General features: G+C 69.5%; 55 protein-coding genes (2 of these 55 running past the window's edge). 21 read left to right on the top strand and 34 right to left on the bottom strand.

Features of this window, described 5'->3' with window-relative positions; genetic code table 11:
• The 3 genes in view from AB0C30_RS26725 to AB0C30_RS26715 are tightly spaced (at most 57 nt apart) and all read right to left on the bottom strand, a layout consistent with a single transcriptional unit that may run on beyond the window.
• Positions 1-1,583 carry the 5' portion of an acetoacetate--CoA ligase gene (locus AB0C30_RS26725; protein ID WP_357949154.1) on the bottom strand. 379 nt of this gene lie to the left of the window's left edge, so 1,583 of the gene's 1,962 nt are visible here — the first part of the coding sequence; its start codon is at positions 1,581-1,583; its stop codon lies off the left edge, out of view.
• A 57-nt stretch (positions 1,584-1,640) separates the two neighbouring features.
• Positions 1,641-2,498: a serine hydrolase gene (locus AB0C30_RS26720; RefSeq protein WP_357949152.1), complete on the bottom strand. Its 858-nt coding sequence runs from the start codon at positions 2,496-2,498 to the stop codon at positions 1,641-1,643.
• Positions 2,495-3,412: a LysR substrate-binding domain-containing protein gene (locus tag AB0C30_RS26715; RefSeq protein ID WP_357949149.1), complete on the bottom strand. Its 918-nt coding sequence runs from the start codon at positions 3,410-3,412 to the stop codon at positions 2,495-2,497. Before AB0C30_RS26715 ends, AB0C30_RS26720 begins: the two co-directional genes overlap by 4 nt.
• Before the next feature lie 114 nt (positions 3,413-3,526).
• Between AB0C30_RS26715 and AB0C30_RS26710 the strand changes: the two genes are divergently transcribed.
• Positions 3,527-5,083 carry a penicillin-binding transpeptidase domain-containing protein gene (locus tag AB0C30_RS26710; protein ID WP_357949146.1) on the top strand — a complete coding sequence of 519 codons (1,557 nt, stop codon included), beginning with the start codon at positions 3,527-3,529 and terminating at the stop codon, positions 5,081-5,083.
• 36 nt (positions 5,084-5,119) lie between these two features.
• On the opposite strand, the gene AB0C30_RS26705 is transcribed toward AB0C30_RS26710, so the two are convergent.
• The 5 genes from AB0C30_RS26705 to AB0C30_RS26685 form a co-directional block, all read right to left on the bottom strand.
• A complete protein-coding gene (locus tag AB0C30_RS26705; protein WP_357949143.1) occupies positions 5,120-5,833 on the bottom strand; it encodes a haloacid dehalogenase-like hydrolase in 714 nt (237 codons plus the stop codon).
• A gap of 81 nt (positions 5,834-5,914) precedes the next feature.
• Complete coding sequence (locus tag AB0C30_RS26700) at positions 5,915-6,541, bottom strand: HAD family hydrolase (RefSeq protein ID WP_357949140.1); 627 nt, start codon at positions 6,539-6,541, stop codon at positions 5,915-5,917.
• A 113-nt stretch (positions 6,542-6,654) separates the two neighbouring features.
• Positions 6,655-7,107 carry a DUF2690 domain-containing protein gene (locus tag AB0C30_RS26695; protein ID WP_357949138.1) on the bottom strand — a complete coding sequence of 151 codons (453 nt, stop codon included), beginning with the start codon at positions 7,105-7,107 and terminating at the stop codon, positions 6,655-6,657.
• A gap of 96 nt (positions 7,108-7,203) precedes the next feature.
• The gene (locus tag AB0C30_RS26690; protein ID WP_357949136.1) at positions 7,204-7,716 is read right to left on the bottom strand and encodes a hypothetical protein; all 513 of its coding nucleotides are present in this window, start codon (positions 7,714-7,716) and stop codon (positions 7,204-7,206) included.
• 31 nt (positions 7,717-7,747) lie between these two features.
• Positions 7,748-8,392, bottom strand: a complete 645-nt coding sequence (locus AB0C30_RS26685; protein WP_357949133.1) for an HAD family phosphatase — start codon at positions 8,390-8,392, stop codon at positions 7,748-7,750.
• Positions 8,393-8,531: 139 nt separating this feature from the next.
• Here AB0C30_RS26685 and atpB point away from each other — a divergent pair, with 139 nt between their 5' ends.
• Positions 8,532-9,323: a F0F1 ATP synthase subunit A gene (gene atpB, locus AB0C30_RS26680; RefSeq protein WP_357949131.1), complete on the top strand. Its 792-nt coding sequence runs from the start codon at positions 8,532-8,534 to the stop codon at positions 9,321-9,323.
• Positions 9,324-9,345: 22 nt separating this feature from the next.
• On the opposite strand, the gene nagZ is transcribed toward atpB, so the two are convergent.
• The 6 genes from nagZ to AB0C30_RS26650 form a co-directional block, all read right to left on the bottom strand.
• Positions 9,346-10,635 (bottom strand): beta-N-acetylhexosaminidase, encoded by a 1,290-nt coding sequence (nagZ, locus tag AB0C30_RS26675; protein ID WP_357949128.1) that lies wholly within the window; start codon positions 10,633-10,635, stop codon positions 9,346-9,348.
• Positions 10,636-10,734: 99 nt separating this feature from the next.
• Entirely contained in the window at positions 10,735-12,447 is a 1,713-nt protein-coding gene (gene ptsP / locus AB0C30_RS26670; protein WP_357949126.1) for a phosphoenolpyruvate--protein phosphotransferase, read from the bottom strand.
• On the bottom strand, positions 12,444-12,704 hold the full coding sequence (locus AB0C30_RS26665; RefSeq protein WP_357949124.1) for an HPr family phosphocarrier protein: 261 nt from the start codon (positions 12,702-12,704) through the stop codon (positions 12,444-12,446). Before AB0C30_RS26665 ends, ptsP begins: the two co-directional genes overlap by 4 nt.
• A gap of 61 nt (positions 12,705-12,765) precedes the next feature.
• Positions 12,766-13,212 carry a PTS glucose transporter subunit IIA gene (locus tag AB0C30_RS26660; RefSeq protein WP_357949122.1) on the bottom strand — a complete coding sequence of 149 codons (447 nt, stop codon included), beginning with the start codon at positions 13,210-13,212 and terminating at the stop codon, positions 12,766-12,768.
• An 11-nt stretch (positions 13,213-13,223) separates the two neighbouring features.
• On the bottom strand, positions 13,224-13,487 hold the full coding sequence (locus AB0C30_RS26655) for a PTS glucose/sucrose transporter subunit IIB (RefSeq protein ID WP_263655705.1): 264 nt from the start codon (positions 13,485-13,487) through the stop codon (positions 13,224-13,226).
• Positions 13,488-13,495: 8 nt separating this feature from the next.
• Positions 13,496-14,533: an SIS domain-containing protein gene (locus AB0C30_RS26650; RefSeq protein ID WP_357949120.1), complete on the bottom strand. Its 1,038-nt coding sequence runs from the start codon at positions 14,531-14,533 to the stop codon at positions 13,496-13,498.
• Between the two features lie 113 nt (positions 14,534-14,646).
• Between AB0C30_RS26650 and AB0C30_RS26645 the strand changes: the two genes are divergently transcribed.
• The gene (locus AB0C30_RS26645) at positions 14,647-15,387 is read left to right on the top strand and encodes a GntR family transcriptional regulator (protein WP_225295901.1); all 741 of its coding nucleotides are present in this window, start codon (positions 14,647-14,649) and stop codon (positions 15,385-15,387) included.
• A gap of 24 nt (positions 15,388-15,411) precedes the next feature.
• The gene (locus tag AB0C30_RS26640; protein WP_357949117.1) at positions 15,412-16,731 is read left to right on the top strand and encodes a PTS transporter subunit EIIC; all 1,320 of its coding nucleotides are present in this window, start codon (positions 15,412-15,414) and stop codon (positions 16,729-16,731) included.
• A 15-nt stretch (positions 16,732-16,746) separates the two neighbouring features.
• Here the strand turns inward: AB0C30_RS26640 and AB0C30_RS26635 are convergent, their stop codons facing one another.
• On the bottom strand, positions 16,747-17,181 hold the full coding sequence (locus tag AB0C30_RS26635; protein ID WP_357949113.1) for an SMI1/KNR4 family protein: 435 nt from the start codon (positions 17,179-17,181) through the stop codon (positions 16,747-16,749).
• Positions 17,182-17,681: 500 nt separating this feature from the next.
• Between AB0C30_RS26635 and AB0C30_RS26630 the strand changes: the two genes are divergently transcribed.
• Entirely contained in the window at positions 17,682-18,047 is a 366-nt protein-coding gene (locus tag AB0C30_RS26630; RefSeq protein WP_357949110.1) for an Rv3235 family protein, read from the top strand.
• 81 nt (positions 18,048-18,128) lie between these two features.
• Here the strand turns inward: AB0C30_RS26630 and secA are convergent, their stop codons facing one another.
• Entirely contained in the window at positions 18,129-20,921 is a 2,793-nt protein-coding gene (gene secA / locus AB0C30_RS26625; RefSeq protein WP_357949107.1) for a preprotein translocase subunit SecA, read from the bottom strand.
• A 224-nt stretch (positions 20,922-21,145) separates the two neighbouring features.
• On the opposite strand from secA, the gene AB0C30_RS26620 reads away from it, so the two are divergent.
• The gene (locus tag AB0C30_RS26620; protein ID WP_357647849.1) at positions 21,146-21,406 is read left to right on the top strand and encodes an HGxxPAAW family protein; all 261 of its coding nucleotides are present in this window, start codon (positions 21,146-21,148) and stop codon (positions 21,404-21,406) included.
• Between the two features lie 475 nt (positions 21,407-21,881).
• Positions 21,882-23,063, top strand: coding sequence for a crosslink repair DNA glycosylase YcaQ family protein (locus AB0C30_RS26615; protein WP_357949105.1), 1,182 nt, complete (start codon positions 21,882-21,884; stop codon positions 23,061-23,063).
• Positions 23,064-23,630: 567 nt separating this feature from the next.
• On the opposite strand, the gene AB0C30_RS26610 is transcribed toward AB0C30_RS26615, so the two are convergent.
• From AB0C30_RS26610 to mtrA, 6 genes are all read right to left on the bottom strand, one after another.
• Positions 23,631-24,329 (bottom strand): response regulator transcription factor, encoded by a 699-nt coding sequence (locus tag AB0C30_RS26610; protein WP_357647853.1) that lies wholly within the window; start codon positions 24,327-24,329, stop codon positions 23,631-23,633.
• 170 nt (positions 24,330-24,499) lie between these two features.
• The gene (gene raiA / locus AB0C30_RS26605; RefSeq protein WP_357949102.1) at positions 24,500-25,159 is read right to left on the bottom strand and encodes a ribosome-associated translation inhibitor RaiA; all 660 of its coding nucleotides are present in this window, start codon (positions 25,157-25,159) and stop codon (positions 24,500-24,502) included.
• Positions 25,160-25,767: 608 nt separating this feature from the next.
• The gene (locus AB0C30_RS26600; RefSeq protein ID WP_357949099.1) at positions 25,768-26,550 is read right to left on the bottom strand and encodes a phosphoribosyltransferase family protein; all 783 of its coding nucleotides are present in this window, start codon (positions 26,548-26,550) and stop codon (positions 25,768-25,770) included.
• 350 nt (positions 26,551-26,900) lie between these two features.
• Positions 26,901-28,670 carry an LpqB family beta-propeller domain-containing protein gene (locus AB0C30_RS26595; RefSeq protein ID WP_357949097.1) on the bottom strand — a complete coding sequence of 590 codons (1,770 nt, stop codon included), beginning with the start codon at positions 28,668-28,670 and terminating at the stop codon, positions 26,901-26,903.
• A 10-nt stretch (positions 28,671-28,680) separates the two neighbouring features.
• Positions 28,681-30,429: an MtrAB system histidine kinase MtrB gene (gene mtrB, locus AB0C30_RS26590; protein WP_357949094.1), complete on the bottom strand. Its 1,749-nt coding sequence runs from the start codon at positions 30,427-30,429 to the stop codon at positions 28,681-28,683.
• A gap of 18 nt (positions 30,430-30,447) precedes the next feature.
• Positions 30,448-31,125 carry an MtrAB system response regulator MtrA gene (gene mtrA, locus AB0C30_RS26585; RefSeq protein WP_043620615.1) on the bottom strand — a complete coding sequence of 226 codons (678 nt, stop codon included), beginning with the start codon at positions 31,123-31,125 and terminating at the stop codon, positions 30,448-30,450.
• A 269-nt stretch (positions 31,126-31,394) separates the two neighbouring features.
• Between mtrA and AB0C30_RS26580 the strand changes: the two genes are divergently transcribed.
• The 5 genes from AB0C30_RS26580 (at position 31,395) to AB0C30_RS26560 (ending at position 36,841) form a co-directional block, all read left to right on the top strand.
• A complete protein-coding gene (locus tag AB0C30_RS26580; protein WP_357949091.1) occupies positions 31,395-32,624 on the top strand; it encodes a glycerophosphoryl diester phosphodiesterase membrane domain-containing protein in 1,230 nt (409 codons plus the stop codon).
• Positions 32,621-33,241, top strand: a complete 621-nt coding sequence (locus AB0C30_RS26575) for a DUF4129 domain-containing protein (RefSeq protein WP_357949088.1) — start codon at positions 32,621-32,623, stop codon at positions 33,239-33,241. The genes AB0C30_RS26580 and AB0C30_RS26575 overlap by 4 nt, the downstream gene beginning before the upstream one ends.
• 72 nt (positions 33,242-33,313) lie before the next feature.
• Positions 33,314-34,501, top strand: a complete 1,188-nt coding sequence (locus AB0C30_RS26570) for a DUF4350 domain-containing protein (RefSeq protein WP_357949085.1) — start codon at positions 33,314-33,316, stop codon at positions 34,499-34,501.
• Positions 34,491-35,468: a MoxR family ATPase gene (locus AB0C30_RS26565; protein ID WP_357949082.1), complete on the top strand. Its 978-nt coding sequence runs from the start codon at positions 34,491-34,493 to the stop codon at positions 35,466-35,468. Before AB0C30_RS26570 ends, AB0C30_RS26565 begins: the two co-directional genes overlap by 11 nt.
• Entirely contained in the window at positions 35,468-36,841 is a 1,374-nt protein-coding gene (locus AB0C30_RS26560; RefSeq protein WP_357949079.1) for a DUF58 domain-containing protein, read from the top strand. Before AB0C30_RS26565 ends, AB0C30_RS26560 begins: the two co-directional genes overlap by 1 nt.
• A 17-nt stretch (positions 36,842-36,858) precedes the next feature.
• Here the strand turns inward: AB0C30_RS26560 and AB0C30_RS26555 are convergent, their stop codons facing one another.
• Positions 36,859-37,851, bottom strand: a complete 993-nt coding sequence (locus tag AB0C30_RS26555; RefSeq protein ID WP_357949076.1) for a stage II sporulation protein M — start codon at positions 37,849-37,851, stop codon at positions 36,859-36,861.
• 51 nt (positions 37,852-37,902) lie between these two features.
• Here AB0C30_RS26555 and AB0C30_RS26550 point away from each other — a divergent pair, with 51 nt between their 5' ends.
• A complete protein-coding gene (locus tag AB0C30_RS26550; RefSeq protein WP_357949073.1) occupies positions 37,903-38,877 on the top strand; it encodes an RDD family protein in 975 nt (324 codons plus the stop codon).
• Positions 38,878-38,886: 9 nt separating this feature from the next.
• Here AB0C30_RS26550 and AB0C30_RS26545 read toward each other — a convergent pair whose 3' ends face one another.
• Both AB0C30_RS26545 and AB0C30_RS26540 read right to left on the bottom strand, forming a co-directional pair.
• Complete coding sequence (locus AB0C30_RS26545; protein ID WP_357949070.1) at positions 38,887-40,248, bottom strand: hypothetical protein; 1,362 nt, start codon at positions 40,246-40,248, stop codon at positions 38,887-38,889.
• 53 nt (positions 40,249-40,301) lie between these two features.
• Positions 40,302-40,838, bottom strand: a complete 537-nt coding sequence (locus tag AB0C30_RS26540) for an XRE family transcriptional regulator (RefSeq protein ID WP_357949068.1) — start codon at positions 40,836-40,838, stop codon at positions 40,302-40,304.
• 82 nt (positions 40,839-40,920) lie between these two features.
• On the opposite strand from AB0C30_RS26540, the gene AB0C30_RS26535 reads away from it, so the two are divergent.
• Positions 40,921-42,045 (top strand): aminotransferase class V-fold PLP-dependent enzyme, encoded by a 1,125-nt coding sequence (locus AB0C30_RS26535; RefSeq protein ID WP_357949065.1) that lies wholly within the window; start codon positions 40,921-40,923, stop codon positions 42,043-42,045.
• A 140-nt stretch (positions 42,046-42,185) separates the two neighbouring features.
• On the opposite strand, the gene AB0C30_RS26530 is transcribed toward AB0C30_RS26535, so the two are convergent.
• Complete coding sequence (locus tag AB0C30_RS26530) at positions 42,186-43,577, bottom strand: hypothetical protein (RefSeq protein ID WP_357949062.1); 1,392 nt, start codon at positions 43,575-43,577, stop codon at positions 42,186-42,188.
• 175 nt (positions 43,578-43,752) lie between these two features.
• Here AB0C30_RS26530 and AB0C30_RS26525 point away from each other — a divergent pair, with 175 nt between their 5' ends.
• Entirely contained in the window at positions 43,753-44,385 is a 633-nt protein-coding gene (locus AB0C30_RS26525; protein ID WP_357949059.1) for a DUF305 domain-containing protein, read from the top strand.
• Positions 44,386-44,457: 72 nt separating this feature from the next.
• Here AB0C30_RS26525 and AB0C30_RS26520 read toward each other — a convergent pair whose 3' ends face one another.
• Positions 44,458-45,693 (bottom strand): adenosylhomocysteinase, encoded by a 1,236-nt coding sequence (locus AB0C30_RS26520; protein ID WP_357949056.1) that lies wholly within the window; start codon positions 45,691-45,693, stop codon positions 44,458-44,460.
• Positions 45,694-45,842: 149 nt separating this feature from the next.
• Positions 45,843-47,270: an adenosylhomocysteinase gene (ahcY, locus tag AB0C30_RS26515; protein ID WP_357949053.1), complete on the bottom strand. Its 1,428-nt coding sequence runs from the start codon at positions 47,268-47,270 to the stop codon at positions 45,843-45,845.
• A gap of 101 nt (positions 47,271-47,371) precedes the next feature.
• Here ahcY and AB0C30_RS26510 point away from each other — a divergent pair, with 101 nt between their 5' ends.
• Positions 47,372-47,731, top strand: a complete 360-nt coding sequence (locus AB0C30_RS26510) for a MerR family DNA-binding transcriptional regulator (RefSeq protein ID WP_357949050.1) — start codon at positions 47,372-47,374, stop codon at positions 47,729-47,731.
• Positions 47,728-48,198, top strand: coding sequence for a GerMN domain-containing protein (locus AB0C30_RS26505; protein WP_357949047.1), 471 nt, complete (start codon positions 47,728-47,730; stop codon positions 48,196-48,198). The genes AB0C30_RS26510 and AB0C30_RS26505 overlap by 4 nt, the downstream gene beginning before the upstream one ends.
• A 6-nt stretch (positions 48,199-48,204) precedes the next feature.
• On the opposite strand, the gene AB0C30_RS26500 is transcribed toward AB0C30_RS26505, so the two are convergent.
• Entirely contained in the window at positions 48,205-49,293 is a 1,089-nt protein-coding gene (locus tag AB0C30_RS26500) for an alpha/beta hydrolase-fold protein (RefSeq protein ID WP_357949045.1), read from the bottom strand.
• A 193-nt stretch (positions 49,294-49,486) separates the two neighbouring features.
• Between AB0C30_RS26500 and AB0C30_RS26495 the strand changes: the two genes are divergently transcribed.
• A complete protein-coding gene (locus tag AB0C30_RS26495; RefSeq protein WP_357949042.1) occupies positions 49,487-51,214 on the top strand; it encodes a phosphatidylglycerol lysyltransferase domain-containing protein in 1,728 nt (575 codons plus the stop codon).
• Between the two features lie 25 nt (positions 51,215-51,239).
• Here AB0C30_RS26495 and AB0C30_RS26490 read toward each other — a convergent pair whose 3' ends face one another.
• The 5 genes from AB0C30_RS26490 to AB0C30_RS26470 are packed head-to-tail and all read right to left on the bottom strand — an operon-like array spanning position 51,240 to position 55,244.
• Entirely contained in the window at positions 51,240-52,166 is a 927-nt protein-coding gene (locus tag AB0C30_RS26490; protein WP_357949038.1) for a cation diffusion facilitator family transporter, read from the bottom strand.
• A 51-nt stretch (positions 52,167-52,217) separates the two neighbouring features.
• A complete protein-coding gene (locus tag AB0C30_RS26485) occupies positions 52,218-53,324 on the bottom strand; it encodes an SIS domain-containing protein (protein ID WP_357949036.1) in 1,107 nt (368 codons plus the stop codon).
• The gene (locus tag AB0C30_RS26480) at positions 53,321-53,488 is read right to left on the bottom strand and encodes a Trm112 family protein (RefSeq protein ID WP_214633501.1); all 168 of its coding nucleotides are present in this window, start codon (positions 53,486-53,488) and stop codon (positions 53,321-53,323) included. Before AB0C30_RS26480 ends, AB0C30_RS26485 begins: the two co-directional genes overlap by 4 nt.
• Positions 53,485-54,834 carry a phosphomannomutase/phosphoglucomutase gene (locus AB0C30_RS26475; RefSeq protein WP_357949032.1) on the bottom strand — a complete coding sequence of 450 codons (1,350 nt, stop codon included), beginning with the start codon at positions 54,832-54,834 and terminating at the stop codon, positions 53,485-53,487. Before AB0C30_RS26475 ends, AB0C30_RS26480 begins: the two co-directional genes overlap by 4 nt.
• A gap of 41 nt (positions 54,835-54,875) precedes the next feature.
• Entirely contained in the window at positions 54,876-55,244 is a 369-nt protein-coding gene (locus tag AB0C30_RS26470) for a DUF3499 domain-containing protein (RefSeq protein ID WP_214633499.1), read from the bottom strand.
• A gap of 183 nt (positions 55,245-55,427) precedes the next feature.
• Here AB0C30_RS26470 and AB0C30_RS26465 point away from each other — a divergent pair, with 183 nt between their 5' ends.
• The 3 genes from AB0C30_RS26465 to AB0C30_RS26455 all read left to right on the top strand — a co-directional run.
• Positions 55,428-55,820, top strand: a complete 393-nt coding sequence (locus tag AB0C30_RS26465) for a metallopeptidase family protein (RefSeq protein ID WP_357647905.1) — start codon at positions 55,428-55,430, stop codon at positions 55,818-55,820.
• 110 nt (positions 55,821-55,930) lie between these two features.
• The gene (locus AB0C30_RS26460) at positions 55,931-56,077 is read left to right on the top strand and encodes a hypothetical protein (protein WP_357949029.1); all 147 of its coding nucleotides are present in this window, start codon (positions 55,931-55,933) and stop codon (positions 56,075-56,077) included.
• On the top strand, positions 56,077-56,489 hold the beginning of the coding sequence (locus AB0C30_RS26455; protein ID WP_357949026.1) for a methyltransferase domain-containing protein. The gene runs 805 nt beyond the window's last position; 413 of the gene's 1,218 nt are visible here — the first part of the coding sequence; the start codon lies at positions 56,077-56,079; its stop codon lies off the right edge, out of view. The genes AB0C30_RS26460 and AB0C30_RS26455 overlap by 1 nt, the downstream gene beginning before the upstream one ends.

The raw sequence follows: 56,489 nt of genomic DNA, 5'->3' as shown, positions 1-56,489 counted from the left end.
GTCGAGTCGGAGCGGCCGTAGATCACGCAGCTGCCGTCCTCGTTCAGCTTGATCCAGTCGCCGTGCCGCCACACGCCCGGGTAGACGTCGAAGTAGCTCTCGCGGTAGCGGTCACCGTCGGGGTCGTTCCAGAACATGACCGGCATCGACGGCATCGGCTGCGTGAGCACGAGCTCGCCCACCTCCCCCACGACCGGCTCGCCCAGGGGGTTGAACGACTCCACCCGCGCCCCCAGCGACCGGCAGGGGATGATGCCCGCCCGGATCGGATGCAGCACGGTCGCGCCGACGAACCCGGTGCACACGTCGGTGCCGCCGGAGAACGACCCGAGCGGGATCCCCGGCAGCTGCGCGGCCACCCAGGCGAACCCTTCGGGCGGCAGCGGTGACCCGGTCGAGCCGATGCCGCGCAGCGCCTCCAGCCCCTCGGGCGTGATCCCGGCCTTCAGCGAGGCCATGATGTACGGCGCGCCGACCCCGAAGTAGGTCACCCCTTCCGAGGCGGCGATCCGCCACAGCACCGCGGCGGAGGGGTAGGCGGCCGAGCCGTCGTACAGCACCGGGGTGGCGCCCACCAGCAGGCCGCCGATGAGGTAGTTCCACATCATCCAGCCCGTGGTGGTGTACCAGAAGAACACATCCCCCTCGCCGAGATCCTGGTGGAAGGAGAGCGACTTGAGGTGTTCGAGGATCACTCCCCCGTGCCCGTGCACGATGGGCTTGGGCAGCCCGGTCGTACCACTGGAGTAGAGGATCCACAGCGGGTGGCCGAACGGCACCCGCTCGAACTCCAGCGGCCCCTCCTCCGCGCGCAGCCCTTCCCAGCCGATCACCTCGCCGTGCGGCACGGAGTCGGTGTGCGCGGCGCCGGGCTCGGCCTGCTGCGGCGGCTGCCCTTCTTCGGCCGCGGAAAGGTACGGGATCCAGACGGTCGCGCGGAGCGTGGGCAGCTCGGCGGCGATCTCGTTGACGGCCGCCGACCGGTCGTAGCTCTTGCCGTTGTAGTGGTAGCCGTCGACCGCGATCAGCACCTTGGGCTCGATCTGCTTGAACCGGTCGACGATGCTCGGCACGCCGAAGTCCGGGGAGCCGGCCGACCAGATCGCGCCGAGGGACGCGGTGGCCAGGAAGGCGACCAGGGCCTGCGGGATGTTCGGCAGGTAGCCGGCCACCCGGTCGCCGCGCCCGACGCCGAGGCGGACCAGGCCCGCCCGGACCCGGGCGACCTCCTCGCGCAGCTCGGCATAGGTCAGCTCCTGGCGGGCGCCGTCCTCCGATATGAAGACGATCGCGGTGCCGTCACGTTCGCGCAGCGCGTTCTCGGCGTAATTGACGGAGCTGCCGGTGAACCATTCGGCGCCCGGCATCGTCCCGGTCATGACGGGCCCGTCACCACGTTCGCCGATGACCTCGAAGTAGTCCCAGATCGACGTCCAGAACTCCGCCGGACTGTCGACCGACCAGCGCCACACCTCCTCGTAGTCCGACCCCGCCCGGCCCAGCCACTCCAGATAGTGAGTCAGCCTGGCGCGCGCGATGACGTCTTCGGTCGGTTCCCAGAGAAGTGTGCCTTCAGCAACCATGTGCCCATCCTGTCGGCCGGTAGGGGCAATGTCATACCCGAACCGCCACATAACTTGCTACCGGCGTAGGTGGTCCACCGCCATACGCGCGGCCGTGCCGATCACCGCGTCGGCGCGCGGCTGGTTGAGCGCGGTGCTGACCGAGCGGGTGAACACCGCCACCGCGTACTGGCCGCCGTCGGGATACTCGACCACGCCCGCCTCATTGCGGAGTGTCGGGAGCGTCCCGGTCTTCCCGCTGACCTCCACGTCGTCGTACGGGAAGCCGGAAGCCAGCCGGTGCGGCCAGACCTGCAGGTTCAGGACGTTGCGCATCCAGGCGCACGATTCCGGCGAGGCCGCCTGATCACGCCAGATCAGGCCGAACAGCGCGGCCGTCTCGCGCGGCGTGGCGCTGTTGGCGCGCGGGGGGTCGAGCACCCGCAGCCGCGCGACGTCCTCAGGATCGAGGTACGGCCAGCCGTGCCCGGCGTCCTCGGCCATGCTCTCGTAGATGTCCCGGCAGCTCTGCCGCACCCGCGTCTCGGGCAGCCCGAACCCGTCGAGCATCGCGTTGATCTCGTCACGCCCGACCCTGGCCAGCAGCGCGTCGGCGGCGGTGTTGTCGCTCAGCGTGATCATCAGGTGGCCCAGGTCGCGCAGGGAGATCGTGACGTCGTCGAGCATCGCGCACAGGCCGGTGGGCCCGGTCACCCGGTCGGCGGCCCCCACGGTCACCCGGCTCGCCGGATCGAGCAGCCCGGCGTCGGCCTGGCGGCAGAACTCCACCATCAGCGGCACCTTGAACATCGAGGCGGTCGGCAGCGGCACGTCGGAGCCGAGCCCGAACTCCCGGCCCGAGCGCAGGTCGGTCGCGTGCAGCCACCCGGTCACGCCCGCCGCGCCGAACAGCGCGGCCAGATCCGGCTCGTTCATGCCAGCATCCCGGGTCTGCGGCTGATGTGCCGCACGGGCGCCGCGGCCTCGTCCGTCATCCCGGCGCTCTCTTTCAGCGTTCGTACGGCCACCGCCGAGAAGCCGGCGACCGCGTCCGTCTCCACTCGCCAGGCCGTGGAGACCCGGGAACTGATCGGCGAGCCTAGCAGCGGGCGCCAGACGATCCCAGGGTGGTCCATCCTGGCCCCGAACGCCACCGCCGCCCCGGCGAGCACCAGGCCGAGCCCGGCGCCCTGATGCACCTGGGCGGGCACGTAGCCGTGGCGGCGGCACTCCGCCAGCGTCACGGCGTGCAGCCCCGGCTCCCCCTCCTTGGGCGGCATCAGCAGCTCGCGGCCCGCCAGGTCGGCCAGGTGCACCTCCCCGGCCACGGCCAGGGGGTCCCCCTCGGCCAGCAGCACGCCCTGCGGCTGCACCAGCACCTGCCCGAACCGCAGCCCCGGCGCGTTGATCGGGTGGCGCACGATGCCGACGTCGATGGCGCCTTCGGTCAGCGCGGCCACCTGATCGGCCGTCCAGATCTCCGCCGGCGTCAGACGTACGTCCGGATTGCTCGCGCGGAAGCCCTCGACCAGGGCGGCGATCACCGCGGCGGCCAGGTCGGGCGGGACGCCGAGCTTGAGCGCCCCGCCCCCGCCGTGGCGGACGAGCTCGCGCAGCCGGTCGGCCCTGGTCACGATCTCGCGGGCCTCGCCGAGCAGCAGGCGGCCCGCCTCGGTCAGCCGGACCTGCCGGGCGGAACGGTCGAAGAGCCGCACGCCGAGCTCCTCCTCCAGGCGCTTGATCCGCTGGCTGAGCGGCGGCTGGGCCATGCCGAGCCGGATCGCGGCATTGCCGAAGTGGAGTTCCTCCGCCACCACGGTGAAGTAGCGCAGATGCCGGACAAGGTCCATGACCAGCAACTATATCCACATTTATATCTATGTGGCGCTCATATCGGTATTGGACACCACGCAGCGGGCTCTGGTGTGCTCGGCCCCATGGGGTCACCAAGGGGGACAATGTTCATGAATCTTCAGCCGGAATCGCCGCCCAGGCGAAAACGCCGCTGGCCGTGGATCACCGCCGCCGTGCTGGTCCCCGCCGTCGCGGCGGCCGGCACCATCTGGGTGCTGCGTACGAAGGGCACTCCGGAGGAGACGGCGGACTCGTACCTGTCCGCCTGGTCCGTCCAGAACTATGCGCGGATGCGGGAGCTCGTCGCCGACCCGCCCGCCGACTTCGAGCGCTGGCACCAGCGCTTCCGCGCCGACCTCAAGCTCACCGGCGCGACCTTCACGCGCGACACGGCCGCCGCGGACGGTGTGATCACCTTCCGCGCCGGCCTCACCGGCCCGAAGAGCTGGACGTACGACGGCAAGCTCAAGCTCGTGGAACGCGGCGGCGGATGGCAGGTCGACTGGACCCCCGCCGCCATCAACCCCTCGCTCAAGCAGGGCAGGTCCCTGCGGCTGGTCACGGAGAAGGCCGCGACGGTCCCGGTGCTGGCGGCCGACGGCAGCCGCGTCGACACCCCGGACGCGCCCGGCTCGGTGCTGCAGCTCGTCGAAGGGCTCAAGCAGACCTATCCGGACCGGCTCGCCGACGGGCAGTCCCGCAGGATCGACCTCTACCAGGGCGAGCGGTTCCTCCAGACGGTGGTCAAGCCGGCGGCGCGGACGCCGTTCCACACCACGATCGACCTCAAGGTGCACCGGGCGGGCGCCGCCGCGCTCGACGGCGTGCGCAAACCGGCCTCGCTGGTCGCCGTCCGGCCGTCTACTGGCGAGATCCTGTCGGTGGTCAACAAGCCGGGCGGGTTCAACCGGGCGCTGCTCGGCAAGTACCCGCCCGGCTCGACGTTCAAGGTCGTGACGGCCTCCGCGCTGGTCGCGGACGGGGCGGAGGCGAACGAGCAGGTCGAGTGCCCGCCCGAGCAGAACATCGGCGGCTTCCCCTTCCACAACGCGGGCTTCCACGACTACGGCAGGCTCTCTTTCCGCGATGCCTTCGCCCACTCGTGCAACACCACGTTCGGCGCCATGGGGGTGGCCAAGCTCGGGAACGGCCGGCTCGCCGAGGTGGCCGGCGCGTTCGGCTTCGGCTCCGCGATCACGCCGGGCGTGCCGGCGGTGAAGGCCGAGTTCCCGGCGCCGAAGGACGACACCGACCTGGCCTCCGCCTCGATCGGGCAGGGCAGGGTGCTGGCCAGCCCGCTCAACATGGCATCGGTGGCCGCCGCCATCGCCGACGGCTCCTGGCGCCCGCCCCGGCTGGTCGCCCAGGAGCTGGTGCCGGACCGCACCCTCCGGCCGCGCCCCTTGGAGGACGGCGTGGTGCGGGCCCTGCGTGAGCTCATGCCCGCCGTCGTCACGGACGGAACCGCCCAGGCGGTGCGGTTCCCCTCCGGTACGGCCGGCAAGACCGGTACGGCGGAGTACGGCTCGGGCAAGGAGCCGCCGGCGCACTCCTGGTTCATCGGCTACCGGGGGGACCTGGCGTTCGCGGTGATCGTGGAGGGCGGTGGCGCGGGCTCCGCGGTGGCGGCCCCGATCGCGGCCCGCTTCCTCGGCGGGCTGAGCTGACGTGCGGCCTGGCTGACGTGCGGCCTGGTGGTCAGGTCAGGGGCTGACCGGTCTCCGGTCGACCGGCGTGGTGAGGCCCGCGACCGCGGCCACCACCTCCGAGGCGTTGGACAGATCGGGCAGCACGAGGTCGGCCCCGGCCTCGCGCAACTCGCTCGCCATCGACCGGCCCGAGGCCACCCCGATCATCGCCGCCCCGCCGATCTTGGCGGCCTGCACGTCACGCGTCGAGTCGCCGATCACCACGGTGTTGGCCGCGGTGAACGGCATGCCGAAGCGCGCCTTGGCCCGCCCTTGGGCGACCTGGAGCAGCGTCGCCTTGGGATAGACCTCCTCGCCGTAGCCACCGAGCTCGAAGTCGACGTACTTGTCCAGCCCGAACGCCTTGAGCTTGTGCACGGCGTTGCTTTTGATCGTGCCGGTGAGCACCGACTGGACCACGCCGTCGAGCCCGGCGACGGCCTTGAGCGCCTCCTTGGCCCCCGCCATCACGTGGCCCTCGGTGGCCAGCCGCTTGCGCCGGTCGGCGAAGGCCATCGCCAGCGCGGACAGGAATCTCGGCAGGGTGTCGTCCTCGGTGACGATGCCGTTGACCGCGAGGGTCTCGAAGACGATCTCGGAGTCGGGCCGGCCGCGCGCCGGCGCCAGCTTGAGCAGCGGACGCCCCGTCACGGCGCGGAACGCCTCGGCGTAGGCGTCCCTGGTCACGATCGCGACGTCGACCAAGGTGAGGTCGATGTTCCAGAGCACAAGGCGTTTGATGGCGACCTCCTGTGGGGGATCCAGCCAGGGTACGGCTATCTGCCCGCCCAGGGCTGCCTGCTGGGGGATTCAGGCATAGGTGAGGGCTTGCGCGAGGGTGTCGACGACCGGCAGGCCGGTGGCCTCCAGCTCGGCGCGCGTCGTCATGCCGCCGGTGTAGAGGACGGCCCTGGCGCCCACGTGCTTGGCGGCGAGCCCGTCGTCGACGCTGTCGCCGATCACCAGGATCTCGCGGGCCTCGACGTCGATGGCCTCGATGTGCGCGGTCAGGTGCGCGGCCTTCTCGCCCCCGGTCAGCCCCACCAGGCCGTCGACCCTGGTGAAGTGCCGGGTGATGCCGAAGGACTCGATCAGCGGCACCAGGTGGGTGTGCGGGGCCATCGAGCAGAGCGACTGGGTGCCCGTCCAGCTGGTGAGCGACAGCTCGGCGTCGGCGGCCAGCCCGCAGGCGACGCTGAGACGGAAGTAGTGCTCATGGAAGCCGTTGTCGAGCAGCTCCCACTCGCCCTCGTTGAGCGGGCGGCCGAGCAGCCGCTCGTAGGCGACCCAGATGGGCCGGGTGTAGACCGCGCGGAAGTCGTCAGCGGTCAGCGGCGGCAAATCGTACGACCGGAAGACCTCGTTGGTGGCCCCGACCACGGCGTCGATGTCGTGGAACAGCGTGCCGTTCCAGTCCCAGATGATGTGCTTTGTCATGTCACGATCAGTTTAACGGGCGGGTGTGACATCCCGGTGAACGGCGAAGCCGCAGCCTGTTGGCCGCGGCTTCACCCGTGACTGCGGGTCAGACCCGCACTACAGAGGTGCGGCTAGCCGCAGGCCTTGGCGGTGGTGCCGGCGCCGTTCTGGCCGCCCCGGCCGCCGTTCCACTGGACGCTGGCGCCGCCCCAGGCGCACATGTTGTTGGCCGAGAGCATGTTGCCCCAGTGACGGCCGCCGTTGCCCTTCTTGAAGGCGAACCGGTCGTACCTGCCGTCCGCGGTGTAGACGCTGATGCTGCCGGACGCGGACGTGGCCGTCTTGATCTCGATCCAGTTGGTCTTGCACCTGCCCGACCACCAGAGCTGGATCGTGCCGACCTTGCCGTTGGCCCGGCTGTTGATCGAGCCGGTCTTCACGATCTTGGCTGAGTTGCCGCAGCCGGTCTTGTAGGGGTCCTTGTGGTCGTACGGCTTCGCGGTCGCCTGCGCACTGGCGGGAGAGATCGTGAGCAGGGCCGCCGCCACCGCGCCGACCGCGATGGCCGTCACTCGAAACTTCACTGGAACCGACTCCTTGAGTCCGGGATGGGGTCCGTCTGGACCTTAGCGAGAAGTTTCAAGAAATGGTCAAGGTACTGTGAGCTATTTAACGCGTACCTAACGTGTCTGCAGCAGATCGGGAATCTCCTGCGTGGCGAACCACATGAGCTCGTGCGCCTCGGCGCCGTCCACGGTGAAGCGGGCGTCGTCGTCGCCTCCGTCAGCGGCGGGGAGGGCGGCGACCGCGGCCTGGATGTCCGGGATCGCGTAGAGGTCGTCGACGTGGACCGCGGCCACCTTGCCCAGCGGAACCGGCGCCGTCACGCGTACTCGGGCCCGTTCTTCCAGGTCGGCGCCGATGGAGAGGGTGTCGTCGGGCACCTCGGCGACGACGACCACCCGTCGGGAAGCCGCCTCGACGCCGTCGGCGCGGTCGGCGGCCAGCCGGCGCAGCGAGGCGCGGGCGGCCTCGGTGAGGGCCACGTATTCGAGCTCCTCGGTGTCACCCGAGGCGTACCACTCGGTCAGCGCGGGGGTCACCGCGTAGCCGGTCAGCGGGGCCGGGCCTAGCTCCCCCGCCTCGACCGCTCGGGCCAGCGCGGGGAGCGTGCACGGCAAATAGACGCGCATCACGAACCTTTCACAGCGTGCAAGGGCTCTATCATGCCCGTCGCAACGGAAGTTGGAGCAGAGTCTCGAGTTCCGCGATGGTCGAATCGGCGTCGCGGTGGTGGATGCCCGCCATGCCGAGGCCCCGAGCGGCCAGGATGTTGACCTCGATGTCGTCGATGAACACGCACGCCTCGCCGGGCAGCCCGACCCGGCCGAGCGCGTGCTCGAAGATGCGCGGCTCCGGCTTGCGCATGCCGACCTCTCCGGAGATCACGACCGCGTCGAAGAGCTCGTCCCAGTCGTCCCGGGGATAGACGTTGGACCAGGAGTTGGACAGCAGGCACGTCTTGACGCCGTTGCGCTTGACGTCGCGCAGCATGTCGTACATCACCTCGACCCGCTCGAAGCCCGCGAACATCCGCTCCAGCAGCCCCTCGGCCTCGGGCGAGACCCCGTCGACGGTCAGCAGCCGGGCGGCCAGGTCGCGCTCGAACGCGGCCCCGTCGATCTCCCCGCGCTCCAGCGCGTTGACGACGCTCTCCTGCTCGCCGCCGTAGGCCTGGTCGATCAGCTCGCGCATGACGGCTCGGTAGTGACGGTCGTCGATGCGGTCCGCCTCGATCCACTTGCCGATGGAGACAGAGAGACTGGTGGTGAGCACGCCACCCCAGTCGATCAGTACCCCTGTGATCAAGGCTCCTCCTTGGAATCCCGTTCTAGGGTAGTTGAGCGTCGCACATCACCCGCAGACCCACACAAACCCCGGATAAAAGACGGCCAAATTCCCTGGCTATGGTGAGGTTCCATTGAGCTGACCCCATGGAGGGACCGCCGTGCGGACGACGATCCTGATCACCTCGGATGAGTTCAAAGCTCCTGGTACGGAGCTGTTCGACTTCGACCCGATACTCCCCGGCGGGCCGGAATGGCTGACCAAGCCCACGCTGCTCGCCCTGCTCTCCTCGATCATCGTCATCGCCCTGTGCTGGGGCGCCTTCGCCAAGCCGAAACTGGTCCCCCGAGGCTGGCAGAACCTCGGCGAGTACGCCTACGTGTTCGTCCGCGAACAGGTGGCCAAGCCCAATCTCGGCAAGGACGCCGACCGCTGGATGGGCCTGCTCCTCACGATCTTCCTGACCGTGCTGGTCTGGAATCTGATGGGCGTCGTCCCGTTCATCCAGTTCCCGGTCGCCGCGCACATCGACTTCCCTCTCGGGCTGGCGCTCAGCGTGTACGTCGTCAAGGTCTTCCTCGGCGTCAAGCACCACGGCGTGCGCGGCTACCTGAAGGGCGTGGTGTACCTCGAGGGCCTACCCGGCTGGGCCTACGGCATCTACGCCCCGCTGATCCTCGCCGAGACCTTCATCAACTCGCTGTTCACGCACTTCATCCGGCTGTTCGCGAACATGTTCGCCGGCCATCTCCTGCTGGCCTTCTTCAGCTCGGTCGGCTTCTGGTTCCTGTTCGAGCGGCTCACCGTGCTCGGCGCGGGCATCGGCGTCCTAGGCGTGGCGATGACGATACTGATGACCGCGTTCGAGATGTTCATCCAGTTCCTGCAGGCGTTCCTGTTCGCCCTGCTCGCCGCGATGTTCATCGCGAGCGGGCTGAAGGGCTCGCACTGAAGCGCACGCGGGCGGCCTGGTACTAGCGGGCGGCGCGGGCGGCCACCTTGCGGTGTTCCGTGCTGCGGAGCACCTTGGCCGCCTGCGCGGCCGACGCCACGGGCGCCTTGGGCAGCAGTCCGCGGGCCTGCTTGAGCTTGAGCAGCCGCGTCACCGACTGGTCGAGCCGCTCCTGCGAGATCTTGCCCGACTTCACCGCCGCCAGCACCGCGTTGTAGGCCACGGGCAGGTTGTTCGGCATGAGCAGCAGGTCGGCACCCGCCTGGATGGCCCGTACGGGGATCTCGGCGTCGCTGTATTTCTTGCGCACCCCGTCCATGTTGAGGGCGTCCGTGGAGATCACGCCCTGGAAGCCGAGCTTGTTACGGAGCAGCCCGGTCAGGATGGGCTTGGACAGCGTCGCAGGGTCGCGTGACGGGTCGAGCTTGGGGAAGACGATGTGCGCGCTCATCACGGCGTCGACGCCGGCGGCGATCGCGGCCTTGAACGGCGGCGCGTCGATCCGCTCCCACTGCTCCTTCGTGTGCTTGATCACCGGCAGCCCGGTGTGGCTGTCGATATTGGTGTCGCCGTGGCCGGGGAAGTGCTTGGCGGTGGCGGCGACCTTGGCGTCATTGAAGCCCTTGACCGACGCGGCCACCATCTTGGCCACCTCGCCGGGCTGGTCGCCGAAGGCGCGCTTGCCGATGACCGGGTTCCTCGGGTCGATGTTCACGTCAGCGACCGGGGCGAAGTCCAGGTTGACGCCGACCGCGCGCAACTCCTCGCCGGTGGCCCTGGCCACGGCTCGCGCGTTCGCGGTGTCCTTGGTCGAGCCTATGACCGAGGCGCCGGGGAAGTCGGTCATCAGCGCGCCCATCCTGGACACCAGGCCGTTCTCCTGGTCGGTGCCGATCAGGAGTGGCACGTCCTTCGACGCCTGCTGCAGCCCGTTGGTCAGGTCGACGACCTGGCCGACACCCTGGATGTTCGCCGGGAAGAGGATCACGCCGCCGAGGTGGTATTTGGCGACCACCTTGGCCGGGGTCTGCGCGCCGTACCTCGCCTGGTTCTCGCCCGACACACTGCCGGGGCCCGTGCCGTACAGGACGGGCATGAACAGCTGGCCGACCTTCTCCTGCACGCTCATCTTCGACAGGACGCCCGGCAACCCGCTGCCCTGGCCGGCCGACGACGAGCTCTGCTGAACCGTGGACGGAGGCGCCACCTCCGGCCGGGTCGCCGGAGCCGCACCCACCGGGCCGCCACCACCCCCGGCGCATGCCGCGAGAGCCATCACGAGGAGCCCGGCCGTGCCTGTCCGTCGAAACATGCTCTCAAAGGTATCCATGCCGCGGGACCCCTGAGCCACACAGCCGACAAATGTCCCCTTCCTCCCGGTCCGGTCGGAGCCCCCGCCCTCCCGGTCCGGTCAGAGCCCCAGCTCGACCAGGCCCGGCAGGTGGGAGCGGGCCGCCGCGCGGGCGTGCGCCGCCGTAGCCGCTCCCCGCGCGGCCTGGGCGGCCAGCTGGCACTGGTCGAGTGTGTGCGCCCCCAGCCCGGTCCGTACGGCGGGCAGCGCCGCGGCCCCCATGGACAGCGTGGACACCCCGAGGCCCACGAGCACGCAGGCCATGGCCGGATCGGCGGCCGACTCCCCGCAGACGCCGCACGGCTTGCCGTTGTCGGAGGCGGCCGTAGCGGTCATGGCGATCAGGTCGAGCAGCGCGGGCTGCCACGGGTCCTGCAGCGAACCCAGCGCGGCGGAGTGGCGATCGGCGGCGAAGGCGTACTGGGCCAGGTCATTGGTCCCGATCGACACGAAATCGACCACAGTGACCAGGCTCTCCGCCCGCAGCGCCGCCGCCGGGATCTCGATCATCACGCCCGCCTGCGGGAGCCCCCTGGCGTGGCAGGCGTCGGCGAACCAGTGGGCCTCCTGGGCCGTGGCGACCATCGGCGCCATCACGTGAAGCTCGGCCGCCGCCGCACTGGCTCGCACCGCACCCGACCGGTTCACCGCCGCCGCCACGGACAGCGCTTCCAGCTGGGCGGCCATCACCTCGGGGAATCTCTCGAACAGGCGCACGCCACGCTCGCCCAGGGCCGGGTTCGGCTCGGGCGCGGCGGACGGCAGGAATGCCAGCGGTTTGTCGGCGCCGGCGTCCAGCGTCCGCACCACCACCTTTCCGCCGGGAAACGCGGCCAGCGCCGCCCGGTAGGCCGCCTCCTGCTCCGCCACGGACGGCGCCTCGGTCCGCCCGAGGAACAGGAACTCGGTCCGGTACAGCCCCACACCCTCGGCTCCGGCGACCAGCGCCGCGTCGAGATCGTCCGGGCCGCCGATGTTGGCCAGCAGTTGCACCCGGAAGTCGTCCCGGGTCCGGCCGGGGCCGCCGGTCGTCATGCGTCGCCGCCTGGCCTCGTGCGCGCTGACGTGCCGGGCGATGTCGGACTCGGTGGGCTCCAGCCGTACTTCCCCGGTGTTGCCGTCGACCAGCACCCGGGTGCCGGCCGGGATCTCCGTCGCGCCCGGACAGGCCACGACGGCGGGCACGCCCATCGCCCTGGACAGGATCGCGGTGTGGCTGGTCGGCCCGCCCGCCTCGGTCACGAACGCGGCCACGGCGTCCTTCGACAGCAACGCGGTGTCGGCAGGCGCCAGATCGCCGGCGATCAGCACATACGGCTCACCCGTACCCGGAACGGGTGGCGGGGCCGGCAGGGGGTGGCCCGTGAGGCGGGCGATCACGCGGTCCCTGATGTCGTCCAGGTCGGCGACCCGCTCGCCGAGGTACCCACCCGCACTCAGCAGCATGTCCCGATATTTCGCGAAAGCTTGGTAAACGGCCCGAGGAGCCGCGACGCCCTGGTCGATCAGGGCCTTGACCCCCACCACCAGCCCGGGGTCCTCGGCGATCAGCGCCTGGGCCTTGAGGATCTCCTTGGCCTCGCCGCCGGCCCGGTTGCCCCGGGCCTCCAGCTCCCCCGCGACCTGTCCGAGCGCCGCCACCGCGCGTTCGCGCTCCGGCTCCGGCGGGCCCTCGTAGGTGGAGCCTGCGGGGGGTTCGGGGACGGCCCCGGTCAGCACGTACGCGGGCCCGGTCCCGATCCCCGGGCTGACCCCGGCCCCCCGCAGGTTCATGGTGTCCCGGCGATCGCCGCCAGTGCGTCCAGCACCTCGTCGGCGCCCTCACCCTCGGCCTTGATCACGATGTCCTCGCCCTGCCGGACGTCCAGCCCCAGGATCTGCAGGATGCTCTTGCCGTTGACGGGCTGGCCGGTCACCCCCTTGCTCACGGTGATGTCCATCGGGGCCTTGACGGCGGTCTGCACGAATGTCGCCGCCGGACGGGCGTGCAGGCCCACTTCCGCCGCCACGGTGACCTTGCGCTCGGCCATGTACTCCTCCTTGTCCAACCGGTCCGGACCACCCGGCCCCGGCACTTGCCCCATAGCTCTTTCAGTCCCACAGGAAGAGCTCGTCGCCGGCGTGTACGCGCCCGCCGGTCACGGCCGTCACCGAACCGGCGGGCGCGTCGAGCGCGACCACCGGGCAGACCGGCGAGCGGCCACCGGCCTCGATCGCGGCCGGGTCCCAGGCCACCACGGGCTGGCCCGCACGAACTCTGTCGCCCTCGGCCGCGAGCAACTCGAAGCCCTTCCCCTTCAGCTGGACCGTGTCGATGCCCAGATGCACCAGCACGCCTTTGCCGTCATCCCCGACGATGACATAGGCATGCGGATGCAATTTCATGATTTTCCCGGATATTGGGGCTACGGCCTTGCCGGGTTCCCGCGCCGGATCGATCGCCGTTCCCGGCCCCACCATGCCCGCGGAGAACACCGGGTCGGGCACCGCCGACAGCCCCACGGCCACCCCCTCGACCGGGGCGAGAACAGTCGTCATGGTCTCGCCCTCTAGCCGATGATGTCCTCGATGTCGCTGGCGATCGTGTCCGCCTCGGGCCCGACGACGACCTGCACCACGTTGCCCGCGGCCATGACGCCGTGCGCCCCCGCCGCCTTGAGCGCGGCCTGGTCGACCTTGGAGACGTCACGCACCTCCGTACGCAACCGGGTGATGCAGGGTTCGATGTCGATGATGTTGCCCGCACCGCCGAGCCCCGCGATGATCGCGCTGGCATCAGCCGCCATCCGTCCTCCTCGTAACGTTACGACCAGGCTAAACGTCAGTCGGTCTGGGTCACCTTGTTGAGCCCGCGCGGCGCGTCGGGGTCGATGCCCAGCCTCCGGGCCAGCGCCTCGGTGAGCAACTGCCCCGGCACGATGAGGCCCATGGGCGCGACCCACTCGGGCAGGTCGGGGCCGTTGAGCGCCGCCGTACCCGCCCGGGCCAGCGCCGGGCCGCCGCCGATGGTGAAGGCCGCGGCGCCCGCGGCGACGACCCGTTCGGCGAGTGCGACCGTACCGGACAGCGTCGGGCTGTTCTCGGCGGCGACCAGCAGGGCGGGGGTGTCGGCGTCGACCACGGCGATCGGCCCGTGCAGCAGGTCGGCGTACGACAGGCCCATGGCGTGCAGGTAGCACGCCTCCTTGAGCTTGAGCGCGGTCTCCAGCGCGGTGGAGAAGGCCAGCCCGCGCGCGGAGACCACGGCCCCCTGCTTGTCGGCCAGGCCCTCGACGACCGCGTCGAGGTCGCCCGGCTCGGCGATCAGCTTCTCGACCGCGTCCGGGACCTGCTGGAGGTCGGTCGCGTCCACGTCGGCGCCGAGGCCGAGCGCGAGCACGGCCAGCGCGGCGAGCTGGGTGGTGTAGGTCTTCGTGGCCGGGACCGCCTTCTCCTCACCCGCCAGCGTGCACAGCGCCAGGTCGGCGGCCTGGGCGAGCGGGCTGTCCGGGCCGCCGTTGGTCACGCCGACCGTACTGGCGCCGCAGTCCTTGGCCCAGGTCAGCGTCTCGACGATCTCCTCGGTCCGGCCGGACTGCGAGATGGCGACGGCCAGCACGCCGTCGAGGTCCAGCTTGCGCTTGTACGTCGTCGCGACGGACGGGGCGGCGAGCGCGGCCAGCCGCCCGGCGTGGGCTTCGACCAGGTAGCGGCCGTAGACTGCGGCATTGTCGGAGGTGCCACGCGCGATGAACAGGAGCTGGCGGGTCCGCTCGCCCAGTGCTCTCACCTCGTCGACCCTGGGGAGCAGGGAATCGAGCGTGGCCCGCAGCGCCTCAGGCTGCTCGGCGATCTCGCTGCGCATCTTGGTGGTCATCATCCCTCAAATCGTTACCGGGCAGACTTGACCCTGTTTTGCGACATGTGGTCTAGTCCGGACTAGACCAGTACGAACCATAGCCCATCGCCCAGGTCAGATCGAGGGGAGGATCCGTGGCGCACATCGATCCGGACAGCCCGGTGCCCAAGTACTTCCAGCTGCGCGAGATCCTGCTGGACCTGATCGACAGCGACGAGCTGAGCATCGGCGCCGCCATCCCGTCTGAGCGCGAGCTCTGCCAGCGCTTCGGCCTTTCCAGGATGACAGTCCGGCAGGCGGTCGACCACCTGGTGTCCGAGGGCCGCCTGCACCGGGTGCCGGGCAAGGGCACGTTCGTGGCCAGGCCAAAGATCGAGCTCGCGCTGCAGCTCACGTCGTTCAGCGACGACATGCGGGCGCGCGGCATGGAGCCGGGCTCGCGCGACCTCGACCGGCGGGTCGTACGCGCCAGCGCCCACCTGGCCAAGGAGCTGGGCATCCAGCCGGGCGAGGAAGTGCACTTCATCGAGCGGCTGCGCACCGCCGACGGCGAACCGCTGTCCATCGAGCGCGCGCACATCCCGGTCAAGCTCGCGCCCGACCTGGCCGAGCACGACCTGTCGGGCAGGTCGCTCTACGAGCTGCTGGAGAGCCGCTACGGGCTGGTCATGGACGCCGGCGAGCTGACCATCGACGGGGGCATCGCCGATCCGAGCGACGCCGATCTGCTCAAACTCCCCCGGGGCGGGGCCGTACTACTGTTGCAGCGCAGATCCTTCTCCGGCGGCATCTGCGCGGAGCTGGGCGTGTCCACCTATCGCGCGGACCGCTACCAGCTGCGCACCATTCTGGAAATGCCCACCAGACGGGGCTGAGGGCCCGACCCGGAGGAACGCCCGGTGAACGAGACCACCGCCGCCAGGCCTTCGCCGTTCTCACGCGTGATGAACGTGCTCCAGCGCCTGGGCCGCTCGCTCATGCTGCCCATCGCCGCCCTGCCCGCGGCCGCGCTGCTGCTCCGCTTCGGCCAGCCCGACATGCTCGGCTCCAACGGCGCCGAGCCGGGCGGCCTGGCCGATGTGGCCGGCTTCGGCTGGATGAACCAGGTCGCCGAGGTGCTGGCCGCCGCCGGTGCGGCGCTGTTCGAGAACCTGCCGCTGCTGTTCGCGGTGGGGGTGGCGATCGGGTTCGCCCGCAAGTCCGACGGCTCGACCGCGCTCGCCGCGGTGGTCGGTTACCTGGTGTTCGACCGCGTGACCAAGGTGATGTTCTTCGGCTCGGCGATCAGGGACACGGTCCTGATCAAGGCGGTCCAGCCCCAGGGCATCAAAGAGATCATCAACTACGGCATGCAGAACCCCACCCAGGTGCTCGGCGGCATCATGATCGGTCTGGTCACCGCCGTGCTGTGGCAGCGCTTCCACCGGATCAAGCTGCCGTCCTGGCTGGCCTTCTTCGGCGGGCGCCGGTTCGTACCCATCATCACCTCGATCGTGGCGCTGCTCCTCGGCGTGCTCATCGGCTGGGTGTGGCCGATTCTCGGCGAGTGGATCGGCCACGCGGGCGAGGCTCTGACCACGCTCGGACCGCTGGGCACCGGCATCTACGGCCTGATCAACCGGCTGCTGATCCCGCTCGGCCTGCACCACTTCGTCAACTCGATCGTCTGGTACGTGGTGCCGCAGTGCGAGGTCGGCGGCCAGGTCCTCGGCGGCGACTGGAACTGCTACTTCGGCGGCGCCCCGCACTCCGGCCAGTTCATGGCCGGGTTCTTCCCGATCATGATGTTCGCGCTGCCGGCCGCCGCGCTGGCCATGTGGCGGGCCGCGCCCCCGCACCGGCGGGCGGCCGTGGGCGGCATCATGCTGTCGGCCGGGCTGGCCTCGTTCGTCACCGGGATCACCGAGCCGATCGAGTTCGCGTTCATTTTCGTGGCGCCGGTGCTGCTGGCCGTACACGCTGTGCTGACCGGGCTGGCGATGGCGCTGACCACACTCATCGGCGGGCAACTCGGCTTCGGCTTCTCGGCGGGATTGCTGGACATGCTGCTGAACGCCAGCAAGTCGAACACCCACAACCTGCCGGGCATCCTCCTGCTCGGGGTGATCTATGGGGTGGTCTATTACGTGGTGTTCAGCTTCCTCATCCGCAAACTGAACATCATGACCCCTGGCCGAGAGCCCGAACCAGACGTCGATTCGGGCGAACCACCCTCTTAGCTCCTGGGCGGGCCGTCATAACTGGTGACCCAGTCCGTTGAGCTCGGCCAGTCGCGTTCGGGGCGGTGGGGGTGAATAGCGATGTCCAGCGCCCACAGCTTCGGCGCCGGGCGAACCCTTGCTCGACAGCGCCAGCGAACACACCTCGGGCACCGCGGTGAGGAACGCGCAATCCTCTACGTCGACCACCCGGCTCTCCTGCACCCGTGGACCCGCCTGCATGGCCCGCGCCCGGGAGGGCCGGTCGTCGCTGTACGTGGCATGCTCGACGGGCAATTGCGGCAGGTCCGCGTCGATCCACAGATTCACGCCGTCACCGTCGGCGATGCCGTACAGCGCGCGGAGGTCCGGAGGCAGCACGACGCCGAGACTCTCCTCCACCTCGGCAAGGTCCTCCTCGTATCCGAGGATCTGCGCCATCAGCCGCCGGTAGGAGTGGAAGAGCCGCACCGCCTCGTCCGGATCACCAGCGGGAACCGCGCACTCAGGCGCCCCTTCCTGCTCGTCACCCCGATCGGGCAGGACGGATTTCCTCGATCACATAAAGGGACGGCGGCCGCTACCGAGAGGACTTCGCCATGCCACCGCTACCTAGCAGCCGTCCCCGACATACTGATCATCTCCGCACGTTTGGTGGTATGTCCCCTGGGCGCTTAGCCATTGATTGCCACACAGCGCCGCAGATGGATTACGGACCGCGACACCCGAATCGACATCAGTGGCTCCGACGATAGAGGCCGCCCGAATTCGTTGGAGACAGCCCATAGGCGACTGGCACAGGACCGAAATCCCAGATAGCACCTCTCAGCACCACTCCAACTTCCGGTGATCTTTCTCGCCAATCACCTCGAATCGGTGGGCTGAGCGGGAAAGTTGGTGGGCGATGTATTCGGGGGCCGGGCCGGAAACTCCTTGTACTGTCCCTCTCTCCCTATGACATCGGAGGCCCCATGTCATCCCTTCCGCACGCCGCCATTTCCGACCCGCTCGTGTGGGGACCGCCGGGAGTCGGTCCCGACGAGCGCAAGCTGCGACTGCTCGGGCAGGCACTGGCCGAGGTGCTCTCGGGGCGGCGGCCGCCCGAGAGCGTCGCCGACCGGCTCACCGACCGGGCCTACCGCGACCTCGTCAAGGCGGGGCGGATGATCGAGACGAAACGAGCGCCGTTCGTGGGGAGCCCGCACGTGAAGGAGCCCAAGGACGGCGCGGTCGAGATGTGCCTCCTCGTCCACTGCGGCGAACGCAGCCACGTACTCGCCGTACGGCTTGAGCGGCGCGGCGTCCAATGGCTGTGCACGGACTTCGAAACCGCCTGACAAGACTTCGAAACCGCCTGACAACCGGAAGAAGGCCCCCGCCGACAGGCGAGGGCCTTCTCCCAGAACCGGACCGGTGCGTTATGCCTGGGCGTTCTTGGGATCGCCGTGGCAGCGCTTGTACTTCTTGCCCGAGCCGCAGGGGCAGGGCGCGTTGCGCTCGACGTTGCCGTAGGCGGCGCGCTCGGCCGACGTGCTGCGGACCCGGGTGTGCTCGACCTCGCCCGCCTCACCCGGCGCGGAGTATTCGAGCTCGGCGGGCCGCTCGGGCCCACGCAGGCCGCGCGCGATGATCGAGCGGGTCTCCGCCATCATCGCGTCCTCTTCCTCGACGATCGGGTTCTCCTGAACCTCGACCTCGATGTTGAACAGGAAGCCGACCGAGTCCTCCTTGATGCCCTCGAGCATCGCGGCGAACATCTCGAAGCCCTCGCGCTGGTATTCGATCTGCGGGTCCTTCTGCGCGTAGGCCCGCATGCCGATGCCCTCGCGCAGGTAGTCCATCTCGTAGAGGTGCTCGCGCCACTTGCGGTCCAGGACCGACAGGATGACGCGCCGCTCGAACTCGCGGGTGGCGTCGGCGCCGAGCTCCTCCTCACGCCTGGCGTAGGCCTCCAGCGCGTCCTTCTTGATCTTCGTGCTGATGAACTCGGCGCTGAGCTCCTCGCGGCCGCCGGCCTCCTCGACCACGTTGTCGATGGTGACCGTGACGGGGTAGAGCTCGCCGAACGCCTTCCACAGCTTGTCGAGGTCCCACTCCTCGGCGAAGCCCTCGGCCGTGGCGCCCGCGACGTAGCCGTCGATCACCTCGCCGATGAAGCCCTGCACCTGCTCGTGCAGGTCGGCGCCCTCCAGCACGCGGTGGCGCTCGGCGTAGATCACCTTGCGCTGCCGGTTCATGACCTCGTCGTACTTGAGAACTTCCTTGCGGATCTCGAAGTTCTGCTGCTCGACCTGGTGCTGGGCGGAGGCGATGGCCTTGGAGACGATGCCGGACTCGATCGGCTGCTCGTCGGGGATGTTGAGCCTGGTCATGATCATCTCGACCCTGGCCGAGTTGAACAGGCGCATCAGGTCGTCGCCGAGCGAGAGGTAGAAGCGCGACTCGCCCGGGTCGCCCTGGCGGCCGGAACGACCGCGGAGCTGGTTGTCGATACGGCGCGACTCGTGCCGCTCGGTGCCGAGGACGTAGAGGCCGCCGAGCTCGGTGACCTCGTCGTGCTCGGCCTTGACGGCCGCCTTGGCCTTCTCGAGCGCCTCGGGCCACGCCTTCTCGTATTCTTCTGGCGTTTCGAGCGGGTCGAGGCCGCGCTGGCGCAGCTCAAGGTCGGCGCGGAACTCGGAGTTGCCGCCGAGCATGATGTCGGTGCCTCGACCGGCCATGTTGGTGGCGACGGTGACGGCGCCCTTGCGGCCCGCCTCGGCGACGATCGCGGCCTCACGCGCGTGGTTCTTCGCGTTGAGCACCTCGTGCTGGACGCCGCGGCGCTTGAGCGCCTTGGACAGCCGCTCGGACTTCTCGACCGAGGTGGTGCCGACCAGCACCGGCTGGCCGACGTCGTAGCGCTCCTTGATGTCCTCCACGACCGCGGCGAACTTGGCGTCCTCGGTCTTGTAGACGACGTCGGCCTGGTCCTTGCGGATCATCGGACGGTTCGTCGGGATCGGGACCACGCCGAGCTTGTACGTCTGGTGGAACTCGTTCGCCTCGGTGACGGCGGTGCCGGTCATGCCGGACAGCTTCTTGTAGAGGCGGAAGTAGTTCTGCAGGGTGACCGTGGCGAGAGTCTGGTTCTCGTCCTTGATCTTCACGCCCTCTTTGGCCTCGATGGCCTGGTGCATGCCCTCGTTGTAGCGGCGGCCGTGCAGGATGCGGCCGGTGAACTCGTCGACGATGAGCACCTCACCCTCGGCGACGATGTAGTCCTTGTCCTTCTTGAACAGCTCCTTGGCCTTCAGAGCGTTGTTCAGGAAGCCGACCAGGTGGGTGTGCTCGGCCTTGTAGAGGTTGTCGATGCCCAGCCAGTCCTCGACCTTGGCGACACCGGACTCCAGCACGCCGACCGTGCGCTTCTTCTCGTCGACGATGTAGTCGCCGGTGCTCTCCTCGTCGGGCGACTTGGCCTCGACGCCCCTGCGCAGCCGCGGCACGATCTTGGCGAACTCGGTGTACCACTTACCCGACTGCTCCCCCGGGCCGGAGATGATCAGCGGGGTGCGCGCCTCGTCGATGAGGATGGAGTCGACCTCGTCGACGATCGCGAAGTGGTGGCCGCGCTGCACGCACTCGTCCAGCGACCACGCCATGTTGTCGCGCAGATAGTCGAAGCCGAACTCGTTGTTGGTGCCGTAGGTGATGTCCGCCTCGTACTGCTTGCGCCGCTCTTCCGGGGCCTGCCCGGCCAGGATCATGCCGACCTCGAGACCGAGGAATCGGTAGATGCGGCCCATGTTCTCGGCGCCGACCTTGACCAGGTAGTCGTTGACCGTGATGACGTGGACGCCGTTGCCGGCGAGCGCGTTGAGGTAGGCAGGGAGAGTACAGGTGAGGGTCTTGCCCTCGCCGGTCTTCATCTCCGAGATGTTGCCCATGTGAAGGCTCGCGCCGCCCATGATCTGCACGTCGAAGTGACGCTGACCGAGCACGCGGCGGGCCGCCTCGCGCACGGTCGCGAACGCTTCGGGAAGCAGATCGTCGAGGGTTTCGCCGTCCGCGAGCCGCTGCTTGAATTCGTCCGTCAGAGCGCGCAACTCCGCGTCGGACAGGCTCGTGAAGTCGTCCTCGATGGAGTTGACCTGATCGGCGATCCGCTTGAGCTTGCGCAGGGTCTTGCCTTCGCCGGCACGTAGGATCTTGTCGAGAATGGCTGCCACTTTATGTAAAGCTCCTCGCAGGTCTACCCCGGCGGCGCCGCCAGGAGGAGAGGCTGAGACAAACTTCCCCGTTGCCATCGTAGGCGGTTCAGCAACCAGACACAGCCACCGCGACGACGAGAGCGTCGGGCATGTCTGGGAGAATGGGGTCCAGGCAGAGCGTATGCCGGTAAGCCCGTGGTTTGCACCGTTAGCGGGATATCCGGCAAAGGGAAGGATTTGTGATGGTTGAGGGGCGCAAGTCAGAGCACACGGAGAATCTCGGTAACCATGGCGGCCGCGCGTCCTCATGGCTCGCGGTGACCGTGATGCTGCTCGGCACCGTCGTCGCCGGCTATGGGATGACCGCCGCCAACTGGACGCTCATCTGGATCGGCGCCGGAGTGTTCGTCGTGGGCGGAATCCTCGCCCTCGTCTTCGACATCTTCACCGACGTCGTGATCGACGCGCCCAGGGCGGGACTCCACGCGGAAGACCACCGCTGAGCCTCCGGCGAACCTCGGGGACGCCCGAACCTCCGGCACCCTACCCCTCCAGGCCGCCTGAGCCTCCGACACAGACGCGGAAGGCCGCCGCTCGCGTACGCGCGCTACGCGGCGGACCCCGCTCCCGTGCGCCACGCGTCGCAGGACCCCGCTGACGTACGCGTCCCGGCTCACGTGCGCGTCACGCGGGCGGACGGACCATCGCCCATCCGGGCTTCGCAGCGACCCCTCTCATGCGGGCGTCACACGGCGGGCCTCTCTTATGCGTCTCATGCGGGCGCCACGCGGCGGACCTCTCTCATGCGTCTCATACGGGCGTCACACGGCGGGCCATCGCTCGTCCAGGCGTCACAGCGGACGCCCGCCCATGCCGGGCATCAGGCGGCGGGCCATCGTCTCCTCTTTTCCTCCCGTCGGTTTCTGTCGGTGGCCGCCGCTAGCATCGCGGCATGCATAGCCGTACCAATGTGCTGATATGACGGATCTGACGGCCGACGAGGCGCGGCGGCTGATCCTGCGCGCCCAGGGCCTGCTCGGCGCCGACGCCCGCCGAGGCGGCGTGCACGGCATGCTCCGCAGGCTCGGCGCGATCCAGCTCGACACGATCTCGGTCCTGGCCCGCTCCCACGAGCTCGTCGCCTACGCGCGCCTGGGCGCGGTGGGCAGGCCCAAGGTCGAGCGGGCCTACTGGCACAATCCCGCCCAGAGCTTCGAATACTGGTGCCACGCCGCCTGCATCCTGCCGATCGAGCACTGGCCCCTCTACTCCTTCAGGCGGCGCGCCTACCGCAATCGTCGCTACCGCTGGCACGAGGTGCCCGACCACGTGGACAAGCTGCTGGAGCAGGTACGCGCCTCGGGCCCGCTCACCACCTCCGACGTCGGCGGCGCCAAGAACGGCGGCCCCTGGTGGGACTGGTCCGACTCGAAGATCGGCCTGGAATGGCTGCTGGACATCGGCGAGCTCGTCTGCAGCCGCCGCGTCGGCTGGCGCCGGGTCTATGACCTCTCCGAGCGCGTGGTCCCCGCCGAACTCCAGGCCGAGGACCTTTCCGACGAGGAGTGCATCGTACGGCTGGCGGCCATCGCCGGTGCCTCGCTGGGCGTGGCGACCCGGGGCGACCTGATCGACTTCCTGCGGCTCAAGGGGAGGTTCGCCGCCATCCTCGACGAGACGCTGCTGAGCGGGGCCACGGGGCTGGTGCCCGTACGCGTGACCGGCTGGCCCTCGACCAGGGGGCAGACCAACGCGTGGGCCGATCCGGCGGCTCTGGAGTCGGCGCCGCGCGGGCGGCACCGGACGACGCTGGTGTCGCCGTTCGACTCGCTCATCTGGCATCGCGGCCGGACCGAGCGGGTCTTCGGCTTCAACTACACGCTCGAGCTCTATGTACCCAAGCACAAGCGGGTGCACGGCTACTTCACGATGCCGGTGCTGGCCGGTGGCCGGCTGATCGGCCGAGTGGACCCGGCCCGCGACGGCACCACGCTGGTGGCCAGACAGCTCAGCCTGGAGCCGGGCCTCACCGGCGCCAAGTGGGCCGACGCCCTCAGCGACGCGCTGTGGTCGGCCGCCGAGTGGGTGGGCTGCGACACCGTACGAGTCGAACGCGCCGACCCCGCCCTCATCGCCCACTTGGAGACAGACCCCAGATAGGACCTCGGACCAGACCCCGGGAGTGCTCCAGCCGGACCTCGGGTCGGACACCAGGTGTGCCCGACCCCCAGTCGGACCTCGGGCCGGGCGCACCTCGGGCCGAAAGCCAGGTAGCCCCCGGTCGGACGGACCGGGGGGCGGACCTCGGGTAATCGCCGTCTGAAGCCGGGGCAGGACTGACCGCCACTCCGTCGCCTAATGGGCGGCGAGTGGCGACAAAGCCTCATCGCCTACTTGCGTCCGTTGCCGACGAATCACCGCCACGCCCGCCGATAGGACGGGTAGGTCGTCGGCAGCCACCACGATCACCGCAGGGCATGCGGCAGGACGCGCCACGCTCACCGCAGGTGCAGACGGTCGGCAGCCGCCACACTCGTCGAGGACGCAGGCAATCTGCACCCGCCATGTCCCACCGCAGGGACTGGTGGGCACAGCCGTTACGCCCACCGAGGGGCGCGTAGGTGGCCGATAGCCGTCACGCTCACCGCGGGCGTAGACGCTCGTCACCCGGCACGCCCACCGAGGGGGCGGGCGATCCGTAGCCGCCGCGCCCGCCCGAGGGCGATGTCAGGTGATCTCCAGCATGCGCTCGCGTACCGCGTAGACCACAGCCTCCATGCGCGAGTGGAGCTGCAGCTTGTCGAGGATGTTGCGGACGTGGTTCTTGACCGTGTTCTCGGAGATGAAGAGCTGCTTGGCGATCTCGCGGTTGTTCATCCCCTTGGCCACCAGGCGCAGCACCTCCATCTCCCGCTCGGTCAGCCGCGGCACGGGGAGCTGGGGTGGGCGTTCGCTCTCCTTCTTGCTCATGTTCGCGAACTCGTTGATGAGTTTTGCGGCCATGGCCGGATTGATGAGCGACTGGCCCTCGTGAACTCCGCGCACGGCGGCGGGGACGTCGTTGATCTGCACGTCCTTGAGCAGATAGCCGGTCGCGCCCGCCTTGATGGCCTCGAAGAGGTCTTCTTCCTCGTCGCTGACCGTCAGCATGATGATGCGGGTGCTCGGCACCGAGGCCTTGATGCCTTTGGCCGCCTCGATGCCGTCGCGCCGCGGCATGCGTACGTCCATGAGCACCACGTCGGGCATGAGGCGGTCGGCCAGTTCGACCGCCTCATGCCCGTCGCTCGCCTCACCGACCACCTCGATGTCTGGCTCGGCGGCCAGCGCCAGAGCCAGGCTCCGCCTGATCAGCTCGTGATCGTCCACGATCAGGACGCGGATCGGCTCGCCTCCTGACGGGCGCGCCTCGCCGGACTCCGTCACCAGGCCTCCTCGATCAGCCTGGAGACCGCCATCTCCGCGCTTCGCTCGCTCATGACCTGACTGAGCTCGCTCACGTCTCCTCCTCGTCGGGGGGCCAGAGCCGTTGGACCGCCAATGATGGCATGTCTCACGCGGTCCTAGGGTGGTCGAGAAGATCTTTTAGCGCTGCGTCACGGCTCTACGAGCCGAAGTACGCCATAGTTGTAGCCGCGCCGGTTGTAAACGACACACGGCTGGCCACTCTCCTTGTCACGGAACAGATAGAAGTCGTGGCCGACCAGCTCCATCTCGAGGAGGGCCTGGTCGATGGTCATGGGTTCCGCTTTGTGGTGCTTCTCTCGTACGATGAGCGGCCCGTCGCCGTCCATCTCGATGGGGACGATGTCGTCATACTGCTTGTCGTCGGGGAGCTCTTCTTCTTCGTCGAACTCCGGTACGACCTCGGCCTTGCGCGGTGGCGCCAGGTCGGCGGCTTCGGGCAGCGTCGCGGTGATCTCCGCGACGGAGGGCGGGGCGTGGTTGCCGTGGTGCACCTTGCGCCGGTCGGACAGGCGCCTGAGCCGGCCTTCCAGTTTGTCCAGCGCCATGTCCAGGGCGGCGAATCGATCGTCGGCGGAAGCCTCCGCGCGAATGGCGGGTCCTCGAGAGTGAATGGTCAGCTCGACGCGCTCTCGCTGGCTGGCGATGCGCGGATTGCGCTCCTTCGACACCTCCACATCAACTCGAATGAGCTTGTTGTCCAGACGCTCGATCCTGGCCAGCTTGGTCTCCACCTGGTCTCGGAACCGATCACTCACTCCTGTGTGCCGGCCCTTGACGATGATGTCCATGCAACAGCCCCCCTTCGTCTAACGACTGAGAAAGAGCGCCCGACGACGTGCTTGCCGGGCGGGGTCTTCCGTCTGCCTCTCTGCTGTCACCGTTACCCTCTTCCGACGTTCCGTCACCGGGTTCTCGGGTGGCACCCGCCCGGCCGACCTGGTCTTCGACCCCACATCCGCCTGCTGAGGATTTCGCGGCTCTGATGCCACTACTGCCCTTCTCTCCTGACGGGGGACATCTGGACCCCCGGGAAGGCAGGACTTACCCCTAAGCCGCACCGTGATCGGTCGACAAAGAGTCGCCTTACGTGGACCGTTTTGCCTGCGGCTGGCATCGGCTAGCAGAGCCGGGACTCCCGGCCCTGCGCAACCACGGACCCGAACGGGTGCCATGTCAGAACGCTATCCGCATCGGAGACGAATGTCAGCCTAGGGATCGGTCAAACGATCACTTTCTGTGATTTTCCTCCGATGTGACTCACGTGACGGATGCCCCTTTTTGCGTACGCCGGGCCACATATCCCCCTCCCTCACGGAGGCCTGAGCTGCCCCACCGCTGCCCAGCGGGTAGGCACATGTGACGTCCAAGTGAGAGCAGAAAAATGATCTCTCTTTACTCAGTGTGACCGTAATGGATTGCAAGATCTTCGGCGTGTCGCGGCCACGGTCACCGCCAGCAGGACGTCAACGCCGTGCACCCGGAGTGTCCTGGCGGCTTCGGCCAGTGTGGAGCCCGTGGTCACAATGTCGTCCACGAGTAGCACAGGGGCCGCTGGGCGGGCCTTCGCGGCGGGGGTGACCCGAAGTGAGGCGGCGAGGTTGGCGGCCCGCTGCGTGGCGCTCAGGCCCGCCTGGTCGCCAACCTGACGCGCCTGTCCGAGCGCGGGCCACAGCTCCGCCCGGTGACCGAACGCCGCCAGCTGCCGCACAGCCAGCGCGGCCAGCCTGCCGACCGGGTCGTGACCCCTCGACCGGAGAGCTCGACGGGCGCTGGGCACGGGGACGACCGCCACAGCCACAGGTGTGGCGGGCCGGTCCCCGAGGGGTGTGGCGAGGCGGTTCCCGAGGGGTGTGGCAGGGCGGTCCGCCGCAGCGTGACCGGCGGTGAAGGCCAGGGCGTGGCAGGCGGTGAAGGCCAGGGCCGTCGCCAGGGGATGGGCCAGCGTGGTCTGGCCACGCTCCTTGTAGGCGACGATCGCCTCGCGCACGGCCCCCGTGTAGTCGGCGGCCGACCAGCACTCGGGGAGGCCGTCGGGGGCGGGTCTCGGCATGCGGCGGGCCGGGGCGGGGTCCAGACAGGTCCCGCACAGGCGCGGGCCCTTGGTGCCACAGCCCAGGCAGCTCTGGGGAAGGGCCAGGTCAGCAAGGTCGGCGAGAGCGGCGAACACGAGGACCAGCATGCCCGTCGACCCCGACGATTTCCGCCCACGAACGGCCCCCCGCACGGACGGCCAGTCACCGTCCCCATCAGCCCAAGGACGGCCCCGCCTGAGCGGCGGATCCGTCCCCCCGGAACCCGGTGGTCCAGATGTCCCCTGTCAGGAGAAGGGGCGCCCCTGGCGGGCGGGCAGCTACCGCCCTATCAACCCAGGAATGACCCCCACACGAATGGCGGATCGCCGTCCGGTCAGCACCGGCATGGCGGCCAGTCGCAGCCCGGCCGACTCTGGGGGGAGCTTCCAGCCGACCACGGGAAGCGTCCAGGTGGACCAGGCGGAAGCGTCCGATCAGCCCAGGCGGAAGGGTCCGGTCAGCCCAGGGGGAACAGCGGGGTGTCGGCGTCTGCGGCGATCTTGGAGGTCCAGTTCTGCTTGTCCAGGTTGGACTCCAGGATCTCGTTCTTCTTCTGGGTCCCCGCCAGGATCCGCTCACCCTGCGCGGCCAGCGTCCGCAGTCGCGTGTCCGACGGCAGCTTGGTGATCGTGCCATCGCCCACGTTGATCTCCTTGACCACCGGCCCGGCCTTGCTCTGCGACAGCACCACCAGGTGCTCGCCGTCGCGCCAGGCCAGGTCCCGGATCTTCTCGTCGTCGACCGTGCTCAATGTCTGGAAATTTCCGAGCATGATGGCGGCGCCGCTTCCCGTGATGGCGCCGACCCGGATCTCGTGCTCGCCGATCGTCACCGCCACCCGCACCCCGTCCCTGGCGATCCGCAGCCGCGTGACGTCGAACCCGTCGAGGCTGGGCGCGGCGATGCGTTCAGGCCCGCGCCCGGCGCCCGGATTGCACCGCAGCACGGCGCCGTTCCGGCGGTCGTACGTCCATAGGGTGCCATCCCGATGCCAGGAAGGCGGCGTGAGATCCGCGCTCGCGCCCTGAATCCACTGCTGCCAGCGGCCGTCCGCCGCCGCCGTGGTCACCCAGATGCCGCCCGCGCTCGACTTGGCGGCGATGAGGTCGGCGCCCTGGCCGACGGAGAAGCCGCCGACCGCCACGGCGAAGCCCGAGTACTGGTTGTTCGCCTGGCCGGCGGGTCCGGCCACGGGCCGGCCAGGGCCTTCGGTGGCCATCGCGTAGACGGCGCCCTTGCTGGTGTAGTAGGCGGCGTTCGAGGAGGTGCCCAGCCAGGGGTCGCTGATGTTGGGCGGGATGGTCATGGCCTCTGAGGAGTAGAACGGCTCGCCGTCCAGCTGCACCTCGATGTACCGGCCGTTGGCCACGTTGTTGCTGGTCAGGCTCCATCTGAGCTGGGCCTGGAGTCCCCTGGTGAAGATGCCGCCCGGGTCGATGGGACCGCTGAGGTTGATCACCACGCGGTCGTCCCCGGCCCGTACGGACTCGACCCGCGTGCCGTGCGGGAAGACGTTCTCCACGGCGCCCTGCAGCGCCTTGCTCGGGCCCTTGAGCAGCCGTTCGATGATCGTCTTGGCGAAGCTCTCGGTGGGCTTGAGCCGCAGCCGGACCCGGTCGACGACGAGCATGTCCGAGTTGGCGCCGCCGCTGCCGGGGGTGCCGTTCAGGTAGTAGAGGTTCGTCGGCCGGTACGCGCGGGTGACGTCCGCCTCGGTGAGCAGGAGGCCGCCGACCAGCGACTTGACCCGATAGTCGCCCTGCTGGTCCTTGATCAGCGTGAACGGTTTGTCGACCCCCCCGGAGGTGGGCACGTAGGTGTCGTCGTTCTCGATGCGGGCGACCTGGGTGCCGGAGAGGGTGACGGTGATCTCCTTGTCACCGATCTTCCCCTCCACGTCGTACTTCACCAGGTTGTCGAGGACCGTCACCGGACCGCCGGGCTTCCACGCCTGCCGCGCCTCAGGAGTCAGGTACTTCGCCAGGATCTCCGGGTCGTCGGCGTAAGCGGCCATGGCGGCCTGCAGGCCCGTCACCACCTGCTCCGGCGACCAGCCGGCCTGCGGCGGGATGGCGACCATGCGCTGGAACGGCTTGTTCATCGGGTCGCCGCCATCGGCCTCGCCGACCGGGAACGGACCGCCCACGGGGATCACCGCGCAGGCCGAGCTCCAGAGGAGAGCCGCGACGACGGCGGCGGCAACGCCGAGCCGCCTGATCCGCAACAAAACCGAAGGACTAGTCCTCGTCATAACCAGCCCCGTCCGCCGAGGCGGGCAGCAGTACCGGCGTCATCTGCCCGCGCCACGTACGCCGCATCTCGATCTCCGGTGGCACCAGCGACAGCGGCGACCCCTTCAGGTCGGTCCCGGCCACCCGGGGCAGCGTCAGCCGGAACTGCGAGCCCTCCCCCTGCTGCCCCCACGCCTGCAGCCAGCCGCCGTGCAGGGAGGCGTCCTCACGCGAGATGGCCAGGCCCAGCCCGGTGCCGCCGATGGTCCGCGCCCGTGACGGGTCGGCGCGCCAGAACCGGTCGAACACCATGGTTTCCTCGCCCGCCTTCAGGCCGATCCCGTGATCTCGTACGGCGACCGCCACCGCGTCCCGGTCGGCGCCCACCGTCACCACGACGTCCCTGCCCTCGCCGTGCTCGATGGCGTTGAACAGCAGGTTGCGCAGGATGCGCTCGACCCGCCGGTTGTCGATCTCCGCCATGCACGGCTCGTTGGGCAGCCGCAGCTCGAAGCGGGTGGAGTGGCGCTCGGCCAGCGCCTCGGAGTCGCCGATCGCGCGCAGCACCACGTCACGTACGTCGACCGGGTCGAGGTCGAGCGTGGCGGCGCCGGCGTCGTAGCGGCTGATCTCCAGCAGGTCGGCCAGCATCGACTCGAACCGCTCCAGCTGGGCCTGCATGAGCTCGGCCGAGCGGGCGGCCATCGGGTCGAAGTCCTCGCGGGCGTCGTAGAGCAGGTCGGCGGCCATCCGGACCGTGGTCAGCGGGGTACGCAGCTCGTGGGAGACGTCGGACACGAACTGCCGCTGGACCTGGGACAGCTCCTCCAGCTGGTGGATCTTCAGTGCCAGGTTGACGGCCATCTCGTTGAACGAGGTGGCCAGGCGGGCCAGGTCGTCCTCACCGCGTACCTTGAGCCGCTCGTCGAGCTTGCCCGCCGCCAGGCGCTCGGCCGCCTCGCGGGCCAGCCGGACCGGGCTGACCACCTGCCGGGCGACCAGGTAGGCGATGGCGGCCAGCAGCACCACGAGGCCCAGGCCCACCACGGCGATGGCGAGCCGGACGTTGGACAGCATCCGCTCTTCCTCGCTGATCGGGAAGAAGTGGTAGACCTCGTAGTTCTCGCCGTTGAGGAGGCTGACCACGCCGGCGATGACCAGCGTGGGCGTGGGCTGGCTCTCACCGGTGAACGTGATGGGCGCGGTGAAGCGGTACGGCTTGTCGAAGATGAACTTCCGCTCGTCGCGCCGCAGGGCCTGCTGCAGTGCCAGCGGCACGTCCTCCGGCGTGACGTTGCCCGAGGCGCGCGATCTGCCGGGGTTGGAGGTGTTGAGCACCAGCACCTCGTAGCGCTTCTTGGAGCCGTTCTCGCCGGAGCCGGTGATGGTGTCCATCACCTCGTCGAGCGGGTCGGCGGGCGCGTTGCCGCTCGCGTCGGAGGTCGACTTGGCCTGGTCGTCGGGCTTCTGGCTGAGCGCGTCGGCGATCTGCACGCGGTCGGCGAGCGCCTCGGTGGCCGACGACTGCTGGCGGCTCTCGATGACCGACCGGTTGATCTGGTCGGACAGGAAGACGCCGAGCACGACCACCACGGTCACGGAGATCACCAGCGTGCTGGTGACCACCTGGAGCTGGAGCGAGCGCCGCCATACGCTCCGTGCCCTGCCCGCCGCACGCCGCGTCCGCCGCCGGACCCCGCCGAGAATCTGGCGGAGAGTACGGCGACGGAGTCGTTTCTGGCTAGTCGGGGGCATGGCAGGGTCGGGCGCCGGTCAGGCCGGCCCGGCTTTGTAGCCCACACCACGGACCGTGACCACGATCTCGGGGTGCTCGGGGTCCTTCTCGATCTTCGCCCGGAGCCGCTGGACGTGCACGTTGACCAGGCGCGTGTCGGCCGCGTGCCGGTAGCCCCAGACCTGCTCCAGCAGGACCTCACGGGTGAAGACCTGGCGCGGCTTACGGGCCAGCGCGACGAGCAGGTCGAACTCGAGCGGCGTCAGGTTGATGGTCTCCTCGCCGCGCTTGACCGAGTGGCCGGCCACGTCGATGGTGATGTCGCCGATCTGCAGGATCTCCGGAGTGGGCTCGTCGGTACGGCGCAGCCGCGCCCGCACCCTGGCCACGAGCTCCTTCGGCTTGAACGGCTTGACGATGTAGTCGTCGGCCCCCGACTCCAGACCGAGCACGACGTCGATCGTGTCGCTCTTGGCGGTGAGCATGACGATGGGCACCCCCGACTCCGCCCGGATCCTGCGCGCCACGTCGATGCCGTCGGCCCCCGGCAGCATCAGGTCGAGCAACACCAGGTCCGGGCGCGTGTCCCGGAAAGCGTCGAGGGCTTTGTCCCCGTCTGAGACAAAGGATGGCTCGAAGCCTTCGCCGCGCAACACGATGCCCAGCATCTCGGCGAGAGCGGCGTCGTCATCGACGACCAGCACGCGACCTTTCATGGCCCCTCATTCGTTCTACGCATTCTGGGACATACCCGCACGATCGCTGAAGGTTACCCTTAGTTGGCCCATGCGTGGGACATGAGACCCGCAAAAGACGAGTTTTAGACTTGCATCCGCGACCGCAATCTCAGTCTGCGGTAACGGAACGACTTTCGGCCATCCTTCGATGAGATCCTTGCGCCGGAACGCCCTGGAATGCGGGCGAGTTGCGCCGGCGAATCGTACGCACGACACCAATGCCCCGCCCACCATGCCAGGATTGGGATATGTCAGACGGTCACGGTCCCTCGCCCGAGACGCCACCAGGCTGGGCTCCAGAACAGCCCCCTCCCTACGGCGCCCCGCAGACCTCGCCGTGGACCGCCCCCGGCTTCGAGCACCAACAGCCGCAGCAACCGCCACCCGGCTCCGGTCCGCAACCGCCCTATCAGCAGCCGCCGCCCGGCTACGGCTACATGCCGCACCCGCCCGCACTGCGCCCGGGGATCATACCCCTACGGCCGCTGGGGCTGGGCGACATCCTCGACGGAACGATCAAACTCATCCGGTCCAACCCCAAGGCCGTGCTGGGCCTCTCGGCGGTCGCCGCCCTGCTCGGGGCCGTCCCGATCGCGATCGGGCAGGTGTTCGCCTTCGACACCATGCGCGGCGTGCTGAACGATCCGTCCTCGGCGGAGCAGGCGGACGTGACCGGCCTGTACGGCGGGTTCATCGCCCAGTACGGCGGCGCGCTCGTCTCCTACGCGGTCAGCTTCGTCGTGGTGACACTGCTGACCGGCGTGCTGATGCGGATACTCGGCCGCGCCGTGTTCGGCGGCAAGATCTCCGCCGGAGAGGCGTGGCAGCTGACCAAGAGCCGCGTCCCGGCGCTGTTCGGCGTGGTGGGGCTGATGGCCGTCATCATGCTGGTCCCGCTGGTCGTCATCGCGCTGATCATCGTCGCGGTCATCGCGACCGGCGCGGGCGACGACTCGCCCGCCGCGGCGGGCGGCGTGCTCGTGATCACCGGGCTGCTGCTCATCCTGTACCTCGCCTACGTGCTGTACTTCCGGACCCGCTTCGCGCTCGCGGCGCCGGCCGTGGTGCTGGAGGGAAGGGGCCCCATCGATGCCCTGCGGCGCTCCTGGAACCTCGTGACCGGCGACTTCTGGCGGGTGCTCGGCATCCTGCTGCTCACCTCGCTGCTGGTCGGGCTCGTCGCGGGCATCCTGGAGGTGCCCTTCACCATCGCCGGCACCCTCTTCGGCCTGCTCGGCGAGTCGGCGGGCGCCACCGTGCTGTCCACGGTGCTGATCACCATCGGCGGCACGCTCGGCGCGATGATCACCTATCCGTTCGAGGCGGGCGTCTCGGGCCTGCTCTACGCCGACCGGCGGATGCGCAGCGAGGCGTTCGACCTGGTGCTGCAGACGGCGGCGATCGAGCAGCAGCGTCAGGGCTGGGTGCACGCCTCGGCCGACGAGCTCTGGCACCCGTCCAACTCCGCCAGGCCGTGACGCCGATCGACAGGGGGGAGGCCGCGCGCAGGGCTGCGGATGAGCTCCTCAAGCCCGGATACGAGAAGGAATCACTGCTGGACCAGGCGTACCGGCGCTTCACCCAGTTCGTCGGCGATCTCATGGACGCGGCCACGGGCGGCGGCACGACCGGCGGCATCATCTCCGCCGTCGTGATCGTACTGATCATCGGCGGGGTCATCGCGCTGGTCGTATGGCAGCTCCGCAAGACCTCGCGGGCGAACGCGACGGCGGCGGACGGCCTGTTCGGCGAGCGGAGGATGACCGCCGCCGAGCACCGCCAGGCGGCCGAACGGCTGGCCACCCAGGGCCGCTGGACCGAGGCGATCCAGGAACGGCTGCGCGCCATCGCCCGCGACCTGGAGGAGCGGGCCCTGGTCGACGGGCTGCCCGGACGCACGGCCGACGAACTGGCCGCCGAGGCGGGCCAGGCGCTGCCCGCCTTCGCCGCGGAACTGACGGCCGCCGCCCGCTCGTTCGACGACGTGACCTACGGCGACGTGCCGGGCACCCGGGAGGCGTACACCGCCATGAGCGAGCTCGACGAGCGGCTCCGCCAGGCCAGACCGGTCCCGCTGGCCGGGAGGACCCCATGAGCGTCAGGCCGGTCCCGCCGACCGGGAGGACCCCATGAGCGCCAGACCGGTCCCGCCGACTGGGGGAACCTCATGAGCCTCGACATGCGCCCCCAGGAGACCGGCGAGTCCTACTCCACCGCCCCGACCGTGCGCTCGACCTGGCGGGCGAGCCGGATGATCGTCCTGCTCGGCGCGCTCATCGTGCTCGCCGCGGTCCTCAGCGTGCTACTCAAACCGGACTCCCGCCCGGCCCGCCACCTGGATCCCGCCGACTCCTCGCTGTCCGGCTCGATGGCGCTGGCCGCGCTGCTGCGCGACCGCGGTGTCACCGTCGACCGGGTCGACTCGTCGGGGGCGGCCGCCGCGAAGGCGAACGGTGCCGCGCCGGGCGACCGGCTGCTGCTGATCACCGACGCGACCTACGCCAACACCCGCGAGCTGGCCGCGATCCAGGGCGACCGGGTGATCGTCGGCAACGTCTTCGACCTCGACGAGCTGGCCCCCGGCGTACGGCCGGAGCGGGGCGGCGCCCGCGAGCGCTCCCGCGAGCCGGAGTGCTCATTGCCCGCCGCCAAGGCCGCGGGCAGCGCGTTCATCGGCGGCAGCGCGTTCGCCGGACCGTCCGGCGCCATCGGCTGCTACCCGGCGGGCGACGGATCGACGCTGGTCAGCTACCCCAACGCGGGCGGCACCACGACGGTCCTGGGCAGCGGCGAGTTCATGACCAACCAGCGCCTGGCCGAGGACGGCAACGCCGCGCTCGCCCTCAACCTGCTGGGCTCGGCCAAGGCCGTGACCTGGCTGGTGGCGCCCGAGACGCCGCCGGTGGGCGAGCTGCCCGGCGAGGCCGGTCAGTCCATCTACGAACTGATGCCCGCGGGCATCCCCTGGGCCGTGCTGATGTCGGTCATCACGGTGGCGCTGGTGGCGTTCTGGCGGGGCCGGCGGCTGGGGCCGGTCGTGACCGAGCGGTTGCCCGTCGTCGTGCGGGCCGCGGAGACGGTCGAGGGACGCGGGCGGCTCTACCGGGCCAGACGGGCCAGGGGCAGGGCGGCCGACTCGCTCAGGGCCGGCACGATCGACCGGCTCACGCCCCGGCTCGGCCTCGGCTCCGGCTCGGGGCGGCACGAGCTGGTGGCCGCCATCGCCGTACGGACCGGCCAGGACCCGCAGGAGATCGGCGCCGCGTTGTACGGCCCGCCCCCCGCCGACGACGCCGGGCTCGTCGGCCTGGCACGCTACTTGGACGTCATCGAGAGGACCGTCAGTGAACATTGAGGAGACCGCCCACGTGCCCGGCGGTGACGCGGCCAGGGACGCGCTCAGCGCGCTGCGCGCCGAGGTGTCCAAGGCCGTGGTGGGCCAGGACGCCGTGGTGACCGGGCTGGTCATCGCGTTGCTGTGCAGGGGGCACGTGCTGCTCGAAGGCGTGCCGGGCGTGGCCAAGACGCTCATGGTCCGCACTCTGTCCGCCGCGCTCTCGCTGGACTTCAAGCGGGTGCAGTTCACGCCCGACCTGATGCCGGGCGACGTGACCGGCTCGTTGATCTACGACGCGAAGACGGCGCGGTTCGAGTTCCGCGAGGGGCCGGTGTTCACCAACCTGCTGCTGGCCGACGAGATCAACCGCACCCCGCCGAAGACCCAGGCCGCGCTGCTGGAGGCGATGGAGGAGCGGCAGGTCAGCGTGGAGGGCGACGCGCGCAAGCTGCCCGACCCGTTCGTGGTGTGCGCGACGCAGAACCCGATCGAGTACGAGGGCACCTACCAGCTGCCGGAGGCGCAACTCGACCGGTTCCAGCTCAAGCTGACCGTGCCGCTGCCACCGCGCGACCAGGAGATCATGGTCCTCGAACGGCACGCGCGCGGCTTCGACCCGCGCGACCTGTCCGAGATCAAGCCCGTCGCCACCGCCCAGGACCTCGAAGCGGGCCGCGAGGCGGTGTCGAAGGTGCACGTGGCGCCCGAGGTGCTCGGCTATATCGTGGACGTCTCCCGGGCCACCAGGAACTCTCCGTCGCTCCAGCTCGGCGTCTCACCGCGTGGCGCGACCGCGCTCCTGGCCGCCTCTCGGGCATGGGCGTGGCTGTCGGGCCGCGCCTACGTCACGCCCGACGACGTCAAGGCGCTGGCCAGGCCCGCCCTGCGGCACCGGATCCAGTTGCGGCCCGAGGCCGAGCTGGAGGGCGCGACCTCCGACGGCCTGCTCGACGGCATCCTGGCCTCGGTCCCGGTCCCGCGCTGATGGCTCTGACGGGACGCGCCGGGCTGGTGGCGGCGATCGGCATCGTGGTCGTGCTGCTGGCGCCCGATCCGGGACCCGCGGTCGCGGGCGTCTGCCTGCTGCTGGCCGCCGCGATCATCGTGGACCTGGTGTTCGCGGGCGCGGTCCGCCCGCTGCGCTTCCACCGCTCGGGCGACCGGCTGGTCCGGCTCGGCGGCCAGGCGACGGTCGAGCTGGTGGTGGAGAACCCGGGCGGCAGGCGCGTACGCGGTCTGCTGAGGGACGCCTGGCCACCCTCCGCGGGCGCCTCACCGCGCTCCCAGCGGCTCGACGTGCCCGCCGGAGAGCGCCGCAAGCTCGTCGTCACGCTCACCCCGACCAGGCGCGGCGACCGCGAGTCCGTGGCGCTCACCGTGCGCTCGCTCGGGCCGCTCGGCCTGGCCGCCCGTCAGGGCACCCACCGGGCGCCGTGGTCGGTGCGCGTGCTGCCGCCGTTCCTGTCGCGCAAGCACCTGCCCTCCCGGCTGGCCAGGTTGCGTGAGCTCGACGGCCAGCACCCGGCCCTGGTACGCGGGCAGGGCACCGAGTTCGACTCGCTGCGCGAGTACGTGGTGGGCGACGACGTACGCTCGATCGACTGGCGGGCCACCGCGCGCCGCCACGACGTGGTCGTGCGCACCTGGCGTCCGGAACGCGACCGGCGGGTGCTGATCGTGCTCGACACCGGCCGCACCTCCGCCGGCCGGGTGGGCGACGCCCCGACGCCGATGGCCGGTGCTCAAGCCGGCGCCGGTGGGCTGCTGGTCAAGCCGGATCCCCGGCCGGTGCCGGGCTGGCCCCGGCTCGACTGGTCGATGGACGCCGCGCTGCTGCTGGCCGCGCTCGCCGCCAAGGCGGGCGACCAGGTGGACTTCCTCGCCTACGACCGGGCCGTACGCGCCTGGGTGGCCGGCGCCTCGCGCACCGAGCTGCTGTCCTCGCTGGTCAACGCGATGGCGCCGATCGAGGCGGAGCTGATCGAGGCCGACTCGCAGGGCATGGTCGCGGCGGTCCTGTCCCGGGCCAAGCGGCGCTGCCTGGTCGTGCTGCTCACCGACCTCAACTCGGCCGCGCTCGAAGAGGGGCTGATGCCGGTGCTGCCGCAGCTGTCCGCGCGCCACCTGGTGCTGGTCGCGGGCGTCTCCGATCCGCGCGTGGCGGCGATGGCGGCCCAGAAGGACACGGCCGAGCAGGTGTACGACGCCGCGGCGGCCGAGCACACACAGCTGGGGCGGCGGCGCATCACCGCCCGGCTGCGCCGCCACGGCGTCGAGGTGGTGGACGCGCCCCCGGAGGACATCGCCCCGGCCCTCGCGGACGCGTACCTGGCGCTGAAGGCCGCCGGCCGCCTGTAGCCGGCCTGTGGTCGAGCTCAGGCGCTGGGGGCCACGTCCGGGGCACGTTCGAGGTCGCCGGTCTCGTTCCGGCGCAGGGCCCGCCTGCCGAAGACGATCACGTACGCGAGGAAGGCCCCTTCGGCGAGCACCCCGATGCCCACCCGCACCGGGGTCGGCAGCCCGGACGGCGTGACGAACGCCTCGATGAGCCCTGACACGAACAGCACCCCGACCAGCCCGAGCGCCACGCTGACCACCGCCCGGCCCTGCTCCGCCAGCGCCTCGACCCGCCTGCGCGGCCCGGGGTCGATGACCGTCCAGCCCAGCCGCATGCCGACGGCCGCCGCCAGGAAGACCGCGGTCAGCTCCAGCAGGCCGTGCGGGGTGATCAGCCCGAAGAAGATGTCCAGCTTGCCGCGGGAGGCCATCAGCCCGGCGGAGACGCCGAGGTTGGCGGCGTTCGACCAGAGCAGCACGGGAATCGGCAGGCCCAGGAGGATCGCGTAGATGATGACCTGCGCCGAGACCCACGCGTTGTTGATCCACACGTGTCCGGCGAAGGAGGCGGCCGGGTTCTCCGAGTAGTAGTCGGCGAAGTCGTGCTCGACGAGCTGCGTGATCTCGTCGGGCGAGGCGATGGAGGTCTGCACCTGGGGATTGCTCGCCACCCACGCGCCGAGCACCCACGAGACGGCGATGAACGCCAGCGACGTGGCCAGCCACCACCACCTGGCCCGGTAGGCCACCACCGGGAACGACACGGTGACGAACCTGACGAACTCCCGCCAGGCGGGCGTGTGCGCGCCCGTCACCGCCGACCGCGCCCTGGCCACCAGCGCGGACAGGCGGCCGGTCAGCATCGCGTCCGCGGAGGACGAGCGGACGATCGACAGATGCGTGGACACCCGCTGGTAGAGGTCGACCAGCTCGTCGACCTCGGGACCGGTCAGGGAGGAGCGGCGTTTGATCAAGTGCTCCAATCTGTCCCATACCGGGCGGTGTGCGGTGACGAACGCATCGATGTCCACCCGACCATTGTGGCCGGTCATCCATCGGGTCAATGCCGTTAGGCTCCACGTATGTCAGAGGTTGTGACCGGTGACGCCGTCGTCGTCGAGGTACGGGTGGCCCAGATGCCGTCCCGCGCCCTGGCGCTCATCATCGACATGGCGGTCCAGATGACCGTCCTGATCGCCACGTACGTTGCATTGCAAGCGTTCTTCCTGGTCACCGACACGGCGCTGTTCGCGGCCGTGTCGATCGTGCTGCTCGTGCTGGTGATCGTGGGCTACCCGGTCATCTTCGAGACGGTGAGCAGAGGGCGGAGCCTCGGCAAGCTGGCGCTCGGGCTGCGGGTGGTCAGCGACGACGGGAGCCCCGAACGGTTCAGGCAGGCGCTGTTCCGGGGGCTGGCCGGGCTGGTGGAGTTCTGGATGTTCTCCGGGGCGCCGGCGTTGATCTCCTCGCTGGTCTCCCAGCGGGGCAAGCGGCTGGGCGACATCTTCGCGGGCACGATCGTGATCTCGGAGCGCGGGCCGCGATCCGACGGGCATCTGATCATGATGCCGCCACCGCTGGCCGCCTGGGCCGCGACGCTGGAGCTCTCCCAGCTGCCCGAGGAGGTGGCGACGGCCGCCCGGCAGTACGTCTCCCGCTGGCACGACCTGTCGCCGCAGATCCAGCACGAGGTGGGGATGCGCATCGCGACTCAGGTGGCGGCGTTCGTCTCGCCGGCCGCGCCGTCCGGGGTGCCGCCCCACGCGTACCTGAGCGCCGTCCTGGCCGAGCGTCGCAGGCGCGACCAGGTACGGCTGGCCCAGCGCAACGGCATGACGCCCCCGGTCCAACCTGGACCTTTCCCCCAGCCGGGGCCCTTTGCGCAACCGGGGGCGTACCAGGCGCCTCAGCCGGGGTACCAAGCGCCCTATCCGCCGACGACGCCGCCCGCTCAGCCGTACCAACCTCAGGCCGCCCAGCCGTACCAGCCGCAGGCGCCGAGTGCGCCGGAGTCGCCGCCGCAGGCGACTCCGGGTGGGTTCGTGCCGCCCCAGTAACCCGGCGGGTCAGTAGGCGTACTGGGTCTGGGTGTTGAGGACCTTCAGCCGCTTCGCAGCGGCCGGGTCGGTCCGCTGGTCGGTGATGGTCAGCACGTCCAGGCCCTTCTGGATGTCGCTGCTGTAGATGTGGCCGTTGTAGTAGTAGGCCGACCAGGAGCCGCCGAGGTTCTGGGGCTTCAGCGGGCCGCGGTCGAAGTAGCCGATCTCCGCGGGCGCCGACGAGTCGGTGAAGTCCCAGATCGACACGCCGCCCTGGTACCACGCCTGGACCATGATGTCGCGGCCCGCGACCGGGATCAGCGAGCCGTTGTGCGCCACGCAGTTCTCGTCCCCGGTCTGGTTGCGCGGGATCTTGTAGTAGCTCTTGAACGCGAGCTGGCCGTCGGTGATGTCATAGACCGCGTCCGCGCCCCGCTGGGGACCGACCGCCGCGTTGCAGGCGGCCATGACGCCCCCGCCCAGTTCGTCGGTGAAGACAACCTTGGTGCCGGTGTTGTTGAACGTCGCCGAGTGCCAGAACGCGAAGTTCTCGTCGGTGACCCTGGCCGTGACCTTCGGGTGCTCCCTGTCGGAGATGTCCATGAGCACGCCGTCGCCCATGCAGGCGCCCGCGGCCAGGTCCTTGGCCGGGAACACGGTGATGTCGTGGCAGCCGGTCGTGGGGGCGAGCAGGTCCTCCTGCTTCTCGTTGCCGCCGTCGGGGAAGAGCACCGGGCGCGCGACGACCTTGGCGGAGGTGGGCTTGCCGAGCGGCACCTTGACGATCGAGATCCGGTCGTGCGGCGGCTTGCAGTCGGGGTACGACTTGGCGGGCCCGTACGACGAGACGTACAGGTAGACGGCCGTGCTCTTCTTGCCCGGCCGCGTCTTGTCGGGCACGAGCGTGTGCGTGTGCGAGCCGCAGGCGGTCTCGATGGCCTTGATGTACTTGGGCCGTTTCTTGTCGCTGATGTCGAAGATCCGGATGCCCTCCCACGCCGACTTCACGCTGGGCGTCTCGGCGTCGGCCTTGCAGGAGTCATTGGTCATCGACTCGTCCACCGACAGGAAGAGCAGGTCGCCCTGGACCGAGACGTCGTTCTGGGCGGCGGGGCAGGTGACGCGGCTGACGACCGCCGGCTTGGCCGGGTTCTTGATGTCGTAGATCGTGAAGCCGTGATAGTTGCCCTGGAAGGCGTAGTCACCCTGGAAGGCCAGGTCGGTGTCGTAGGCTTCGGAGTCCTTGAACGGCCCCTGTTTCGGGACGTTGGCGACGAGCTTGACGTTGGCGCTGGCCTTGACGCCGTCCGACGCCTGGGCCGGTAGCACCGGCAGCACCAGCAACGCCGCTCCCGCCACGATCAAGGCGCGGCCGAATCTGGACACCACGAAGGACCTCCTGGTTTGGGTTGGCACTAGCCGCATCACTATGACAGGAAAAATCAGTAACTAGGGGGCGTCGCGGCAATGATGAAGTCGGTGGGTTCGGTGCCCGTGTTCAGATAGCGGTGCGGCAGCGAGGAGTCGAAATAGCAGCTGTCGCCCGCCTCGAGTTCATGGTTGATGCCTGAGACCTCGACGACGAGCCGCCCCCGCAGCACCATCACGCACTCCTCCGACGGATGCGTCCACGGCTCGGCGGCCGACGAGCCACCGGGCAACAGGTGCCCCTCCAGGACCTCCAGCAGTCCGCGACCCGGCGACACGCGCGTGTAGGTGATCCCGTCGGCCGGCGACTTGACCCGCACCCTGGCGTCGGCGCGGATCACCGCCACGAGCGCCGGATCCGACTCCTGGAACAGGCTGAACAGCGGCAGCCCCAACGCCTTGGCGATCTTCCGCAGGGTCTCCAGACTGGGGTCGTCCCGATTGCGCTCGACCTGGCTGAGCAACGCGCTCGGCACCCCCGAGGCAGTCGCGAGCTGCGCCACGGTGAGATTACGTTCGGACCGGAGCTCGCGAATTCTGGTGCCAATCATCCGGCGATCCTATCGATGTAGCGTGATTGAAGGTTTATTGAATTCAAGGAAATCAGCTGACAGGCGGCCCGGAATGTTACATATGTTAAACGCTGCCCAATTCCGGGCGGAGTTTCCGTCGCTGGCCGACACTGTGCATCTGGCGACTTGCAGCCAGGGCGCCCTGTCCGCCCAGCTGGCGTACTCGCTGCAGGAGATCGGCTACTCGCTCCGCGACAAGGGCGCTCCCTGGGAGGTGTGGATGGCCGAGGTCGAGTGGGCCCGCGAGCGGTTCGCCCGGCTCATCGGGGCCTCCCCCGGCGAGATCGCGGTGCTCTCGTGCGCGTCGGAGGCCGCCTTCCAGGTCGCCTCGTCGCTCGACTGGTCGAGCCGCCCCGGCATCGTGACCAACGACCTGGAGTTCCCGTCGATCGCGCACGTCTGGCTGGCGCAGGGCGGACGCGGCGCCCAGGTGCGGGTGGCCGCGGACATGGGCGAGTACGTCGAGGCCGGAGCGTACGCGCGGGTGGTGGACGAACGCGTCAACCTGGTGTCGGTCCCGCTGATCACCTACCGCAACGGCGCCCGCCTGCCCGCCCAGGACGTCGTACGGCTGGCGCACGAGCAGGGGGCGCGGGTGTTCGTGGACGCCTACCAGGCCACCGGGGTCACCCCGATCGACGTTCGCGCGCTCGGCTGCGACTATCTGGCCTCGGGCTCACTGAAGTACCTGCTCGGCCTGCCCGGCATCGCGTTCCTCTACGTGCGCGACGGCCTGGAGCATCAGCGCGACCCGGAGCTGACGGGCTGGTTCGGCCGGGTGAACCCGTTCGCGTTCGACACCCGGCTGCTGGACTTCCCCGGGGACGCGCGGCGCTTCGAGACCGGCACACCGCCCGTGCCGTCGGCCTACGCGGCCAACGCCGGGTTCGATCTCATCGAGCGGGTGGACCCGCGGGCCGTACAGGATCATGTGTCGGAGCTCGTCGAGGAGCTGGCCGAGCGGCTGGCGGCGGCGGGCGAGCGGGTGGCGAGCCCGGCCGGCGCGCGCGGGCCGCAGGTGGCGATAGCGGACGACGACCCCCAAGGGCTGGCCGCCCGGCTGGCCGAGCGGCGCATCGTGACCGCGCCGCGCGGCGACCTGCTGCGCATGTCGTTCCACTACTACAACGACCGGTCCGACGTGGCGGCCGTCGCGGACGCCATCAGCCTCTGCCGCAAGTCCTGAGGCTCCGCCGGTACAACGGAGGTCTCAGGACTTACGCCAGTACGGCGGAGCCGGGTGGGCTCCGCCGTACCAGGTGGCCGGATCAGTGCCAGGTGGCCGGATTTAGTGCCAGATGGCGGGATCAGTGCCGGGTGGCCGGCTCAGTCGTCGTAGCCCCAGCCCCACTCGCGGTAGGACTGCTGGGTCTGGACGTTCAGCTGATCGGCGTGCACCCGTGCGGCGCCGTCGGTCAGCCGGTCATTGATCTTGATGACGTCCAGGCCCTCGTGGAAGTCGGCGGCGTAGATGTAGCCGTTGTAGTAGTACGCCGACCACACGCCACCGCCGCTGTTGTCGGCGCGGGGGCCGCGCTCGAAGTAGCCGATCTCCCTCGGCGCGGCCGAGTTGGTGAAGTCCCAGATCGAGACCCCGCCCATGTACCACGCCTGGACCATGATGTCCTTGCCCTTGACCGGGATCAACGAGCCGTTGTGCGCGACGCAGTTCTCGCTGTCGGCCTGGTAGCGCGGGATCTTGAAGTAGCTCTTGAAGACGAGCCGGCCGTGCGAGATGTCATAGATCGCGTCGGCGCCGCGGTTCGGCCCGGTCGCCTCGTTGCAGGTGGCCGCGCCGCCGCCGCCGAGCTCGTCGGTGAAGACGACCTTCTTGGCGTCGTTGCTGAACGTCGCCGAGTGCCAGAAGGCGAAGTTCGGGTCGGTGGTCCTGGCCGTGACCTTCGGGTTCAGCCGGTCGGAGATGTCGAACAGCACGCCGTCACCCATGCAGGCGCCCGCCGCGATGTCCTTCTCCGCGTACACGGTGATGTCGTGGCAGCCGCTGGTCGGGATGAGCAGCCCCGGCTGGGTCTCGTTGCCGCCGTCGGGGAAGACGACCGGGGTGGCCGCGACGGCCGCCGCGGTCGGGTTCTTCAGCGGCACCTTGACGATCGAGATCTTGTCGTGCGGCGGCAGGCAGTCGGGGAAGGTCGCGTTCGGGTTGTACGACTGCACGTAGATGTAGACGTTCTTCTTCTTGTCCCAGCCCTTGCCCGGCACCAGCGTCAGCGTGTGCGAGCCGCAGTTCGTCTCGACGGACTTGATGTACTTGGGCGCGGTCTTGTCGCTGATGTCGAAGATCCGGATGCCCTCCCAGGCCTCCTTGTGATCCGCCGACAGAGCCGTGCTGTTGCAGGAGTCGTCGCTGCGCGAGGAGTCGACGGCGGTGAAGAGCAGATTGCCGTAGACGGTGACATCCATCTGGCTTCCAGGACACACGACCGAACTGACCGGTGTGGCCTTCTTCGGGTTCCGGATGTCGTAGATGGAGAAGCCGCCGTAGTTGCCCACGTAGGCGTAGTCACCCTGGAAGGCGATGTCGGTGTTGATGGTGGCGGCGATCGGCGCCGGCTTGGGGATGTTCAGCACGTGGGTCACGTTCGGGCTGGTCACCACGGTGTCGGCCGGCGGGATGTCGGCGGCCAACGCGGGCAGCGCCGTCAGTCCTAACGCGACGGCGGCTCCGGCCGCGACCAGGGTCCTGCGAAGGGTCAGCACCCTCGGGCTCCTTCCGGGTCATAAGGCACACATAAATGACAAGATTCTGACCCGGACTGTCAGCTCTCGCCTAGCAAGCACTGTGTCAATAAATTTGCTGACTTGCCCTATTTCCTTGGAGTCGGAGAGGCGTCTATAGTGCGACGTCGCGACTCCCCGCGGTCAAGGAGGTCAGGTGCGCTACGCACTAACCGTCGGCACCTGCGCCATCCTGCTCGTCACCGGCTGTTCGGGGGGCACCTCCGCGGCCCCGCCCGCCCCGACCGCCGACGCCACGGCGCCCGTCATCGCTCCCGGACGACCCGGCGAGGAGGCCAGGACGCTGAGCCCGAGCGAGGCCGCCACCGCCGTACCGCCCCAGAAGGCCAACGCGGCCGACGTCCGCTACATGCAGAACATGATCATCCACCACCGCCAGGCCCTCGACATGGCCCTGCTGGCCGCCTCGCGGTCGGCGAACGACGGGGTGAAGCGCCTGGCGTCGCGGATCAACCAGGTGCAGGGCCCGGAGATCGCCATGATGACGGACTGGCTGAAGGCCCAGGGCCAGCAGGTGCCCGACCACCACGCCGCCCACGAGGGCATGCCGGGCATGGCCACGCCGGAGCAGATGGAGAGCCTCAAGGCGGCCAAGGGCCCGGCGTTCGACCAGCTGTTCGTCCAGCTGATGACCGCTCACCACCAGGGCGCGATCACCATGTCGACCGAGGTCATCACCCAAGGCTCGCACCTGCGCGTCCAGGAGATCGCCGAGGACATCTCGGTGAGCCAGGCGGCGGAAATCCGGCGGATGGGCCAACTGCTCTAGCAGCCGGACCCACCAGGAGGGCGCTCTAGAAGCCGCCCCCAGGAATGTGCCCTGGAAACCAGGAATGTTGGCCTAGGAACCGACCCGCCAGGAATGCAGATATTCCTCCTGCTCGCCGGTGAGCGTGTCGATCCCGATCCCGGCGGCGGCCAGCTTGAGCCTGGCCACCTCGTGGTCGATCTCCTCGGGTACGTCGTAGACGCCCGGCATCAGCCGCGCCCGCTCCTCGGCCAGCCAGGCGACGGCCAGCGCCTGCGCCGAGAACGACATGTCCATCACGGCCGCCGGATGCCCTTCGGCCGCGGTCAGATTGACCAGCCGCCCTTCGGCCAGCAACAGCAGCCGCCGCCCGTCCGCCAGCACGTACTCGTCGGTGTTGGGCCGGACCCCGCGGTGGACCTCCTCGGCCAGCTCGTCCAGGGCCCGCACGTCGATCTCGATGTCGAAATGCCCGGCGTTGGCGAGAATGGCGCCATCCTTCATGAGGGCCAGATGCTCGCCCCGGATGACGTCCCGGTTCCCGGTGACGGTGATGAACAGATCCCCTGCCACGGCGGCCTCCGCCATGGGCCGCACCTCGTATCCCTGGAGGGTGGCGTCCAGCGCCTTGACGGCGTCGATCTCGGTGACGAGCACCCGCGCCCCCAGCCCCTTGGCCCGCTCGGCGACCCCCCGGCCGCAGTAGCCGAACCCGGCCACCACGACGGTCCGCCCGGCCAGCATCATGTTGGTGGCCCGCATGATCCCGTCGAGCGTGGACTGCCCGGTCCCGTAGCGGTTGTCGAACATCCGCTTGGTCCGGGTGTCGTTCACGGCCACCACCGGAAACCGCAAGGCGCTCTCGGCGGCCATCTGCCGCAACCGGATGATCCCGGTAGTGGTCTCCTCGCAACCTCCGGAGACCCCGTCCAGGAGATCGGTCCGCTCGGTGTGCAGGATGTTGACCAGATCGCACCCGTCATCCAGCACCAGATCAGGCCCCAGATCGAGCGCCTGATGAATATGCCGGTAGTAGGTGGCCCGATCCACCCCTGCCCGGGCGTGAACGGCTATCCCATAGCCGCGCAACGCCTGGGCGACGTCATCCTGCGTGGACAGGGGGTTGGAGGCGGCAAGAGCGATCTCAGCGCCTCCGGCCTTCAACGCCCCCATGAGCACCGCGGTCTCAGCGGTGACATGCAGGCAAGCGGCGATCTTCAACCCGTCGAGCGGCCGGGACACAGCGAACCGCGCCCCCACAGCGGTCAACACAGGCATGGACCGAGCGGCCCAACTGATATGCCGCTCTCCACTCTCCGTAAGATCCACCGCTCCACCCCACACTTCCCCGAAGAAGACGGTCAAGAAGACGCACGTAACGGCGCCCCGCCCCGCATCACCGGAGGAGCGTTCCCCTGGACAGACGCCAACCCCGTGCGGGGTTGGCGCTCACCGTGCTCTGCCGTAAAAAATAGAAATCAGTACCGGTAGTGGTCGGACTTGAACGGGCCCTCGACGGGGACGCCGATGTACTCGGCCTGGACCTTGGTCAGCTCGGTGAGCTTCACGCCCAGGGCGTCCAGGTGCAGGCGGGCGACCTTCTCGTCCAGGTGCTTGGGCAGCACGTAGACGCCGATCGGGTATTCGTCCGTCTTCGTGAACAGCTCGATCTGCGCGATCACCTGGTTGGTGAACGAGTTGGACATGACGAAGCTCGGGTGCCCGGTGGCGCAGCCCAGGTTCATCAGCCGGCCCTCGGCCAGGACGATGATCGAGTGGCCGTCGGCGAACACCCACTCGTCGACCTGCGGCTTGATGTTGCGCTTCTCGACGCCGGGCAGCTTGGCCAGGCCGGCCATGTCGATCTCGTTGTCGAAGTGCCCGATGTTGGAGACGATCGCCTGGTGCTTCATCTTCGCCATGTGGGCGGCGGTGATGATGTCGAAGTTGCCCGTCGCGGTGACGAAGATGTCGGCCAGGCCGACGACCTCGTCCAGCGTGGTGACCTGGAAGCCGTCCATGGCCGCCTGGAGCGCGCAGATCGGGTCGATCTCGGTCACGATGACGCGGGCGCCCTGGCCGCGCAGCGCGTCGGCACAGCCCTTGCCCACGTCGCCGTAGCCGCAGACCACGGCCACCTTGCCGCCGATCAGCACGTCGGTGGCGCGGTTGAGGCCGTCGATCACCGAGTGGCGGCAGCCGTACTTGTTGTCGAACTTGGACTTGGTCACCGAGTCGTTGACGTTGATCGCCGGGAACAGCAGCGAGCCGGTCTTGTGCATCTCGTAGAGGCGGTGCACGCCGGTCGTGGTCTCCTCGGTCACGCCCTTGATGCTCTCGGCGATCGCGGTCCACCGCTTGTCGTCGCCGACCGTGCGCTGGAGCAGGTCGATGATGACGTGCCACTCCTCCGGGTCGTCGTCCGTGGCGGACGGGACGGCCCCGGCCTTCTCATACTCGGCGCCCTTGTGGACGAGGAGCGTGGCGTCGCCGCCGTCGTCGAGGATCATGTTGGGGGTCTGGCCGCCCGGCCAGGTGAGCGCCTGCTCGGTGCACCACCAGTATTCCTCCAGTGTCTCGCCCTTCCAGGCGAAGACCGGTACGCCCTTGGGGTCCTCGACGGTGCCCGTGGGGCCGACGACGACCGCGGCGGCGGCGTGGTCCTGGGTGGAGAAGATGTTGCAGCTGACCCAGCGGACCTCGGCGCCGAGCGCGACCAGCGTCTCGATGAGGACGGCGGTCTGGATCGTCATGTGCAGGGAGCCCATGATCCGCGCGCCGGACAGGGGTCGCGCACTTGCGTACTCACGGCGGATGGCCATGAGGCCGGGCATCTCATGCTCGGCGAGCCGGATCTCCTTGCGGCCGAAGTCGGCAAGTGAAAGGTCGGCGACCTTGAAGTCCATCGGGTTTTCCCCTCGCATCACGGAGTTGTCGCGATGAGTTTAGGTGCCGTCCGAGCAAGGTCGCATCTCTACCACCCGAAAACTGACGTAAGAATGTAAGGATGCGCATCACTGAAGCGGCCAGGCGGCTCGGCATGTCCCCGCGAATGCTCCGATACCGGGAAGCTCTGGGCCTTCTGCCGCCGGTCCGGGAGCAGGGTGCGCATCGGCGGTTCGGCACGGACGAGCTCGCGGCCGTGGCTCAGGGGATCGAGCTGGAGAAGCGGTTCGACATCTCGCCCGCCGAATTGGCGTTCGCGTTGCGCGTGCTGAGCGAGCCCGCCGTGGCGGGCGCCGTACGCGATCTCGGGGTGCGAATCGGGCGCATCCCGGCGCCGCGCCGCGCCCTGGACTTCGAGCAGGAGAAGGCGTTGCGCCTCCTGCGAACCTCCGCTCCCGGCCACGCGTCCAAACGGTCATGATGGAACTGCTGATGGCCACCGTGCTCTCCCTCTCCCCGGCGCAGCTGACCGGCGAGGTCAAGGTCTACTTCGCCAAGGGAGACGGCATTCCCGGCAAGGTGGTCGCGGTGACCAGGAAGGCGCCCGATCACGGCGTCGCCGAGTTCGTGATCGAGCAACTGATCGCGGGCCCGACCAAGGCGGAGCGCGGGAGGGGCCTGCACTCCGAACTGACCGGACGGCTGCGCGGGCCGTCCGACTGCGGCGCCGACTTCAAGCTGAAGATCAAGGACGGCAAGGCCACGCTGCGCTTCTGCCGGACGGTGTGGGGCAGCGGGGTGGGCGGCGACGCGCGTGCCCTGCACACGATCGCCGCCACGTTGAAGCAGTTCAAGTCGGTCAAGAAAGTGATCACGCTGGACAAGGACGGCCGCTGCCTGTTCGACCAGTCGGACGCGGGCACGTCCTGCATAACCGGCCACGAGTAAGGGCCGCTAAGCGGCGGAGGCAGGGGCGTGGAGCTGCTGGGCGAGCCACGGCAGGGCCTGCGGCAGCTCCCTGTTCCAGGTGTTGAAGTTGTGCCCGCCGCTGGGCAGGATCAGCGACGACGCCTGCATCGGCGGCTTCACCGCGGCCAGGAACTGCTGCGTCGACCGGTAGTCGCTTTCGCCCTTCTTGCTGCTGGTGACCAGCACGGTGACCGGCGGTGCGGGCAGGCTGGACAGCCGCCACATGAGGTCATTGCGCTGTTCGACCGCCTTGTCCCCGCCGAACAGGTCACCGGTGGTGCCGTCGATGATCGTCTTGTAGTAGCCCGAGAGCGACACGGCCGCCGAGAACGCGTCCGGATGGGTCATGGAGAGCTTCAGCGCGCAGTAGCCGCCGGTCGAGCCACCCAGTACGCCCCAGTAGTCCCGCCCGCTCCCCACCCGGTACGAGGCGATCATGTCCCGCCGCACATCAGTGGCGAAGTACGTCTGCACCTGCGGCCCGTTCGGCACGTCGACGCACTCGGTGTCGCGCGGCAGCACCACACTCGGCCGCATCATCACCAGGATCGTCGGCTTGACCTGGTGCTTGGCGATCGCGCTCGCCATCCGCCCAGGCAGGTCGAGCCGGGTCATGAGGTTGCGCGGGTCGCCCGGGTAGCCGGTCAGCGACAGGATCGCAGGGAAGCGCGCCTGCTTGTCGGTGAAGTAGGCCGAGGGCAGGAAGATGTACGCCTCCTCGCTGAGGTGCGTGGTCGGCCCCGGCATCATCACCTGCTCGATCCGCCCGCCCCGTACGGCCCGCTGGGACAGCACCTTGATGCCCGCGCCGACGCCCGCGACCGTGATGGGCGCCGATCCCGTGTCGGTGCCGAGCACGTCGTCCCACGAGCCGTAGAAGCCGAAGTAGGAGTTCCCGATCAGGGCGAGCGCCACCAGCGTTAACAGCTGGTCTCCCGCTAGCACACCCACCCTGCCCAGTACGGCCGGCCAGCCGCGGCCGCTCAGCCGGGGCCACAGCCACACGGTCGCGACCAGCGCCCCTACCGCGAGCACCAGCACGAGAAATTGAAGTTTCACCGAGGTCAGTCCCATATCGCCCTCCACGATAGGCATACTCCGCGCGGCGTAAGCATCGGGTTAAGCCCTTGCGGCAAATCTGTCGGCGCGGACCCCGGTTCGGCTCTTCGACCTGATCGCCGGTTGGCCCGGTCTCGGACCGGAACCACCTGATCACCACCGGCGAGCTAACACAGCCGTTATAGAGCCTCGAATCTAATATGGAGCTGTGAAGAGGCTCGCGCGCCCATGGGTGCCGACTGTCACCGGCTACGCCTCACTGATGATCGGTCTGCTCGACATCATCAGGGCCGTGGCCCCGGGATTCGGTCGCACGAGGATGGGCCAGTGGTCCGATCTGCTGCCCGGCATCGTCACCACGCTCGCGCGGGCGACGGCCCTGATCGTCGGCATCCTGCTGGTGATGCTGGCGCACGGGCTGCGCCGCAGGAAGGCGCGGGCCTGGCGGGCGATGGTGGTGCTGCTGCCGGTGAGCGCGGCCGTAGAGCTCGTCCACCTGCGTCACCTGGTCACGGCCGTGCTCAGCCTGGTCGTCTGCCTGGTGCTGCTGCTGAACAGGCATGAGTTCGTCGCGCTGTCCGACCCCCGCACCCGCTGGCGGGCGCTGTGGAACTTCCTCGGACTCGGCGCCCTCGACCTCGGCCTCGGCTACCTGCTGGTCAGCGCCCACCCGAGGGTCATCGTCGGCGACCCGAGCGTGCTGGACCGGTTCCAGCATGTCGTGTACGGCCTGGTGGGCGTCGAGGGCCCGGTCACCTACACCGACGACCGCGTCTCTGACCTGGTCTACCTCTCGCTGATCGCGCTCGGCACACTGACCGCGGTCACCTCCCTCTACCTGCTGCTGCGCCCCGAACGCCCGATCTCCGAGCTCACCGAGGACGACGAGCGGCGGCTGCGCGACCTGCTCGGCAGACACGGGCAGCGCGACTCGCTCGGCTACTTCGCGCTCCGCCGCGACAAGAGCGTGCTCTTCTCCCCCTCGGGCAAGGCCGCGATCGCCTACCGGGTCGTCTCGGGCGTCATGCTGGCCAGCGGCGATCCGATCGGCGACCGCGAGGCGTGGCCGGCGGCGATCGACGGGTTCATGGCCAAGGCCAGACGGCACGCCTGGGTGCCCGCGGTGATCGGCTGCGGCGAGGTCGGCGGCGAGGTGTGGACCCGCAGGACCGGAATGTCGGCGCTGGAGCTCGGCGACGAGGCGGTGGTCGAGGTCGCCGACTTCACGCTGGAGGGCCGGGCCATGCGCAACGTCCGCCAGATGGCCAACAGGGTCGAGCGCGGGGGCTACACCTGCCGCGTCCGACGGGTCGCCGACCTGACCGGGGACGAGAAGGAACGGATCAAGCAGGCCGCCGTCTCCTGGCGCGGCACCGACACCGAACGCGGCTTCTCCATGGCGCTCGGCCGCTTCGGCGACCCCGCCGACGCCGACTGCGTGGTGGCCACCGCGCACAAGGACGGCGAGATCAGCGCCGTGCTGCACTTCGTGCCGTGGGGGCCGCACGGCATCTCCCTCGACCTGATGCGCAGGGACCGCGACGCCGATCCCGGACTGAACGAGCTGCTGATCGTCAAGACCCTCCAGGCCGCGCCCGAGATGGCGATCAAGCAGGTCTCGCTGAACTTCGCGATGTTCCGGGCGGTGCTGGCCAGGGGCGAGCGGCTCGGCGCCGGGCCGGTGCTGCGGGCGTGGCGCGGGTTGCTGGTGTTCCTGTCGCACTGGTTCCAGATCGAGTCGCTGTACCGGTTCAACGCCAAGTTCCGGCCGATCTGGGAGCCGCGGTTCGTGGTCTACCCCAATGCCCGGGATCTGCCGCGGATCGGGGTGTCGGCGTTGCAGGCCGAGGCGTTCATCACGCTGGGCCTGCCCAGCCGCGGCTGGCGCCGCGCCACCCGCCTCATCAGACGCAACACGGCCCCACTCACCTCGTAGCCGCGCACACCCGGGGAGGAGCGCGTCAGGCGGTCGGTGTGTGCGAGCGGTCGAGGTCCGGCTCCAGGTAGATGACCCGGGCGATCGGTACGGCCTCACGGATCCGCCGCTCGGCCTCGTCGATGCCCCTGGCGACCTCGGAGGCCGAGTCGTCGTGCGAAACCGCGATCTTGGCCGCCACCAGCAGCTCCTCCGGCCCGAGGTGCATCGTGCGCATGTGGATCACCCGGTCGACCGCCGGCGTGCTCTCCAGCGCGGTCCGGATCTGGGCCTCCATCTCCGCCGAGGCCCCCTCACCGACCAGCAGCGACTTGGTCTCGATGGCCAGCACGACCGCGATCACGGCCAGCAGCAGGCCGATCATCAGCGTGCCGACCCCGTCCCACACGCCGTCGCCCGTGATGACCGCCATCGCCACGCCGAACAGCGCGAAGATCAGGCCGAGCAGCGCGCCAAGGTCCTCCAGCAGGATGACCGGCAGCTCGGGCGACTTGGACCGGCGGATGAACGTCACCCACGACTGACTGCCGCGCAGCGGGTTGGACTCCCTGATCGCCGTACGGAAGGAGAAACCCTCCGCGATGATCGCGAAGATCAGCACCGCGAACGCCCAGATCGGCGACTCCACATCGTGCGGATGCAGGATCTTGGTGACGCCCTCATAGAGCGAGAACGCCGCACCGATCGTGAACAGCACCACGGCCACCACGAACGCGTAGAAATAGCGCTCGCGCCCATATCCGAAGGGATGCGCCTTGTCCCGCTCCCGCTGCGCCCGCTTGCCGCCGAGCAGCAACAGCAGCTGGTTGCCCGAGTCGGCGACGGAGTGGATGCCTTCGGCGAGCATCGAGGACGACCCGGTGAAGAACGCGGCCACGAACTTCGATACGGCGATCGCCAGGTTGGCGGTCAACGCCGCAATGATCGCTTTGCTACCGCCACTCGCGCTCACCGAAAAACTCCACTCATCATGATCATGTCGTTATAGGCCCGAAAAGGGATCCTATTGCGAAATTCTGGCCTTGAGCTCCGTGATCGCCGGCACAGGGGTCGGATCGACGCCATATCCGAGAGCCAGATAGGTGGCCGCGTAGTCGCCCAGGCCGATCAGCGAGGCGATCCGCTCCAGCGGATGCGTGCCTTCGGCGGACAGCTCGGTGACGGGCACGTCGCGGTCGTTCGCCAGTCGTACGGTCGCCTCGCGGCGCCGCGACACCCGTGGGTCCTCCTCGACGTCGCGCAGCATCACCAGCCTGAGCGTGCGGCTGGCGGCGTCGGCGAAGATGTCGCGCTCGGCCATCGGCCCGTCGAAGGCGGCCACCTGGTTGTGGCCGGTCTCGGGCAGCTCGCCGTAGATCGCCGGGTATTTGGCGTTGGTGTTGAGCTGGCAGGCCAGCCGGTAGCCGGCGACCGCGGCGACGGAGGACGAGCCCCAGATCATCGGCACGCTCTCGGCCAGCTCCATGGCCAGCGCCTTGCCCGGGTTGACGAACGACTCGCTGGACGGGCGGCACCGGTGCGCCATGTCCTCCATCGTCCCGGCCACCCGCTCGTAGAGCTCCTCGTCGGCCTTGACCAGGCCGAGCGAGGCGGCGGACACGATCAGCGGGATCGTCAGCAGCCAGAGGTTGGCGCGGGCCTGCCCGGTCGCGGGCACCGCCACGTAGACGGCGGAGGCCTGTCTGGCGATCGCCTCCAGGGGTGAGTCCGCGCTGCCGACCGCGAGCAGGGAGCAACCGCGCCGCACGGCCTCCATGGCCGCCGACAGCGTCTCCTCGGTGCGGCCCGAGCACGACACCGCGATGACCAGATCGGTGGCGCCCACCCAGCCGGGCAGCTGGTGGGAGCGCAGGGTCATGATGGGCATCGGGGCGCCGTTGCCGCAGACCGCGGCCAGGACGTCGCCCGCGATCGCGGAGCCGCCCATGCCCAGGACCACGATCGCGCGCGGGCGTACTCGGGAGATCAGCCGGTCGACGCCCGCCTCGACCGCGGCGCGGTAGGCGATGCGGACCTGGGCGGCCGAGGCCGCCACCGCCACCAGCATGCCGCCCGGATCGGCCTCAGTGAGATGGTGCTGGTCATCGAGCCGCTCGGGCTCCCAGGTCACGGCTTCCTGGCCTCGTCGACGAGCAGGACGGGAATGTCATCCCTGACCGGGTAGATCAGGCCACATCCCGTGCAGACCAGCTCCTCGGTCTCGCTCTCCGCGCGCAGCGGTGACTTGCACGCCGGGCAGGCCAGAATCTCCAGCAGCCAGTCGTCGATCTTCACACTGACACCCCTCTAACCATGGCGAGGACCTCGTCCCGTATCGCCGTCATCTTGCTCTCGTCAGCCGCCTCGGCGTTGAGCCGCAGCAGCGGCTCGGTGTTGGAGGCGCGCAGGTTGAACCACCAGTCGGCGCCGGTCACGGTGAGCCCGTCGAGCTCGTCGACAGCCCCCCTGGAGCCGAACGCCTCTCGTACGGACTGGAGGGCCGCGTCCTGGTCGGCGACCGTGCTGTTGATCTCGCCCGAGGCGTGGTAGCGCGCATAGGCGCCGATCAGCTCCGACAGCGGGCGGTCCTGCTCGCCGAGCGCGGCCAGCACGTGCATCGCCGCGAGCATGCCGGAGTCGGCGAACCAGAAATCGCGGAAGTAGTAGTGGGCGGAGTGCTCGCCGCCGAAGACCGCGCCCGTGCGGGCCATCTCGGCCTTGATGAACGAATGCCCGACGCGGGTGCGCACCGGCTCGCCGCCGTGCTCGCGGACGATCTCCGGCACCCCCGCCGACGTGATCAGGTTGTGGATGATCGTCGCGCCCGGGTATTTGCCCAGCTCGCGTACGGCTACCAGCGCCGTGACGGCGGACGGCGAGACCGACTCGCCGCGCTCGTCGATCACCCAGCACCGGTCGGCGTCGCCGTCGAAGGCCAGCCCGAGGTCGGCGCCCGTCTCGCGGACGGCTCGCTGCAGATCGCGCAGGTTGGCCGGCTCCAGCGGGTTGGCCTCGTGGTTGGGGAAGGAGCCGTCGAGCTCGAAGTAGAGCGGGATCAGCTCGATCGGCAGGCCCTCGAAGACGGCCGGAACGGTGTGACCGCCCATGCCGTTGCCCGCGTCGGCGACGACCTTCAGCGGCCGGATGCTCGACAGGTCGACCAGCTTGCGCAGGTGGTCGGCGTAGCCCTGGAGCAGGTCCTTCTCGATCAGCGAACCGGTCGGCTCGGCGGCTCTGCCAAGCAGCTCGGCCGCGCGGTCGCGGATCTCGGTGAGGCCGCTGTCGCCGCCGATCGGCACCGCGCCCGCGCGGCACATCTTCATGCCGTTGTATCGGGCCGGGTTGTGGCTGGCGGTGAACATCACACCGGGCAGCCCCAGGCTGCCGCTGGCGTAGTAGAGCAGATCGGTGGAGCCCAACCCGGCGTGCACCACGTCGGCGCCGCGCGAGCGCGCCCCGCGCACGAATGCCGCGGACAGCGGCCCGGATGACTCCCGCATGTCATGCGCGACCACGACCGATCGCGCCCCTGTCACCTCGACGAAGGCCGCCCCCACGGCCTCGGCGGTCGGCTCGTCCAGCTCGTCAGGCACCACGCCGCGAACGTCGTACGCCTTGAAGATCTTGGCGAGGTCGCCCACTCTCCAGCTCCGCCCCTAGGTCGTCACGTGTACGACCGAGCCTACCGGTCGCGATGTTGCTGGGCGGACCGAAGAACGCGCAGGTGCCCCCTCCGCCCGACCTCGACCCCTTGGCCGACCGGCTCGCCGCCACCTGACGGCGCGGGCCTGGCGGCCTCCCTGACGGCGTTGGCCAGCGCCTCGAGGTCGTCGGAGCTGGGCGATGTGCCGTCCGTGGGCAGCCGCACCACTTCCCAGCCGCGGGGAGCGGTCAGTCGCTCGGCGTGTTCGGCGCACAGGTCGTAACAGTGTGGCTCGGCGTACGTCGCCAGAGGGCCGAGAACAGCGGTCGAGTCGGCGTATACGTACGTGAGCGTGAAGACTGCAGGCTGACTGCAGGCGGTGCGGGAACAGCGGCGGACGGGGCTCACGGAGGGACCGTATCTGGTAAGAGTGCGAGGCGCCACTATCTGGGCGCTCTTAACGAGCGTGTCGCCACAATTCGGACACCTGTCGCAGCCTTTCTCCCCAACTGCCCCGAAGCCGCCTCCCCGTACACTTGCCGTGTGAACCAACGGCGTGGCCCCAGACGGCGTGACCGGCACGGTCGCGGCATGCGCGGCCCCCTCGCGCCCTCCCATGTGCCGATCGCCAGATCACGCAGCGAGCGGTTCGACGATCTCGTGCTCGACGCCGTCGACCGGCTCCGGCCGCAGTGGGGCAAGCAGCTGGCGGCGGTGGAGTTCGCGGTCGAGGAGGTGCCGCCGCTGAGCGAGCTCGGCGACGGGCCCCGGCTCGGCTCCGAACCGATCCCGTTCGGCCGCGCCGACGTCGCGCGCGGCCAGGATCCGGCCGCCGTCGTCATCTACCGGCGGCCGCTGGAGGCCCGCGCCCGTGACCGCGACACGCTGGGGGCGCTGGTGCACGACACCGTGGTCGAGCAGGTGGCCACCCTCCTCGGCCTGTCACCCGAGACCGTCGACCCGGGCTACGACGACCGCCGCTGACCGCCTGGACCAGCGCGGCGGTCGAAGGTTTGGCAACCCTTGCCTAGTTGCAGAGAGTAGCCATACGATTACCGTGCGTGTTCATTCGTTCCATGCGAAGGAGAGCATCTGTGGGCAGGCACGAGAAGCCCGACAGCCCGAAGGCCGAGGCCCTCGATCCGAAATCCGCCGCGAGCCGAGAAGCCAGCTCCAACAAGGACCAGAACAAGACCTCCAACGGCGCACACAGCGCCGACTCGAAGGACGGAAAGAAGTAGTGAACGACACGGCGCAGGGGGTTGAACGCCTGATCGAGCACCTCGACGAGTTCGACGACATCGGGCCACGCGTCAAAGGGGCGATCCGCGCGGTGCCCCGCCATCTGTTCATCCCTTCGGTCGCGCTCCCCGTGCCGACCACCCCCGACAGCGCGTACATCATCGACCGCGACGCCGACCCGGACGCCTGGTGGGACGCGGTCTACTCGCCCCACTCCATCGTCACCCAGCTCGACGACGGGGCCACCGACATCAGGGACAAGGTGGGCGGCTACTCCTCTTCGGCCTCGGCGCCGAGCACCGTCGCGGACCTGCTCCAGATCCTGGACACCGTGCCAGGCCGCCGGGTGCTGGAGATCGGCACGGGCACCGGCTGGACCGCCGCCCTGCTGTCCCATCTCGTCGGCGCGGA

It is taken from the genome of Nonomuraea sp. NPDC048901, from assembly GCF_040649695.1.
Taxonomy (GTDB): domain Bacteria; phylum Actinomycetota; class Actinomycetes; order Streptosporangiales; family Streptosporangiaceae; genus Nonomuraea.
The sequence above is the reverse complement of the archived record's forward strand: the minus strand, read 5'-3'. Positions and strand labels throughout refer to the sequence as shown.

What these genes read in the sequence shown, in the direction of transcription:
- AB0C30_RS26720 (WP_357949152.1), bottom strand. Translation starts at nt 2,498, where the DNA reads ATGAACGAGCCGGATCTGGCCGCGCTGTTCGGCGCGGCGGGCGTGACC.
- AB0C30_RS26715 (WP_357949149.1), bottom strand. Translation starts at nt 3,412, where the DNA reads ATGGACCTTGTCCGGCATCTGCGCTACTTCACCGTGGTGGCGGAGGAA.
- AB0C30_RS26710 (WP_357949146.1), top strand. Translation starts at nt 3,527, where the DNA reads ATGAATCTTCAGCCGGAATCGCCGCCCAGGCGAAAACGCCGCTGGCCG.
- AB0C30_RS26700 (WP_357949140.1), bottom strand. Translation starts at nt 6,541, where the DNA reads ATGACAAAGCACATCATCTGGGACTGGAACGGCACGCTGTTCCACGAC.
- AB0C30_RS26690 (WP_357949136.1), bottom strand. Translation starts at nt 7,716, where the DNA reads ATGCGCGTCTATTTGCCGTGCACGCTCCCCGCGCTGGCCCGAGCGGTC.
- nagZ (WP_357949128.1), bottom strand. Translation starts at nt 10,635, where the DNA reads ATGTTTCGACGGACAGGCACGGCCGGGCTCCTCGTGATGGCTCTCGCG.
- ptsP (WP_357949126.1), bottom strand. Translation starts at nt 12,447, where the DNA reads ATGAACCTGCGGGGGGCCGGGGTCAGCCCGGGGATCGGGACCGGGCCC.
- AB0C30_RS26665 (WP_357949124.1), bottom strand. Translation starts at nt 12,704, where the DNA reads ATGGCCGAGCGCAAGGTCACCGTGGCGGCGGAAGTGGGCCTGCACGCC.
- AB0C30_RS26660 (WP_357949122.1), bottom strand. Translation starts at nt 13,212, where the DNA reads ATGACGACTGTTCTCGCCCCGGTCGAGGGGGTGGCCGTGGGGCTGTCG.
- AB0C30_RS26650 (WP_357949120.1), bottom strand. Translation starts at nt 14,533, where the DNA reads ATGATGACCACCAAGATGCGCAGCGAGATCGCCGAGCAGCCTGAGGCG.
- AB0C30_RS26630 (WP_357949110.1), top strand. Translation starts at nt 17,682, where the DNA reads ATGTCATCCCTTCCGCACGCCGCCATTTCCGACCCGCTCGTGTGGGGA.
- AB0C30_RS26620 (WP_357647849.1), top strand. Translation starts at nt 21,146, where the DNA reads ATGGTTGAGGGGCGCAAGTCAGAGCACACGGAGAATCTCGGTAACCAT.
- AB0C30_RS26615 (WP_357949105.1), top strand. Translation starts at nt 21,882, where the DNA reads ATGACGGATCTGACGGCCGACGAGGCGCGGCGGCTGATCCTGCGCGCC.
- raiA (WP_357949102.1), bottom strand. Translation starts at nt 25,159, where the DNA reads ATGGACATCATCGTCAAGGGCCGGCACACAGGAGTGAGTGATCGGTTC.
- AB0C30_RS26600 (WP_357949099.1), bottom strand. Translation starts at nt 26,550, where the DNA reads ATGCTGGTCCTCGTGTTCGCCGCTCTCGCCGACCTTGCTGACCTGGCC.
- mtrB (WP_357949094.1), bottom strand. Translation starts at nt 30,429, where the DNA reads ATGCCCCCGACTAGCCAGAAACGACTCCGTCGCCGTACTCTCCGCCAG.
- mtrA (WP_043620615.1), bottom strand. Translation starts at nt 31,125, where the DNA reads ATGAAAGGTCGCGTGCTGGTCGTCGATGACGACGCCGCTCTCGCCGAG.
- AB0C30_RS26580 (WP_357949091.1), top strand. Translation starts at nt 31,395, where the DNA reads ATGTCAGACGGTCACGGTCCCTCGCCCGAGACGCCACCAGGCTGGGCT.
- AB0C30_RS26570 (WP_357949085.1), top strand. Translation starts at nt 33,314, where the DNA reads ATGAGCCTCGACATGCGCCCCCAGGAGACCGGCGAGTCCTACTCCACC.
- AB0C30_RS26560 (WP_357949079.1), top strand. Translation starts at nt 35,468, where the DNA reads ATGGCTCTGACGGGACGCGCCGGGCTGGTGGCGGCGATCGGCATCGTG.
- AB0C30_RS26550 (WP_357949073.1), top strand. Translation starts at nt 37,903, where the DNA reads ATGTCAGAGGTTGTGACCGGTGACGCCGTCGTCGTCGAGGTACGGGTG.
- AB0C30_RS26540 (WP_357949068.1), bottom strand. Translation starts at nt 40,838, where the DNA reads ATGATTGGCACCAGAATTCGCGAGCTCCGGTCCGAACGTAATCTCACC.
- AB0C30_RS26535 (WP_357949065.1), top strand. Translation starts at nt 40,921, where the DNA reads ATGTTAAACGCTGCCCAATTCCGGGCGGAGTTTCCGTCGCTGGCCGAC.
- ahcY (WP_357949053.1), bottom strand. Translation starts at nt 47,270, where the DNA reads ATGGACTTCAAGGTCGCCGACCTTTCACTTGCCGACTTCGGCCGCAAG.
- AB0C30_RS26510 (WP_357949050.1), top strand. Translation starts at nt 47,372, where the DNA reads ATGCGCATCACTGAAGCGGCCAGGCGGCTCGGCATGTCCCCGCGAATG.
- AB0C30_RS26505 (WP_357949047.1), top strand. Translation starts at nt 47,728, where the DNA reads ATGATGGAACTGCTGATGGCCACCGTGCTCTCCCTCTCCCCGGCGCAG.
- AB0C30_RS26500 (WP_357949045.1), bottom strand. Translation starts at nt 49,293, where the DNA reads ATGGGACTGACCTCGGTGAAACTTCAATTTCTCGTGCTGGTGCTCGCG.
- AB0C30_RS26465 (WP_357647905.1), top strand. Translation starts at nt 55,428, where the DNA reads ATGCGCGGCCCCCTCGCGCCCTCCCATGTGCCGATCGCCAGATCACGC.